The organism is Amycolatopsis sp. NPDC005961 (assembly GCF_040629235.1).
Lineage (GTDB): Bacteria > Actinomycetota > Actinomycetes > Mycobacteriales > Pseudonocardiaceae > Amycolatopsis > Amycolatopsis camponoti.
Window position 1 is genome coordinate 112,405 of the sequence record NZ_JBEXVF010000016.1, and the last position, 55,331, is coordinate 167,735.

General features: G+C 71.8%; 53 protein-coding genes and 1 pseudogene (2 of these 54 only partly in view). 28 read left to right on the forward strand and 26 right to left on the reverse strand.

Annotation, left to right across the window (positions count from 1 at the left end):
* Positions 1–1,142, forward strand: partial view of a long-chain fatty acid--CoA ligase gene (locus tag ABZ342_RS17400; RefSeq protein WP_360473865.1) — the 3' portion only. 346 nt of this gene lie to the left of the window's left edge; the window shows 1,142 of its 1,488 coding nt (coding positions 347–1,488); the start codon falls outside the window, past its left edge; the stop codon is at positions 1,140–1,142.
* A gap of 78 nt (positions 1,143–1,220) precedes the next feature.
* Here ABZ342_RS17400 and ABZ342_RS17405 read toward each other — a convergent pair whose 3' ends face one another.
* Entirely contained in the window at positions 1,221–1,811 is a 591-nt protein-coding gene (locus ABZ342_RS17405; protein WP_360473867.1) for a TetR/AcrR family transcriptional regulator, read from the reverse strand.
* A 107-nt stretch (positions 1,812–1,918) separates the two neighbouring features.
* On the opposite strand from ABZ342_RS17405, the gene ABZ342_RS17410 reads away from it, so the two are divergent.
* From ABZ342_RS17410 to ABZ342_RS17425, 4 genes are read left to right on the forward strand one after another with little or no spacing between them, the layout of a single operon-like run.
* Positions 1,919–2,347, forward strand: coding sequence for an ester cyclase (locus tag ABZ342_RS17410; protein WP_360473869.1), 429 nt, complete (start codon positions 1,919–1,921; stop codon positions 2,345–2,347).
* Positions 2,344–2,814, forward strand: coding sequence for a hypothetical protein (locus tag ABZ342_RS17415; RefSeq protein ID WP_360473871.1), 471 nt, complete (start codon positions 2,344–2,346; stop codon positions 2,812–2,814). Before ABZ342_RS17410 ends, ABZ342_RS17415 begins: the two co-directional genes overlap by 4 nt.
* 27 nt (positions 2,815–2,841) lie before the next feature.
* Positions 2,842–3,159: an NIPSNAP family protein gene (locus ABZ342_RS17420; protein WP_360473873.1), complete on the forward strand. Its 318-nt coding sequence runs from the start codon at positions 2,842–2,844 to the stop codon at positions 3,157–3,159.
* 26 nt (positions 3,160–3,185) lie between these two features.
* Entirely contained in the window at positions 3,186–4,460 is a 1,275-nt protein-coding gene (locus ABZ342_RS17425) for an alpha/beta hydrolase (RefSeq protein ID WP_360473875.1), read from the forward strand.
* Between the two features lie 9 nt (positions 4,461–4,469).
* On the opposite strand, the gene ABZ342_RS17430 is transcribed toward ABZ342_RS17425, so the two are convergent.
* A complete protein-coding gene (locus ABZ342_RS17430) occupies positions 4,470–5,024 on the reverse strand; it encodes a helix-turn-helix domain-containing protein (protein ID WP_360473877.1) in 555 nt (184 codons plus the stop codon).
* A 111-nt stretch (positions 5,025–5,135) separates the two neighbouring features.
* Here ABZ342_RS17430 and ABZ342_RS17435 point away from each other — a divergent pair, with 111 nt between their 5' ends.
* Together ABZ342_RS17435 and ABZ342_RS17440 are read left to right on the forward strand one after the other, a co-directional pair.
* On the forward strand, positions 5,136–6,149 hold the full coding sequence (locus ABZ342_RS17435; protein ID WP_360473879.1) for an NADP-dependent oxidoreductase: 1,014 nt from the start codon (positions 5,136–5,138) through the stop codon (positions 6,147–6,149).
* Entirely contained in the window at positions 6,146–6,628 is a 483-nt protein-coding gene (locus ABZ342_RS17440) for a nuclear transport factor 2 family protein (RefSeq protein WP_360473881.1), read from the forward strand. The genes ABZ342_RS17435 and ABZ342_RS17440 overlap by 4 nt, the downstream gene beginning before the upstream one ends.
* A gap of 15 nt (positions 6,629–6,643) precedes the next feature.
* Here ABZ342_RS17440 and ABZ342_RS17445 read toward each other — a convergent pair whose 3' ends face one another.
* Positions 6,644–7,789, reverse strand: coding sequence for a serine hydrolase domain-containing protein (locus tag ABZ342_RS17445; RefSeq protein WP_360473883.1), 1,146 nt, complete (start codon positions 7,787–7,789; stop codon positions 6,644–6,646).
* Positions 7,790–7,844: 55 nt separating this feature from the next.
* Between ABZ342_RS17445 and ABZ342_RS17450 the strand changes: the two genes are divergently transcribed.
* Positions 7,845–8,213 (forward strand): MerR family transcriptional regulator, encoded by a 369-nt coding sequence (locus tag ABZ342_RS17450; protein ID WP_360473885.1) that lies wholly within the window; start codon positions 7,845–7,847, stop codon positions 8,211–8,213.
* A gap of 37 nt (positions 8,214–8,250) precedes the next feature.
* Here the strand turns inward: ABZ342_RS17450 and ABZ342_RS17455 are convergent, their stop codons facing one another.
* A complete protein-coding gene (locus tag ABZ342_RS17455) occupies positions 8,251–9,195 on the reverse strand; it encodes an SDR family oxidoreductase (protein ID WP_360473887.1) in 945 nt (314 codons plus the stop codon).
* A gap of 185 nt (positions 9,196–9,380) precedes the next feature.
* Here ABZ342_RS17455 and ABZ342_RS17460 point away from each other — a divergent pair, with 185 nt between their 5' ends.
* The gene (locus ABZ342_RS17460) at positions 9,381–10,220 is read left to right on the forward strand and encodes a helix-turn-helix transcriptional regulator (RefSeq protein ID WP_360473889.1); all 840 of its coding nucleotides are present in this window, start codon (positions 9,381–9,383) and stop codon (positions 10,218–10,220) included.
* Positions 10,221–10,389: 169 nt separating this feature from the next.
* Entirely contained in the window at positions 10,390–11,235 is an 846-nt protein-coding gene (locus ABZ342_RS17465) for an alpha/beta hydrolase (RefSeq protein WP_360473891.1), read from the forward strand.
* Between the two features lie 2 nt (positions 11,236–11,237).
* On the opposite strand, the gene ABZ342_RS17470 is transcribed toward ABZ342_RS17465, so the two are convergent.
* On the reverse strand, positions 11,238–12,014 hold the full coding sequence (locus tag ABZ342_RS17470; protein ID WP_360473893.1) for an SDR family NAD(P)-dependent oxidoreductase: 777 nt from the start codon (positions 12,012–12,014) through the stop codon (positions 11,238–11,240).
* A gap of 105 nt (positions 12,015–12,119) precedes the next feature.
* Between ABZ342_RS17470 and ABZ342_RS17475 the strand changes: the two genes are divergently transcribed.
* Positions 12,120–13,328: a helix-turn-helix domain-containing protein gene (locus tag ABZ342_RS17475; RefSeq protein ID WP_360473895.1), complete on the forward strand. Its 1,209-nt coding sequence runs from the start codon at positions 12,120–12,122 to the stop codon at positions 13,326–13,328.
* 65 nt (positions 13,329–13,393) lie between these two features.
* Here ABZ342_RS17475 and ABZ342_RS17480 read toward each other — a convergent pair whose 3' ends face one another.
* From ABZ342_RS17480 to ABZ342_RS17490, 3 genes are all read right to left on the reverse strand, one after another.
* Complete coding sequence (locus ABZ342_RS17480) at positions 13,394–18,649, reverse strand: RHS repeat-associated core domain-containing protein (RefSeq protein ID WP_360473897.1); 5,256 nt, start codon at positions 18,647–18,649, stop codon at positions 13,394–13,396.
* 462 nt (positions 18,650–19,111) lie between these two features.
* Positions 19,112–19,402: a transposase gene (locus ABZ342_RS17485; protein ID WP_360473899.1), complete on the reverse strand. Its 291-nt coding sequence runs from the start codon at positions 19,400–19,402 to the stop codon at positions 19,112–19,114.
* Between the two features lie 151 nt (positions 19,403–19,553).
* Positions 19,554–20,396 carry a TIGR03620 family F420-dependent LLM class oxidoreductase gene (locus ABZ342_RS17490; protein WP_360473900.1) on the reverse strand — a complete coding sequence of 281 codons (843 nt, stop codon included), beginning with the start codon at positions 20,394–20,396 and terminating at the stop codon, positions 19,554–19,556.
* A 100-nt stretch (positions 20,397–20,496) separates the two neighbouring features.
* On the opposite strand from ABZ342_RS17490, the gene ABZ342_RS17495 reads away from it, so the two are divergent.
* The 3 genes and pseudogenes from ABZ342_RS17495 to ABZ342_RS17505 all read left to right on the forward strand — a co-directional run bounded on the left by ABZ342_RS17495 (position 20,497) and on the right by ABZ342_RS17505 (position 23,876).
* Positions 20,497–21,375, forward strand: a complete 879-nt coding sequence (locus ABZ342_RS17495) for a LysR family transcriptional regulator (RefSeq protein ID WP_360473901.1) — start codon at positions 20,497–20,499, stop codon at positions 21,373–21,375.
* A 153-nt stretch (positions 21,376–21,528) separates the two neighbouring features.
* A pseudogene (locus tag ABZ342_RS17500) lies at positions 21,529–21,702 on the forward strand (TetR-like C-terminal domain-containing protein); the annotation flags it as partial.
* A gap of 164 nt (positions 21,703–21,866) precedes the next feature.
* Complete coding sequence (locus ABZ342_RS17505) at positions 21,867–23,876, forward strand: ATP-binding protein (RefSeq protein ID WP_360473903.1); 2,010 nt, start codon at positions 21,867–21,869, stop codon at positions 23,874–23,876.
* Between the two features lie 9 nt (positions 23,877–23,885).
* On the opposite strand, the gene ABZ342_RS17510 is transcribed toward ABZ342_RS17505, so the two are convergent.
* Positions 23,886–24,389 (reverse strand): MarR family transcriptional regulator, encoded by a 504-nt coding sequence (locus ABZ342_RS17510; RefSeq protein ID WP_155546762.1) that lies wholly within the window; start codon positions 24,387–24,389, stop codon positions 23,886–23,888.
* Positions 24,390–24,629: 240 nt separating this feature from the next.
* Here ABZ342_RS17510 and ABZ342_RS17515 point away from each other — a divergent pair, with 240 nt between their 5' ends.
* Both ABZ342_RS17515 and ABZ342_RS17520 read left to right on the forward strand, forming a co-directional pair.
* A complete protein-coding gene (locus ABZ342_RS17515) occupies positions 24,630–25,574 on the forward strand; it encodes an NADP-dependent oxidoreductase (protein WP_360473905.1) in 945 nt (314 codons plus the stop codon).
* A 17-nt stretch (positions 25,575–25,591) separates the two neighbouring features.
* Entirely contained in the window at positions 25,592–26,542 is a 951-nt protein-coding gene (locus tag ABZ342_RS17520; protein WP_360473907.1) for an alpha/beta hydrolase, read from the forward strand.
* Between the two features lie 78 nt (positions 26,543–26,620).
* Here the strand turns inward: ABZ342_RS17520 and ABZ342_RS17525 are convergent, their stop codons facing one another.
* Entirely contained in the window at positions 26,621–27,565 is a 945-nt protein-coding gene (locus tag ABZ342_RS17525; RefSeq protein WP_360473909.1) for an LLM class F420-dependent oxidoreductase, read from the reverse strand.
* Between the two features lie 81 nt (positions 27,566–27,646).
* Between ABZ342_RS17525 and ABZ342_RS17530 the strand changes: the two genes are divergently transcribed.
* The gene (locus tag ABZ342_RS17530; protein WP_360473911.1) at positions 27,647–28,207 is read left to right on the forward strand and encodes a dihydrofolate reductase family protein; all 561 of its coding nucleotides are present in this window, start codon (positions 27,647–27,649) and stop codon (positions 28,205–28,207) included.
* Between the two features lie 5 nt (positions 28,208–28,212).
* Entirely contained in the window at positions 28,213–29,154 is a 942-nt protein-coding gene (locus ABZ342_RS17535; protein WP_360473913.1) for an RNA polymerase subunit sigma-70, read from the forward strand.
* Between the two features lie 25 nt (positions 29,155–29,179).
* Here ABZ342_RS17535 and ABZ342_RS17540 read toward each other — a convergent pair whose 3' ends face one another.
* The gene (locus ABZ342_RS17540; RefSeq protein WP_360473915.1) at positions 29,180–30,109 is read right to left on the reverse strand and encodes an AraC family transcriptional regulator; all 930 of its coding nucleotides are present in this window, start codon (positions 30,107–30,109) and stop codon (positions 29,180–29,182) included.
* Positions 30,110–30,229: 120 nt separating this feature from the next.
* Between ABZ342_RS17540 and ABZ342_RS17545 the strand changes: the two genes are divergently transcribed.
* The 3 genes from ABZ342_RS17545 to ABZ342_RS17555 are packed head-to-tail and all read left to right on the forward strand — an operon-like array spanning position 30,230 to position 32,466.
* Entirely contained in the window at positions 30,230–31,084 is an 855-nt protein-coding gene (locus tag ABZ342_RS17545) for an NAD(P)H-binding protein (protein ID WP_360473917.1), read from the forward strand.
* The gene (locus ABZ342_RS17550) at positions 31,084–31,665 is read left to right on the forward strand and encodes a hypothetical protein (protein ID WP_360473919.1); all 582 of its coding nucleotides are present in this window, start codon (positions 31,084–31,086) and stop codon (positions 31,663–31,665) included. Before ABZ342_RS17545 ends, ABZ342_RS17550 begins: the two co-directional genes overlap by 1 nt.
* Before the next feature lie 42 nt (positions 31,666–31,707).
* Complete coding sequence (locus ABZ342_RS17555) at positions 31,708–32,466, forward strand: PIG-L deacetylase family protein (protein WP_360473921.1); 759 nt, start codon at positions 31,708–31,710, stop codon at positions 32,464–32,466.
* Between the two features lie 68 nt (positions 32,467–32,534).
* On the opposite strand, the gene ABZ342_RS17560 is transcribed toward ABZ342_RS17555, so the two are convergent.
* The 8 genes from ABZ342_RS17560 to ABZ342_RS17595 form a co-directional block, all read right to left on the reverse strand.
* Positions 32,535–34,139 carry a carboxylesterase family protein gene (locus tag ABZ342_RS17560; RefSeq protein ID WP_360473923.1) on the reverse strand — a complete coding sequence of 535 codons (1,605 nt, stop codon included), beginning with the start codon at positions 34,137–34,139 and terminating at the stop codon, positions 32,535–32,537.
* Positions 34,140–34,188: 49 nt separating this feature from the next.
* On the reverse strand, positions 34,189–34,959 hold the full coding sequence (locus ABZ342_RS17565) for an IclR family transcriptional regulator (protein WP_360473925.1): 771 nt from the start codon (positions 34,957–34,959) through the stop codon (positions 34,189–34,191).
* Between the two features lie 60 nt (positions 34,960–35,019).
* Positions 35,020–35,973, reverse strand: coding sequence for a zinc-binding dehydrogenase (locus tag ABZ342_RS17570; RefSeq protein WP_360473927.1), 954 nt, complete (start codon positions 35,971–35,973; stop codon positions 35,020–35,022).
* Entirely contained in the window at positions 35,970–36,824 is an 855-nt protein-coding gene (locus ABZ342_RS17575) for an alpha/beta hydrolase (RefSeq protein WP_360473929.1), read from the reverse strand. Before ABZ342_RS17575 ends, ABZ342_RS17570 begins: the two co-directional genes overlap by 4 nt.
* A 106-nt stretch (positions 36,825–36,930) precedes the next feature.
* On the reverse strand, positions 36,931–37,797 hold the full coding sequence (locus ABZ342_RS17580; RefSeq protein ID WP_360473931.1) for an alpha/beta hydrolase: 867 nt from the start codon (positions 37,795–37,797) through the stop codon (positions 36,931–36,933).
* Entirely contained in the window at positions 37,794–39,047 is a 1,254-nt protein-coding gene (locus ABZ342_RS17585) for a M20/M25/M40 family metallo-hydrolase (RefSeq protein WP_360473933.1), read from the reverse strand. Before ABZ342_RS17585 ends, ABZ342_RS17580 begins: the two co-directional genes overlap by 4 nt.
* Complete coding sequence (locus ABZ342_RS17590; protein ID WP_360473935.1) at positions 39,044–39,976, reverse strand: hypothetical protein; 933 nt, start codon at positions 39,974–39,976, stop codon at positions 39,044–39,046. Before ABZ342_RS17590 ends, ABZ342_RS17585 begins: the two co-directional genes overlap by 4 nt.
* Positions 39,976–41,199, reverse strand: coding sequence for an aromatic ring-hydroxylating dioxygenase subunit alpha (locus ABZ342_RS17595; RefSeq protein WP_360473937.1), 1,224 nt, complete (start codon positions 41,197–41,199; stop codon positions 39,976–39,978). The genes ABZ342_RS17590 and ABZ342_RS17595 overlap by 1 nt, the downstream gene beginning before the upstream one ends.
* Before the next feature lie 199 nt (positions 41,200–41,398).
* Between ABZ342_RS17595 and ABZ342_RS17600 the strand changes: the two genes are divergently transcribed.
* Together ABZ342_RS17600 and ABZ342_RS17605 are read left to right on the forward strand one after the other, a co-directional pair.
* Positions 41,399–42,376 carry an NAD(P)/FAD-dependent oxidoreductase gene (locus ABZ342_RS17600; RefSeq protein ID WP_360473939.1) on the forward strand — a complete coding sequence of 326 codons (978 nt, stop codon included), beginning with the start codon at positions 41,399–41,401 and terminating at the stop codon, positions 42,374–42,376.
* Positions 42,377–42,391: 15 nt separating this feature from the next.
* On the forward strand, positions 42,392–42,727 hold the full coding sequence (locus tag ABZ342_RS17605) for a ferredoxin family protein (RefSeq protein WP_284748205.1): 336 nt from the start codon (positions 42,392–42,394) through the stop codon (positions 42,725–42,727).
* Positions 42,728–42,762: 35 nt separating this feature from the next.
* Here ABZ342_RS17605 and ABZ342_RS17610 read toward each other — a convergent pair whose 3' ends face one another.
* From ABZ342_RS17610 to ABZ342_RS17625, 4 genes are all read right to left on the reverse strand, one after another.
* Positions 42,763–43,530 carry an enoyl-CoA hydratase-related protein gene (locus tag ABZ342_RS17610; RefSeq protein WP_360473941.1) on the reverse strand — a complete coding sequence of 256 codons (768 nt, stop codon included), beginning with the start codon at positions 43,528–43,530 and terminating at the stop codon, positions 42,763–42,765.
* An 11-nt stretch (positions 43,531–43,541) separates the two neighbouring features.
* On the reverse strand, positions 43,542–45,665 hold the full coding sequence (locus tag ABZ342_RS17615) for a CoA transferase (protein ID WP_360473943.1): 2,124 nt from the start codon (positions 45,663–45,665) through the stop codon (positions 43,542–43,544).
* Positions 45,666–45,738: 73 nt separating this feature from the next.
* Positions 45,739–47,271 (reverse strand): AMP-binding protein, encoded by a 1,533-nt coding sequence (locus ABZ342_RS17620; protein ID WP_360473945.1) that lies wholly within the window; start codon positions 47,269–47,271, stop codon positions 45,739–45,741.
* 61 nt (positions 47,272–47,332) lie between these two features.
* On the reverse strand, positions 47,333–48,166 hold the full coding sequence (locus ABZ342_RS17625; protein WP_360473947.1) for an IclR family transcriptional regulator: 834 nt from the start codon (positions 48,164–48,166) through the stop codon (positions 47,333–47,335).
* Positions 48,167–48,372: 206 nt separating this feature from the next.
* Between ABZ342_RS17625 and ABZ342_RS17630 the strand changes: the two genes are divergently transcribed.
* The 3 genes from ABZ342_RS17630 to ABZ342_RS17640 all read left to right on the forward strand — a co-directional run bounded on the left by ABZ342_RS17630 (position 48,373) and on the right by ABZ342_RS17640 (position 51,554).
* A complete protein-coding gene (locus ABZ342_RS17630; protein WP_360473949.1) occupies positions 48,373–49,191 on the forward strand; it encodes an alpha/beta fold hydrolase in 819 nt (272 codons plus the stop codon).
* A gap of 72 nt (positions 49,192–49,263) precedes the next feature.
* Complete coding sequence (locus ABZ342_RS17635) at positions 49,264–50,571, forward strand: MFS transporter (protein ID WP_360473951.1); 1,308 nt, start codon at positions 49,264–49,266, stop codon at positions 50,569–50,571.
* Positions 50,568–51,554 carry an LLM class flavin-dependent oxidoreductase gene (locus ABZ342_RS17640; protein WP_360473954.1) on the forward strand — a complete coding sequence of 329 codons (987 nt, stop codon included), beginning with the start codon at positions 50,568–50,570 and terminating at the stop codon, positions 51,552–51,554. The genes ABZ342_RS17635 and ABZ342_RS17640 overlap by 4 nt, the downstream gene beginning before the upstream one ends.
* On the opposite strand, the gene ABZ342_RS17645 is transcribed toward ABZ342_RS17640, so the two are convergent.
* The gene (locus ABZ342_RS17645; protein ID WP_360473956.1) at positions 51,551–52,393 is read right to left on the reverse strand and encodes a helix-turn-helix transcriptional regulator; all 843 of its coding nucleotides are present in this window, start codon (positions 52,391–52,393) and stop codon (positions 51,551–51,553) included. The two genes, ABZ342_RS17640 and ABZ342_RS17645, sit on opposite strands and share 4 nt — an antisense overlap.
* Before the next feature lie 101 nt (positions 52,394–52,494).
* Here ABZ342_RS17645 and ABZ342_RS17650 point away from each other — a divergent pair, with 101 nt between their 5' ends.
* On the forward strand, positions 52,495–53,490 hold the full coding sequence (locus ABZ342_RS17650) for a chlorophyllase (protein ID WP_360473958.1): 996 nt from the start codon (positions 52,495–52,497) through the stop codon (positions 53,488–53,490).
* A gap of 39 nt (positions 53,491–53,529) precedes the next feature.
* Complete coding sequence (locus ABZ342_RS17655; protein ID WP_155546775.1) at positions 53,530–54,009, forward strand: MarR family transcriptional regulator; 480 nt, start codon at positions 53,530–53,532, stop codon at positions 54,007–54,009.
* 19 nt (positions 54,010–54,028) lie between these two features.
* Here ABZ342_RS17655 and ABZ342_RS17660 read toward each other — a convergent pair whose 3' ends face one another.
* Positions 54,029–55,252 (reverse strand): NAD(P)/FAD-dependent oxidoreductase, encoded by a 1,224-nt coding sequence (locus ABZ342_RS17660; protein WP_360473960.1) that lies wholly within the window; start codon positions 55,250–55,252, stop codon positions 54,029–54,031.
* Positions 55,253–55,263: 11 nt separating this feature from the next.
* Positions 55,264–55,331, reverse strand: the 3' end of a protein-coding gene (locus tag ABZ342_RS17665) for a MarR family transcriptional regulator (RefSeq protein ID WP_360473962.1). Its footprint extends 412 nt past the window's final position; 68 of the gene's 480 nt are visible here — the last part of the coding sequence; its start codon lies beyond the right edge, outside the window; it ends in the stop codon at positions 55,264–55,266.

Below are 55,331 nucleotides of genomic sequence, written 5' to 3' on the forward strand. Positions count from 1 at the left end.
TCGACCGCACGGTCGTCGAGGACGGCTTCGGCACCGCCCTGCCGGTGCCTGCGGAGCGCGGCGTCCGCGACCGGAAGCCGTCCGACACCGCGGTCATCCTCTACACCTCCGGCACCACCGGCCGGCCCAAGGGCGCGGAGCTGACCCACGCCAACCTGGCCACCAACGCCGAGGCCGCGGCCGGCGACCTGTTCCGGCTCGGGCCGGACGACGTCGTCTTCGGGGGGCTCCCGCTGTTCCATTCGTTCGGCCAGACCTGCGGCCTCAACGCCGCGGTGGGCGCCGGCGCCTGCTTGACCCTCGTCCCGCGGTTCACCCCCGATTCGGTGCTCGACGTGCTCGCCCGGCACCGGGTGACGGTCTTCGAAGGCGTGCCGGCCATGTACGTGGCCCTGCTCGCCGCGGCCGACGCCGGGGCCGGCACGCCCCGCTTCGACGCGCTGCGGCTCTGCGTCTCCGGCGGGGCCGCGCTGCCGGTGGAGGTGCTGCACGCGTTCGAGAAGAAGTTCGAGTGCACGATCCTGGAGGGTTACGGCCTGTCCGAAACCTCCCCGGTCGCCGCGTTCAACCACCCCGATCGCCCACGCAAGCCCGGCTCCATCGGCACCCCGATCCGCGGCGTGCGGATCCGCGTGGTCGACGACACCGGCGCCGACGTGCCGGACGGCGAAGTCGGCGAGATCGCCATCCGCGGCCACAACGTGATGAAGCGTTACTGGCGCCATCCGGACGCGACCGCCGAGGCGATCCCGGACGGCTGGTTCCGCACCGGCGACCTGGCCCGGAGGGACGACGAGGGATACCTGTTCATCGTCGATCGCAAGAAGGAGCTCATCATCCGCGGCGGGTACAACGTCTATCCGCGCGAGATCGAGGAGGTCCTCTACGAGCACCCCGCCGTGCTCGAAGCCGCGGTGGTCGGCGTCGCCGACCCCGCGCTCGGCGAGGAGGTCGGCGCGGCCGTCGTGCTCCGGCCGGGGGCCACCGCCACGGCCGAGACCCTGCAGGCGTACGTCAAGAGCCAGGTCGCGCCGTACAAGTACCCCCGCCGCATCTGGCTCCTCGCCGCGCTGCCGAAGGGCCCGACCGGCAAGATCCTCAAGCGCGAGATCAGCCCACCGCCGCTCGGCCAAGTCGAGTAGCGGGGAGGATCCCTCTGCCCGGGGCTCCGCAAGCGCACACGGCGGGGCGCGGGTCGTCCGTTGCCCCGTCGCGGAAGATCAGCCGGCCGAGGACCCGGCATCGCGGAACTGCGCGACCAGCAGCTCGACGCGGTCGGCGTCATACCCCGGGCGCAGCCGGCCGTTGCGCCCGAGCATGACCAGTCCGTGCAGTCCCGCCCAGAGGGCCTCCGTGAGGGTGTCGACGTCACGCTCGGCGGCAACGGCGGCGACGGCATCGCGCAGTTCGCCGAAGGCTTCGGCCAGCGGCGCGGGGGTGCTCTCCCCGCTGAAGCGCAGCCGGGTGGCCCGGGTGAACATCGCGTCGTAGAGGGCGGGGTTCTTCATAGCGAAGCCGTGGAACGCGGTGGCGACCCGGCCGACGTCGTCGCCGGGCGTGGCGCCGCCGTGGCGGGCCGCGTGCAGCTCCTCGGCGAGTTCGCCGAAGCCCTCCAGCGCGACGGCTTCGACGATGTCTCCCATCGATTCGAAGTGCTTGTACAGCACCGGTTGGCTGCACTCGATCTCGGTCGACAACCTGCGGGTGGTGACCGCATCCCAGCCCTCACCCTCCGCCAGGGTGCGCGCCGCCGCCGTGATGAGGCGGCGACGGGCGGGGAGTTCGCGCCCGCGGCGATCTGGGGTGGCCATGCCTGACTGTAGCACTGCTAGCTTTCCTAGCAGTGCTATTGACGCGGTCGACCCGAGGGGTTAGCGTTGCTAGAACTAGCACTGCTAACCACGACGAGGAGATCGACATGACGTCACCCGGACACCAGCTCGCCGAGCTGTTCACCGAGATGACCAACACCCACGACCCGGACCTGGTGGACCGGTTCATCGCCGAGGACTACGTCAACCACAACGACTTCGTCGCCGGCGGCCGCGAGGCCAACCGCCAGTTCTGGACGGTGTTCTTCACCGGACTGCCCGACGTGGCCGTCACGATGGAGGATCTGATCGTCTCCGGTGATCGCGTCGTGGGCCGCTTCACCTACCGCGGCACCCACACCGGGGACCTGCTGGGCATCCCGGCCGGCGGCGCATCCGTCGAAATGCGCAGTATCGACATCTGGCGCGTGGAGGACGGCATGTTCGTCGAACACTGGGACCAGCTGAACCTGATGCAAATGTTCCAGCAGATCGGCGCCCTGCCGCCGCTCGGTGCCGCCGGAGTCCAGGCATGACACTGCTCTCGCACCTCGCCGCGCTCTTGGCCATTTTGAGCACCGGGATCGTCTACGGCACCGACGCTTTCTGCGCGCTCGTCCAACGATCCGCCCTCGCGCACGTCGACGACACCACCCTCACCGCGATCATGGGCAACGTGCACCGGTTCGGCGACCGGCGGGTGCCCGTTCCCGGAATCCTCGGCGTCGTCGCGGCCGCCGTCGCATCCGTGCTCGCCGCGGTGGCCGGCCACCCGGCCGCCGCAGTGACCGCGGGAGTGGCTTTCCTGCTGCTGGTGGTCTGGGTGCTGCTGTACCTGCGCATCAGCGCACCCATCAACCGGCGGCTCACCGCGGCCGCCGACGCCCACGAAACTCCCGCCGACGTCCGCACCTGGCAACGAAACTGGGACCGCATCATCGTCCCCAGGGCCGTCCTGCAGGGCCTGGCCGTCCTCGCCCTGGGCGTAAGCCTCATCAGCTGACCCTGGACTGAAAGGAATCCGACGATCGTGTACCAGCTCAGGTTTTACACTCTCCGCACGGCCGAAGCGCTCCAGGACTACGCGACCGTGCATTGGCCGCGACACATCCCGAGCCTGCGCGCTTTCGGCGTCACCACGCACGGGATCTGGACCGACCACGACGCCGATGCGCACCGCCTGGTCGCCCTGATCGCGTACCCCGACGGCGCCGATCCCGGCGAAGTCACCGCCGCGTACATGGCCAGCCCCGAGTTCGCGGCCGACATGCGGGGCTTCGACATCGGCAACATCGTCGACGTCGAGGAAGTGCTGCTCGACCCCGCCGCCCTGTCGCCGCTGTCCTGACCACCCCGAACCGAAGAAGGTGCACGATGAGTAGCTCCCCTCGGGTTGCCTGCCCGCCGTTCCACGTCCAGACCGCCGCCCAGGGGCTGAAGAACGGGTATCCGTACTTCGACCACCACGATGCCGTTTCCCTGCTCTGGGCGGACAAATGGCGCCCCAACGCCGCCGCCGGGATCTATCCCTTCTTCGACGGGAACGTCGAGGACTTCGACCCGATCTTCGCCGAGCTGGTCCGCGTCTCGGGCGACGACACCGCCATCCTGTCGCGACCGGACGAGTACGGGGCACCGTTCGTTCCCGTGGCCGAAGATCTGGTCGCCCAGGCCGAGAAGCACCTGTCCGCCGGACGTCAGGAACAGGCCCGCGAGCTCTTCCTGCGTGCCGCCGCCGTCTGCCGGATCTCCCGCTTCCCGATCATTCGCTCGGCGCACGGTGACAAGGCGTGGTCACTGGGCAAGGCCGCGTACGAAAAAGGCGGGCGGCTTCTCGATCCGCCCATCATCCCGGTGAGCATTCCCTTCGCCCACGCGGACCCCGCCGCGGGGGACGCGACGACGGACATCAGCGCCTACTTGCGCGTGCCGCAGGGGCCTCCGCCTCGTGGCGGTTGGCCGGTCCTGCTGTTCATCTGCGGACTGGACGCCTACAAGACAGACAACACGCCACGCACCCAGGCCCACGTCGAGCGAGGCTTCGTGACGGTGTCGTTCGAGATTCCGGGAACCGGCGACTGCCCCGCCGCCGCTCACGACCCGCAGTCGACCGACCGCCTCATGAGCAGCGTCCTCGACTGGGTCGACGCCAACGCCGGCACCTACGCCGTGGACACCGGCAAGATCTGCGCGCGAGGCATCAGCACGGGCGGCTACAACGCTTTCCGGCTCGCTCACACCCATGCGGAGCGAATGCTCGCAGTGGTCAGTCAGGGCGGGGGAGCGCACTACCTGTACCACCCGGACTGGATCGATCACCAAGACCAGATGGAATACCCGTTCGCGCTGGTCGAGGCGCTGGCCTGGAAACACGGGTTCCGTGGCGAGAACGCGGTCGCGGACTACCGGGCGCGAGGATCGAAGTTCAGCCTGCTGGACAGCGGGATCCTGGACCGGCCGTCCAGCCTCCTGCTCTGCCTCAACGGCATGGAGGACTCGATCTTCCCCATCGAGGACAGCGTCCTGGTGGCACTGTCCGGGGGTCGCAAGGAGATCCACGCGCGCAGCGGGCTGCGCCACATGGGCAATCCCGGCGGCGAGGAGATCGTCTACGACTGGCTCGACCGGCAGGTGGCGAACCACGCGTAGCGCCGGGCGTCAGCCGGCCCGCTCGGTCAGGATCGAGCCCATCACGAGGTCGAAGAGCCGCTTGGCGCGTGCTTCGTGCCCGGGTTGGTCGCCGAGCCAGGCGAACGCCGAAACCAGGGCGAAGAGATCTTCGCCATCGATATCGGGCCGCGCCACGTCCGCGGCCTGGGCGGCGCCGAGGATCCGGGCACCAGCCGCACGCAGGGCGACGCAGGAAGCGTGAAGCGCGGATTCGGGCTCCTCGATCGCCTTCACCATCGACGTCACCACCCCGTGGTTGTCCGTGGTGAAACCGACGAACTCACGCACCCACGTCATCAGCGCCTCTCGAGGCGAGCCGGTGGCCTCGACCTCGGCCGCCCGGGCCGTCAACTCGTCGAAGCTCGTCCGGAGCAGGGCCTCCAGCAACGCCTCCCGGGTCGGGAAGTGCCGCAGCAGCGTCGCCAGCCCGACCCCGGCCCGGCGCGCGATGTCCCGCATCGACGCCTCGACACCCTGCTCGGCGAAGACGGCGCCGGCGACGACGAGCAGGCGGTCGCGGTTGGCTTGGGCATCCGCCCGCATGGGCCCTCCCTTGACTAAGTGGACCACTGAACCATATATTCGGATCAGTGGTCCGGAAAAACGGATCCCTGGTTCACTTAGCTTACCGCGTGAGAGACGAAGGAGAGTGTCGTGCCGGCACAGACCATGAAAGCGATCCGGCTGCACGAGTTCGGCGGGCCCGAGGTCCTGCGGTACGAGGACGTGCCGGTCCCCGAAGCGGGGCCGGGCGAGGTGCTCATCCGCGTGCAGGCGGTCGGATTGAACCCTCCCGACTGGTACGCGAGGGAAGGCATGCCCGACGTGCCCGCCGAGCTGAAGCCGCCGATGGAACTCCCCTTGATCCCGGGCACCGACGTCTCGGGGGTCGTGGAAGCCGTCGGTGCCGGTGTCGACGGCTTCGCGGCCGGTGACGAGGTGTTCGGGCTGCTGCGCTTCCCCGCGGTGCTCCAAAGCGACGCCTACGCCGAGTACGTCACCGCCCCGGCGTCCGACCTCGCCCGCAAACCGGCCGCCGTCGACCACGTGCACGCCGCCGCCCTGGCCATGTCGGGGCTGACGGCGTGGCAGTTCCTGATCGAGCTCGGGCACGACCACCCCTCGCCGTTCCAGCAGGCCCAGCACCGCCCGATGGCGCTCGACAGCGGGAAGACGGTGCTCGTCAACGGCGCGGCCGGCGGCGTGGGACACCTCGCCCTTCAGCTGGCCAAGTGGCGGGGCGCCCGCGTCATCGCCGTGGCCTCGGGTGCCCACGAGGACTTCCTGCGCGAACTCGGCGCCGACGAAGTCATCGACTACACCCAGGACCGACCCGAAGACGTCGCCCGCGACCTCGACCTCGTCCTGGACAACGTCGGAGGTCCGCACAGCCGGCGCTTCCTGCGCACCCTCAAGCGCGGTGGGGCTCTCTACCCGGTGTACTTCGGCGAGTTCGACGACGAGGAGAACGCGAAGCTCGGGGTCACGGTCACCGCTACCCAGGTCCGCGCGAACGGCGCGCAGCTCGCCGAACTCGGGCGGCTGCACGAAGAAGGCACGATCCGCGTGGCGATCGACAGCACCTTCTCCCTCAAGGACGCCCACGCAGCGCACAAGCGAGCTGCCGAGGGACACCTGCGGGGCAAGATCGTGCTGACGGTCGCATGAGTGCGAAGGCCGTCCCTGGCTGGGGAAACAGCTACCTCACCGCGATCCGTCCGGGGTCGGTGGCTCTCGACCCGGTGGAGCAGTTCGCCGTCCACCAGGCACTGGCTCGCTACGCCTTCGCCCTCGACCAGCAGGACTTGGCCGCCCTGGAAGCCGTCCTGACCGAAGACGCCACGTGGACGTTCGAGATCGCCGGCGAGAACGACCTCGGACCCGTCGTCGGACGACCGGCGATCCTCGAGTTCGCACGGGACGCGATGGGCGCCGAGACCGACCAGCGACGGCACAACCTGGTCAACGTGGTCGTCCACAGCGCGGACGCCGGGACCGCGCTGGTGCACGCCTACCTCCTGCTCACCTCGAACGCGGGCGGAAGTGCGGGCGTGATCGCCACCGGCTTCTACACCTTCCGGCTCGATCACGACGGCGGCGAGTGGCGGATCGCCGAGCTGTTCCTCGGCACGGACAACGCCTGGTAGCCGTCGGGGAGCGGATCAAGACCGGGCGTCCAGGGCGTCGTAGATCGCCGTTGTGTAGGCCGCGGCCCGCGGTGAGCCGAGGACGTCGGCGCCCATGTTGGTCATGACGTAGCTGATCGTGACGTGCCGATCGAGATCCAGGATGATCATCGAACCACCCCAGCCACCCCAGAAGGCGATGCGCCCTTCCGGGATCCACGGGACCGTCCGCCGGTCGGGCAGCGCGAACCCGAGGCCCCACTTCAAGTGCAGGCCGTTGACGAGATCCGTACCGTCGGACTGCTGGTCGAAGATGAGCTCGGTGGTGCCGGGCTTGAGCAGGCGGCCGTGGGCGGCAGCGCCGGAACGCGCGAGGGGAGCCAGGATTTCGGCCACCGACGCCGCGTTGCCGTGCCCGTTGGCCGCGCCCAGTTCCGCCGCGCGCCACGCCGGGCTGTTGGCCGCGGCCGCGCTCACCGCGGGGCCGGTGAAAGTCTTGTACGCGACGGTATCCCGGGCCAAGGCCGAGGGATCGAGATCGATCGCGGGCGGGAGGACGTCGGCAACCCGGTCGGCATCGGCCGCGCGCAACCCGATCCGGAAGTCCGCGCCCAGGGGCGCGGAGAGGTGCTGGTGCACGAATTCCCGCAAGGACTGACCGGTCAGGCGATGCACCAGCTCCCCGATCAGGTGGCCGTAGTTCAGCAGGTGGTAGCCGGACGCCGAACCGGGGCGCCACCAGGGCGCTTGAGCGGCCATGCGCGCCGCGGCCGTACGCGGGTCGTACAGGTCCTCGAGCCGTGCGGGATGGTCGAGGCCGGACACGCCGGAGGTGTGGGACAGCAGGTGCCGTACCTCGACCTGTGCCTTGCCGCGCGCGGCGAATTCGGGCCAGTAGCGGGCGACCGGCGCGGAGACGTCCAGTTCGCCCGCGTCGACGAGCAGGAAGGCGGCCAGGCTGCTCACGGTCTTCGTGATCGACCACACGTTGGTGATCGTGTCGCGCTGCCACGGCCGGGTGCGCGCCGCATCGCGATGACCGCCCCACAGGTCCACCACCCGATCACCGTCCACGTCGACGACCAGGGACAGGCCGCACTCGGTTCCGCGACGAAGGTGCTCCGCCACGACATCGCGGACGGGTTCGAAGGCCGGGCTGACGGTTCCGTTCGGTTCACTCATGCGGCCAGCCTCGAACCTTGACACCAGCGTCAAGGTCAAGAGGTAGCGTTGTGACGTGCGTATCGGTGAAGTGGCCGCGCGAGCAGACGCCTCGACGCGCCAAGTGCGGTTCTACGAAGCGAAGGGGTTGATCACCTCGACGCGCGGACCGAACAACTACCGCGACTACGACGAGACGGCCCTGGGCCGCGTCCGGCAAATCCGTGAGCTGCTGAACGCGGGCCTTTCCACGGAGGTGATCCGCGCGGTCCTGCCGTGCCTCGCCTCACCACGCGATCCGATCGTCTTCGAAGGCGTCACGGCGGAGACGGTGGCGGCGCTCGAACGCGAGCGGGACAGGATGAGCACGCGCATCGACGTCCTGGCCCGCAACCGGGACGCGATCGCCGCCTACCTGAGCGAGCTTCGGAAGCACGCCGGCTGAATCGGCGGTGGCCGGCGGTTGTCGGGGTGGGGGAAGGTCAGGCGGTCGGGAAAGTGGTCTTCGTCAGCTCCTCGGAGACCCGCCAGAGGCGTTCGGCGTCGTCGCCGCTGCGCAGTGGCGGGTAGAGCCGCTGCTCGGCCGGAGGACCGCCGAGGCTGCCGGGTCCGCTGGGGCCGTAGAGGGTGCCCGGCTTGGCATCGGGGCCGGTCGCCGCCAGGAGGGCGGGCAGCTTGGCGGTCTCGACGGTGCCGATCAGGATGCCGCGGGCCGAGAGCGTGCGGATCAGCCGGACCTGGGGCGTGTCCTGGCTCCGGCCGATTTCGGGACGGGCGGCCAGCAGGCTGGTGGGAGCCACTCCGGGGTGGGAGAGGTTGCTGCTGATGCCCCACCCCATGGCCTTGCTGCGCCGGTCCAGCTCCAGACCGAACAGCCCGAACGCGATCTTCGACTGGCTGTAGGCACGCATCCCGCGGTAGTCGCGTTCCCAGTTCAGGTCGTCCCAGTTGATGGTGCCGCGGCGGGCGGCGATGCTGATCTGCGAGGTCACCCGGGCGTGGCCGGCGCGCAGCAGCGGCAGGACGTGGCCGACCAGCGCGAAGTGGCCCAGGTGGTTGGTGCCGAACTGCAGCTCGAACCCGTCCGCCGTGCTCTGGCGCCGCGGCGGCTGCATCACCCCGGCGTTGTTGATCAGGAGGTGGATCGGGTGGCCCTCCTCGCGCAGCGTGTCGCCCAGGGCGGCGACGGATTCGAGCGAGGACAGGTCGAGGCTGCGCAACGAGACCTTCGCGCCCGGGACGGCCCGCATGATCGTGGTGATCGCGGCCTCGCCCTTGCGTAGGTTGCGGACGGGCATGATCACCTCCGCGCCGGCGGCGGCCAGGCGGGTGGCCATGCCCAGGCCCATGCCGTCGCTCGCGCCGGTGATCACGGCGCGCTTTCCGGACAGGGCGGGGATGGTGATGTCGATCTGCTTGCGTGGCATGGGTTCTGCTCCTTCGAGGTTCGGGCCGTGGCACCGATCCTCGGCGGGCCGCCCGGGCGTATCCAGGACTTCCCGATCACCGGCTCGCCGGGCCGCCGCTCCGTTCCGATGGGGGGATCGGCGGGCCGTGGCTACCTCGGCCGGCAGGCGGTAGAAACGAGGCAGGTCGGCGAAGGAGGAGTGTCGTGATCGATCGCACCGGGCTTGCGGAGTTCCTTCGCAACCGCCGGGAGGCGCTGCAGCCCGAGGACGTCGGCCTGCCGCGCGGTTCGCGGCGCCGGACCAACGGACTTCGGCGCGAGGAGGTCGCGTCGCTGTGTCACATGTCGGTCGACTACTACTCCCGCTTGGAGCGTGAACGTGGTCCGCAGCCGTCGCCCATGATGCTTGCCTCGATCGCCCAGGGGCTGCACATGTCGCTCGACGAGCGCGACCACCTCTTCCGCCTCGCCGGGCACAACCCGCCGACCAGGGGAGCGCCGGCCGAGCACATCAGCCCCGGCCTCCTGCGGGTGCTCGACCGGCTGGACGACACCCCCGCCGAGATCGTCACCGAGCTCGGCGAGACGCTGCGGCAGAGCCCGATGGGGGTCGCCCTCACCGGCGACACGACGCGCTACACCGGGCCCGCGCGCAGTTCGGGGTACCGATGGTTCACCGACCCCGATGCCCGGCGGATATACGCACCGGAAGAGCACGCGTTCCTCACCCGGATGTACACCTCGGGACTGCGCGAGCTCGTCACCGTCCGCGGTCCCGGTTCCCGGGCCGCGCACCTGGCCGACCTGCTCCTGGAGTGCAGCGGGGAGTTCCGGCGCGTGTGGGACGACCACGAGATCGGGATCCGCCCCCACGATGTCAAGCACTTCGACCACCCCGAGGTCGGCGCGTTGGAGCTGACTTGCCAGCGACTGGTCGACCCGGGCCAGGCCCACTCGCTGATGGTCTACACCGCCACACCCGGCAGCGAGAGCTACGAAAAGCTGCAGGTGCTGTCCGTCATCGGAGCACAGACGCTCCGCTGAGCGTGGACGCCGCGGCCGATCACGAGCGGTCGGCGGCCCGCGCGCGCGAACCGTTCCGACAAAACGTGGAATCCGATGGTCGGCGGCTCCGTCAGTCTTCGGTGGTCCGGCGGCACGCGCCCGGGGACGATCGGCGTGGCACTTCCTTCGGCGCGGCAGGAGAACGGTCATGGGTACGTTCACGACGAACGACGGTGTGGAGCTGACCTACCGGGACAGCGGCCTGGGCGAGGACGGATCGGCGCCGTTGGTCATGTTGCACGGCTGGGGCCAGACCCAGGCCATGTTCCGGCACCAGTTCGAGCTGCTCGCGCCGCGGCGACGGGTGGTGACGCTCGATCAGCGCGGCCACGGGCTGTCGGCCAAGCCGCACCACGGCTACCGGATCGCGCGGCTGGCGCGCGACGCCGAGCAGCTGCTCGACCACCTCGGCCTCGACCGGGCCGACGTGCTGGGCTGGTCGATGGGCGTGTCGGTGTGGTGGAGCTTCGTCGACCAGAACGGTACCGGCCGGATCCGGCGGTTCGTCGCGGTCGACCAGCCGGCCGCCGTCGCCGCGGTGCCGTGGATGAGCGCGGGGGAGCAGGCCGATTCGGGCGCGATCTTCGACGTCGGCGCGCTGGTCGCGCTCGGCGAGTCGCTGCACGGCCCGCAGGGGGGAACGGCCGGGCGGGACTTCGTGCGGAGCATGTTCTCCGGTGAGCCGGATCCCGCGGTCTGGGCTTTCGTCGAGCAGGAAATCCGGTCCACTCCCGCCTACGCCGGCGTGCCGCTGCTGTGGGACCACTGCGCGCAGGACTGGCGGGACGTGCTGCCGAGGCTGGACGTGCCGACCCTGGTGCTGGCCTGCGACGGGAGCCACGTCTCGGTCGGGTCGCAGCGCTTCATCGCCGAGCAGGTTCCCGACGCCGAACTGCACGTCTTCTCCGACGACGTCGCGAGCTCGCACTTCCCGTTCCTGGAGAACCCGAAGGCGTTCAACGCCGTGGTCGAGGAGTTTCTCGACCGCCCGTGACCTCAGCAGGCTCGCGCGCTGAGGCCGCCGTCGACGGGCAAGCAGACGCCGTTTACGTAGGCGGCTTCGTCGGAGGCCAGGAACACGGCGGCGTTGGCCACGTCCCACGGGGTGCCCATGCGCCCGGTCGGGCTGGCGGCGTCCCGCCGGGCCCGCGCCCCGGGGTCGGCGTCGAGCTGGCGTCCGACCAGCGGGGTGTCGATGAGGCCGGGCAGAACGGCGTTGACGCGGATGCCGTCCCGGGCGTGGGTGAGGGCGAGGGCGACGGTGAGCTGGTTGACCGCGGCCTTGGCCGCCATGTAGGCGGGGTAGTCGTAGCCGGTGTGGCGGATCGCGGCCAACGACGACACGTTCACGACCGCGCCGCCGCCGGCCGCGCGCAGCTGGGGCAGAGTGTGCTTGCAGGTGAGGAAGACTCCGGTGAGGTTGAGTGCGAGCGCTCGGTCCCAGGACTGCCGCGTCAGCTCGGCCAGGCCGCCGGTCACGGCGACGCCGACGTTGTTGTGCAGGATCGTCGGCGCGCCGAGCTCGGCGGCGGTCTCGAGGGCGCGGACGACGTCGTCCTCGTCGGTCACGTCAGCCGGAACGCCGAGGGCGGTGCCGCCCTCGGCGGTGATCAGCCCGGCGGTCCGCGCGGCGCTTCCGGTGTCGATGTCGATCGCGGCGACCCTCGCCCCGGCTCGGGCGTAGGCGAGCGCCGCGGCCTGGCCGTTGCTCAGGCCGGCACCGCTGGAGCCCGCGCCGAAGACGAGCGCGACCCGGCCGTCGAGGCGACCCATGAGAACTCCCTTCACCGGTTGTCCTCATCTTCGGCGGGCGGTGGCGCGCCGGAAACCGCGTCCCGTCGTACATTCGGTGCTCGTGGTTCCACAGATTGTCGGACGGTGCGGGTGACGGACGAGGACGAGCTGCAGGTGCTGATCGACGACCTGGCCGAGGAGCTGGGCCGGTCGGTGATCATCGACGACCCGCTGGTCCGGATCCTGTGCGCCAGCCGGCACTTCGGTGACGAGGACGAGCTGCGCGTCCGTGCCGTCCTGCAACGCGACGCCGGCCCGGAGGCCAGTTCGCACGTGCTCGCCCAGGGTGTCGCTCGCTGGACCGGGCCGGGCATCGTGCCGGGCCGGGCGGACCTGGGCATGCGCGATCGGCTGTGCGTGCCGCTGCGCGAGCGTGGCGAGCTGCTCGGGCTGCTCATGGTCATCGACGCCGAGCACACCCTCACCCCGCGCGAGCTGGCGAAGATCCAGGACCGGTCCAGGACGGCCGCTGCCGTGATGCGCCGGCGCGCCCTTGCTCACTCCGCGGACCGGACGGCGGAAGCGCACTTCCTGCTGCGGCTGCTGCACCCGGACGCCGGTATCCGGGCGGAGGCGCTGGCCGGCGGTCCGGCCGAGGACGGCCCGGTGGTCGCCGTCTCGCTGCGGGTGCGGGATCGCGAGCTACCGGACGCCGAATCGGACGTCGCGTTGCACAGCGTCCTCGAGTCGGCCGCGCTCCGGCAGCGCCACCGGGTGCGCACCGCGGTGCGCGACGGCCACGGCACGGCGCTCTTTTCCGGTGCGGCCACCGCGGACGTCGGAGGCGTCGTCGAGCGGATGGCGGCCGGGGCCGGCCGGCTGCTCGACGTGCCCGGGGCGGTCCTCGCCGGGATCGGTGCCCCGGCGGCCGGCCTGGGCGAGGCATGGCGGTCGTACCGGCAGGCCGAGGTGGCGGTCCGGGGCGCCGGCCGCGTCCCCGGCGCGGGTGCGGTGGTGCGGTGGGCGGACCTCGGTCCGTACGCGATGGTCTTGCAACTGCCCGCCGGGCAGCCGGGGCTGCTGCCGGCGGCGTTCACCCGGCTCGCCGAGCACGAGAAGGCCGACCGCCTGCTCGAGACGCTCCGGGCGTTCCTCGAAGCGGGCGGCTCGATCCGCCGGACGGCGGACGCCCTGCACCTGCACCGCACGTCGTTGTACTACCGCCTGGACCAGATCCGCGCGATCACGGGCCTCGACCTGGACGACGGCGGCGACCGGCTGCAGCTGCACCTGTCCCTGCTGCTCACCGCCCTGGAAGCGCCAGCGCATCGCCAGGCTCCGCTCGGTCGGTAGCTCGGCCGTGTCGGCCCGCTTCGCCGTCGTCGGCGGCGGCGCACCGGTGGTCCTGCCGCCGCCGCTCAGCCCCGCCCTTGCCGCTTGCCCCAGAAGTACTCGTTGGCCAGGTTCTTCTTGATCTGGTCGGAGAGCCCGGCGTAACGCGGGTCGCTGTTCAGGACGTTCTCGATGTCCTGGACCGCGTTCTGGGTCTGCGTCTTCTTCGGGTGGTCGGCGGGCAGGTTGTTGACGTCGTTCTGGAAGTCCTCCCAGCTGTGCTTCGTCTTGTTCGCGTTGCCGGGGATGTCGTTGAGGGTGTACGAGGTCCGCGGCGGGTCGTCGAGGTTGAACTTGTTCTCGTGGTGCAGCACGTTGTGGTACTCGATGACCGACTGGTTGGTGTTGCTGCCGTTGTACCCGAGCTGGTCCTGCTTGATGTGGCCCATCTCGTGGTACAGCGTCTTGTCCGGCTGGCCGGCACCGAGGTTGATCGTGCCGGACTGGTGGTTGTACCCGCCGCCGCCCTGGAGGTCGAGAGCGTCGTGGGCCTTGTTGTGCCCGAACTCCCCGGCGACGGTGTCCGCGTCGTAGCCCATGTAGTGGCCGACCGTCTTGCCGTGGTCGGCCGGGCCGAAACCGTGGGCCACGTCGGGCGGCAGGTCTTCGATCTTGGTGTTCAGCTTGACGTTCGGGTCGTCCGGGATCTTCAGGGTCTTCTGCGGCCCGTCGATGCCCAGCTCGTTCTGGTAGTCGCCGTACTTGTCCCCGAACGGCCGGTTGTCGTTCGCCGGACGGTTGTTCCCAGGGTGATCGGGGCCCGCGGGCTCGTAGTCGATGGGCGTGTGCTGGTTCTGGTTGCCACCGGAGTGCGATTGACCGCCGCCGGTGTGGTCGCCGCCGGGCGTACCCGTGCCGTGGCCGGGCGGGGGCGGAGGCGGCGGAGGTGGCGGCGCGCCGGTGGCCCCGTGCCCAGGGGGCGGCGGGGGCGGAGGTGGCGGCGCGCCGGTGTTCCCGTGGCCCGGGGGAGGCGGCGGTGGCGGTGGCGGCGGCGCGCCGGTGTTCCCGTGCCCCGGGGGCGGGGGCGGCGGAGGAGGCGGCGGCGCGCCGGTGGCCCCGTGCCCTGGGGGCGGCGGGGGAGGCGGTGGCGGTGGTGGCGGTTGCGGGGACGGGTTGGAGTTCTGGACGTGGGTGGCGTCGTTGCCGGCGTTGGCGTGCGGCGGCGGCGCCGGGTGCGGTGCGGGTGTGTCGGTGTCGTCGGCCAGCTTGCTGCTGGTGCAGCCGAGGCCGAGCGGGTCGGCCTCGGACAACGGGTTGGGCACGTAGGCGATCGGGTTCGGCGCCGGGCTGAGCCCCAGCGGGTCCTGGCTGAGGTAGCGGCCGGTGCCCGGGTCGTAGTAGCGGAAGACGTTGTAGTGCAAGCCGGTCTCGTCGTCGGCGTACTGGCCGGGGAACCGCAGCGGCGTCGACACGCCGCCCGGGCGACCGGGCGTCACGCGGCCCCACAGCGACGTGGTGGCGTGCCAGGCCACGACCCCGTGGGCGTCGACCATGTCGACGGGCGTGCCGATCTGGTCGGTGACGAACGAGAAGAACCGCACCCCGGCGCCGAGGTGCTCGGTCTGCGTGACCGGGCGCGTGCTGCCGGGGTAGTGGTCCCAGGTGAGCACGAGCTCGCGGCCGTCGGCGCCGCGGTGCACCTGCTCCACGAGCAGCTGGCCGCTCCAGGTGAACGTGACCTCTTCGGCCACGCTGCCGTCCGGCGCCAGGCGCTGCTTCGCGGTGCGACGGCCGAGCGGGTCGTAGCGGTAGCGCCACTCGGCGCCCTGGGGCGTCCGGACGCCGAGGAGGCGGTCGAGCGGACCCCAGTGGTAGGTCCAGGTGCCGCTCGGGTCGCTGCGGGTGGTCAGGCGGCCCTGCGCGTCGTAGCCGAACCGGACCGGGCCCGCGGCGGCCAGCGTGTTGCCGGTGTAGTCGCGCGGTCCGAGCTCGGCGGCCGGCAGCTGCGCGTGGACGATGTTGCCGGCCGCGTCGTAGCGGTAGCTCTCGGTTCCGCTTCGCGCGGCGACGTCGGTGACGCGACCGGCCGGGTCGAGCCGGAACCGCACCGGCCCGGAGAGGGCGTCGTCGACGCCGACGAGGCGGCCGTCGGGCTGGTAGAGGTAGCCGCGCTGCTGGATCACGCGGGCGGTGTCGCGCGCGGTCACGGTCTGCCGCGTCAGCTGGTGCTCGGCGTCGAACGCCTGGGTCAGCGTGGCGCCGGTGCCGGTGGTGCGCTCGATCTCCCGGCCGGCCTCGTCGTGGCGGAACGAGACCACCTGCCCGCCGACGAGCAGCGACGCCGGGGTTCCGTCGGCGTCGTAGGTCCACGCACTGTCCACTCCGGACGGAGTGTGGCGCCGGACGCTCACCTCGTCGTAGGAGTACGCGATCGCGCGGCCGTCGACGGTTTCCCGCACGACGTGGCCGAACTCGTCACGCTCGATCTCCACCACGCTGTCGCCTTCGGTGGCGCGCACGAGGAAACCGACCGGGTCGTAGGTGTAGGTGGTCACGCCCGCGGCGGTGTGGCGCTCGACCACGTTGCCCAGGGCGTCGTAGGTGAACGTCGTGGCCGCGCCGAGGCCGTCGACCGACTTCACGAGCTGGCCGGCGCCGTCGTACTCGAAGTGCAGCACGCGGCCGTCGAAGTCGGTCTCGGAGACCGGGCGCCCGGCGGCGTCATAGGTGTAGGACCAGGTCAGGCCCGCGGGGTTCGTCACGCGCGTCAGGCGCAGCTCGGTGTCGTACTCGTACGCGGTCCGGGCTCCGGTGGCGTCGATCTTCGCGACGGTGAGGTCGAACGGACCGTACTCGTAGCGTTCGCCGCCGTGCTCGACGACGTTGCCCTCGGGGTCGTAGCGCCACTTGTCCTGCCGGCCCGTCGGCCCGATCCGGAGGGCGCGGCGGCCCTCGACGGTCCAGTCGAGCCGGGTCCGGGCCCCGGAGGCGTCGGTGACCACGCGCGGACGGCCGAACAGGTCCCGCTCCGCCGGGTCTTCGACCGGGGCCGGCGCGACCTCCGCGCGCCACTGCCGGTCCTGCCGGAACTCGACGTCCGCCGTGGAGCGCACCGCGAGCAGGTCGGGTGCGGTCCCGGCCGGGTACACCCGCCGGTGGGTCCGGGCGCCGCTGGTGACCGTGAGCGTCAGTGAACCGTCCGCTCCGGACTCGACTCCGGCGCGGGTCCCGTCCGGCCGCACGATCGTCGTGAGCAGGCCCTCCGCGGTGTACTCGAACGCCGTGGTGCGGCCGAGCGCGTCGGTGCGGGACAGGAGGCGGTCGTAGCGGTCCCAAGTGGACACCGTCGTCTCGCCGAGCGGGCCGACCTCGCGCACGACCTGGTCGGCTTCGTTGACGTGGAATTCCGTGCGGTGGCCGAGAGAGTCGGTGTAGGTGGTGACGCGGTTTTCGCGGTCGTAGGCGAACTGGCCGTCGTAGAACCCGCGGTCGCCGACGGTCCGCACGCAGCGGCCTTCGGCGTCGTAGACGTAGCGGTACCAGACGCCGTTGCGGTCCTGCCAGCCGGTGATCCGGCCGTCCGCGTCGTAGTCGTAGGTCTCGGCCAGGCCCGAGGAGTTGATCACGCGGGTCAGGCGGCCGAGTTCGTCGTAGCCGAAGGTGCGGGCGAGCACGGTGAGGTTCTTCTTCGGGTCGACCACCCGGATCGCCGTGATCCGCCCGGCGGCCGAGTCGAGCTCGACCAGGTAGCCACTCGTGTGCCTCAGGAGCTTCGGTGCGCCGGACCGGTCGTACTCCACGTCGACCCGGTCGCGCCCGGCGCCGATCATCGCCGACACCGGAAGGGTCTCGCCGCCCCGGCCCGGAAGCCGGCCGAACCGCAACTCCGTGCCCCGCAGGGGATCCGTGACCGAGTACGTGCCGTCTTCGCCGACGCTCAGCGGGCGGCGCGGACCCTCCGCCGGCTGTACCGGGGAACCGACCGCGGGGATCGGGTAGACGAGGATCGTGCCGTCGGCGCAGTAGAAGGTCGCGGTGCGCTCGTCGAACTCGAGGCGCTGGTCCACGGTGGACGTCCAGACCGGGCCGAACCACTGCCCCGCGCGGTAGGTCGAGAGGTGCAGCCGCTCCAGCACGAGCGGGTCGGGCAGGCGCAGGTCCACCTGCTCCAGCACGACGGCCCCGCGCACCACGTCGACCGGGTCGGACTTGCAGACCAGGTTGTCCTTGCCGACCGCGGTGTCGCGCGGGTTGTCCGGCTTGGGGGAGGGCGGCGGCGTGTTCGCCGGCCCCTTGGTCCCGGCACCGCCGCCTCCGGGCGGGTCGCCCTTCGCGAGTGGCGGCGGGGTGCCGTGGTCGCCCGGGGGCTTCACGGAGTCGTCGCCACCGGTCTTGCCGGGCGGCGGCGTGTGGTCCTTCGGGGTGCTGTGGTCGCCCGAGGCCGACGTGCTGTCGTCGCCGCCCTTGGCCGCCGGTGGCGGTGTGTGGTCCTTGGGGGTGCCGCCGCCGTCGCCACCGGGAGTTTTCCCCGGTGGCGCCTTCGGGGTTCCGTTGATGTCGCCGACCTTGGGCGGCGGGGCGGACTTGCCGACCTTGATGTTCTTGAGCGCTTTGCCCGCGTCCTCGAACAGCGTTCCGGCCCTCTTCAGCAGCGGCACCAGGGCCTTCAACGCCTTGACGAGCTTGGTGACCAGGTCGGTGATCTTCGACGCGGTTTTCGCGACCGCGGTGATCACCTGCGGGACGACCCAGGTCAGGCCGATGCCGAGGGTGAAGATGACCTGCAGCGCCCAGCTGATCAGGTGGCCGACGAGTTCGGAGATGATGTCACGCACCAGGGTGCGGACCGCGGCCACGACCTCACCGGCGGTTTTGACGCCGCTGGAAGCACCTTCGCAGCCCTGCTGCGCGGCTTGCAGGGTGGTGGCGACGTCCTGTCCGCGCTGCCGGTAGGTGTCCGAGGCTGGTCCGGACCACGACTGCAGATCGGCCTTGATGGCGTCGGTCAGGTCCGAGGAGACGCTGCCGAGCTCCTTGGCGACGTTGGCCCAGGTCTCGGACTGGGCGGCGATTTCGTCGGCGTTGCCGGTGAGCGCGTTGAGGGCGTCCTTGAGCGGGCCGACGTGCTCCATCAACCAGCTGACCCCGGCGGCGAGGATCGCGCCGAACGGGTCCATGGCCATCGACAGGGCGTCGAGCGCCGTGCCGACCGCGCCCATCGCCACCGACGCCCAGTCGCCGCTCTTGATGGCGGCCGAGAGATCGTTGGCGGATTCCAGGAGCGAGATGCCGGAGTAGGCCTTCGTCGAGTCCTGGGTCGGCGCGATCAACGGGTTGCTCACGTCGGCACGCTAGCAGGGGGGCCACCGCCGTGTGCCCGAACTGCGGCGTTGTCCGAATAGTCGGTTCGCCGGAACCGGGCGTTCGCCCGGCGGGCCCGCAACCGCACGCCGGCAGGCGTTGAGCTAGGGCGTGTCTGACAAAGCCTTGGTCCAAGTGGTCACTGGATGGAGAACAATAGCTGATCGGTAGACGATGGCGAGCTTGTCATAGCGAGTAGCCAGGCCTCGCTACTGTTTGAGCAGGTTCAAACGGCGTTCGACGACGTTGCGCCCGCGGTAATCCACCGGGTCGAAGGCAGGTGGACCGCCCGACGGATCCGCAGGTGCCGCATCAGGTGCGGGAACATCGGTGCGTCCCCGGCCTGACCGGGCCCGACCAACGTCACCAGCGGGCGGCCGTTCCCGTCGACGAGGTGGTGGACTTTGGTGCTCCAGCCGCCGCGGGAGCGGCCGATCGCGTGATCAGGCGGCTCGGTGAGCAGATCCGTGTAGTTCGATCCAGCCCCCTGTGGGGCGGGTGCTGTTGGTGGCGTGTTGGTGCGCTCTGTCGATCGTGGAATCCACCGACACCGACCAGTCGATCAGTCCGGCGGCGTCGGCTTCGGTGAGCAGGCGGTGCAGGACGGTGTCCCAGGTGCCGTCGCGGGCTATCCGGCGGTGCCAGGTCCAGATCGTCTGCCACGGACCGAACACCGCCGGGACATTCCGCCAGGCGATCCCGCATCGATACCGGTAGATGATCCCTTCGACCATCGCGCGGGCATCGGAGAACGGCGGCCCTGTTTGCCGGTGCGGGTTCGAAGCAGGTCCTCGATCAAGGCCCACTGATCGTCTGAGAGTAACTGAAACCGCGACACGGCTGGCAGCATGGCAGGCGCCAGTCGACACCTTTGTCAGACACACCCTAGGCCCGAAGCACCTCGAGTTCGCGCGCTGCTGCGGCGATTGCGCGCAGGACACCGATGGGGTCTTCGCCCACCGCGTGCAGGCCCACGTGGTTCGCTCCGGCCGTGATCTCCGTGTGGATGCCGGCCGCGATGGCCGGCGCTTCGCCGTGGAACACGAGTACGTCGATCAACCGGTCGCTGAACGGGTCGGTGAGATCGTCGTCGGTGTAGCCGATGCGCCGGAGGTTGTTGGCGTAGTTGGCGATGCCGAGGATCTGGCGCAGCCCGGCCCGGCCGGTCTCCCGGGCCCGGTCGGCGTCGGCGTCCAGCACCACGCCGTGGCCGGGCACCACCAGCTTGGTGGGACCGAGGGCTTCCCGGGCGCGGCGGGTGTGTTCGGGCGTCACCTGGAGCGTGAGGGTGCCCGCGGCGCGCTCGGCGGCCAGCCGGAGCATCTTGGGGCCCAGGGCGGCCAGCAGCACACGGTCGGCGGGGACGCCGGCCGCGGTCAGGGTGTCCAGGTAGCCGGCGACCTTCGCCACCGGTGACGTGTAGCCGGTGTTGACTTCGCGGTGGCCGGCGCCGATGCCGATGAACAGTCGCTCCGCGTGCTTGGCCGCGATGCGGTGGTAGGAGTCCGCGACGGTTTCCGCGTCGGCCTGCCACACGTTGAGCACGCTGGTGCCCACCACGATCCGGTTCGTGGCGTCCAGCAGCCGCTCCGCCGAAAGGAGATCAGCGGTCGGCGACGCCGCCAGCCAGATCGCGTCGTAGCCGGCTTCCTCCAGCGCGACGGCGTCCGTCGCGGTCGCCTCGGCAGCGGTCAGGTAGGCGCCGAGGGGCCCGAGTTCGATGGTCATGATCACGACTACAGCACCGGCCGGCCACGTGCACCAGCGCCAACCGCTACGTGCTGCGATAAGCTGAACTTATCGTCGGTCCGGTCCGAGGCGGGGAAGCATGGAGTTGCGGGCGCTGCGCTGTTTCGTCGCCGTCGCCGACGAGCTGCACTTCGGCCGGGCCGCCGAGCGGCTGCACATCGCGCAGCCCGCGGTCAGCCAGCAGATCGCCCGGCTGGAGCGGGAACTCGGGGTCCGGCTGTTCGACCGGTCGCCGCGCCGGGTCCGGCTCACCGAGGCCGGGCAGCGGGTGCTCGATGCGGCACGCACCACGCTCGCCGCGGCCGGCCAGGTGAAGATCGCGGCGAAGCAGGTCCCGACGACGGTGCGCATCGGCACCGCCGCGGGCATGACCGCCCGTCTGGAACGCGGTATCGACGCCCTGCGCGAGCGGGCGCCGGAGTTCGACGTGGTGCTGGTCGACCTGCCGGTCGAAGCCCGGATCAACGCTCTCCGGCAGGGTGACCTCGACCTGGCGCTGACCCGCGGCGTGGGCTCCGTACCCGGGCTGACGGTCCTGCCGGCCTGGGAGGAGAACCTGCTGGCGGTGGTGTCCGGACGGCACCCGGCCGCGGACGGCGCCGCCGTCGGTTTGGCCGAGCTGGCCGGCGACTCGCTGCGCTTACCCGCCCGGGAGCACGACCCGTCGTTGTACGACGCCGTGGTCCTGGCGCTGCGCGACACCGGCCTGTGCCCGCCGACCGGCCGGCCGGTCGGCACGCTCCAGGACACGATCGTCGAAGTCGGCTCGGATCCGCGGAGCTGGACGGTGCTGTCCGCCGACCAGGTCGCCGAGATCCACTCGACTCGTGTCCGGGCGATCCCGCTCGAGCCGGCGATCACGATCGCCGGTGGCGTCATCGTCGCCGCGGATGCGGGTAACGCAGCCGAATGCGCGGTGGCGGCCTTCCGCGACGAAGAGGTCCCGCACCGTCCATAGTGGACACCGGCAACACCCTGCGGCGGCACGCTTCGCCGCCGCCGGTCACCGCAACAGGTGGTCGAGGCAGGTGTTCTGTGGAGCCGGTCGAGAGCAAGACAGTGACACCGCCCCGGACGCCGACCCCGGCGCGCCGGGGCCGGCAAAGCCGCGCTGTACCGGCGGTGGCGGTCTAAGCAAGCCCGGGCGATCCTGCAGGCCGCGATCGACCGCGGCGAGCTCCCGCCCGGCCTGGAAGTCGAGCTGGGCACCGACCTGTTGATCGCGCCGCCGGCCTTCCGGATGCTCGTGCTCGAGGTACCGATCGATGACCGGTACCTGGAAACGCTGACGGAGGCGGCCCTGAAGGCAGCGTCCTCAGGAGCGACGAGCGGACTCCGCCCCACCTGCCGCGAGGGAACCGCGCCCCCGGGCGGTTGCGGGAGAAAACCGGCGTATCCGGCTCCGTCTGCCATGCTGACCGGCGTCGGAGCCGGCGAGAGGAACAGTGAGTGGGTACGACGGGTCTGGCGGCTCGCCTGGCCGAGGCGCGGACCGGTGCGCTGGTGGGCCGGGAGCCGGAACGGGCGGTGCTCGACTGGATGCTGTCGGGAGCGCCGGACGCTCCCGTGGTGGCCTACGTGCACGGTCCCGGCGGGATCGGCAAGTCGTCGCTGCTGCGCTACGCCGCCCGGCAGGCGGCGCTCGCCGGGCGGCGGGTGGTGCCGGTGGACGCCCGTTACCTCGACGCCGATCCGCGTCGCCTCGCGGAGGCCGCCGCCGCGGCGTGCGCCGATCCCGGCACCGTCCTGCTCCTCGACACTTTCGAGCAGTGCCAGCCGCTCGAGGGGTGGCTGCGCGAGACCTTCCTGCCGCGGCTGGCCGAGGGCGCGCTGGTCGTCCTGGCGAGCCGGGTCGCGCCCGACGCCGAGTGGTCGCTGGATCCCGGCTGGGCGCCGCTCTTCGCCGCACTGGCCGTGCGGCCGCTCGATGCCGTCCAGTCCACTGCGTTGCTCGCCGCTCGCGGTGTCCCGGCCGAGCAGCGCGGCGCCTTCGTCGCCTTCGCCGGAGGCAGCCCGCTCGCGCTGTCCCTCGCCGCCTCCGTACCCGCCGAGGGGCCGGGCACGCCGTGGGAACCCGCCGGGGACGTGCTGACGACCCTGGTCGACCGGCTGGTCGGCGACGTCCCGACCGCGGCGCACCAACGCGCCCTCGAAGTCGTCGCGCAGGCGTACGTCACCCGGGAGCCGGTGCTGCGAGCGGTACTGGGTGCGGCGGAAGCCGCGCCGATGTTCGCCTGGCTGCGGCAGCAGCCCTACATCGAGGCGACGCCCGAAGGGCTGTACCCCCACGACGCCGTGCGGGCCACGCTCGAGGCCGACCTGCGCTGGCGGGACCCCGAACGCCACGACGACGTCCGCGTCCGCGTCTCGGTGGCCTGCCTGCAGGCGGTTCGCGGTGCCGCCGAAGACGACGTGCTGCTGCGGGTGGCGGAGTGGATGTTCCTCTTCCGCGACCGGAGCGGCCCGGAGGACCCGTACGACTGGGGAGCGCACCCGCACATCGAAGACCGTCCGCTGCGCCCCGAGGACGTACCCGAGGTGGTGCGGATGGCGGAGGAGGCCGAGGGCGCGGCTTCCGCGGCCGCGGCCGCGCACTGGGTGCGTCGCCAGCCGGAAGGCTTTCGCGTCTACCGGTACGCGGGCACGGCCGAGCCCGTGGGGTTCATGGCCATCCTGCGGCTCGACACCCCGCTGCCCCGGGACCTCGCCGCGGACCCGGTGATCGCGGCGCTGTGGGAACACGTGGCGGCGGCCGCTCCGCTGCGGCGGGGCGAGCACGCGGGCGTCCGCCGCTTCGCGGTGCAGCCCGGCCACCACCAGCGGCCCTCACCCCTGCTGGACCTGATCAGCAGGCGCACCATCGCGGAAGAGATGCGGACCCGCGGGCGGGCGGTGACCTTCACCGTCTTCGAGGACGCCGTGCGCTGGCGCGACTACCTGGCCGAAGCCGGGCTGCGAGAGGTCGCGGCCGTGGACGTCGGCGGGCGGCGGCAGCACCTCTTCGGCCGGGACTGGCGGCGGCAGACCGTCGAGGAGTGGGTCGAGCACCGGGCCCGCGCCGTGGCCGCGCCCGTGGCCACGTGGCCGGCTCCGTCCGCGGGGGCCCGGATGGCCCGCGCCGAATTCGAGCACGGCGTCAGCGAGGCGCTGCGCACCTGGCACACCCCGGCCGCATTCGCGACCAGTGTCCTGGTGCGCTCGCACCTGGTGCCGGCGGGATCGGGCGACCCGGTGGCGGACCTGCGCGGCGCCATCACGGCCGCCCTCGACGCGCTGCCGGTCGACCCCGCGGGGGTCAAGGCGCGCGAAATCCTCGTCGCCACCTACATTTCCGCTTTCCGCACCCACAAGGCGGCCGCGCGGCGGCTCGGGCTGCCGTACGGCACCTACCGGCGTCACCTCGCCCTGGCCAAGGACCGGCTCACCGAGCAGCTGCTGGGCTCCTCACCGGGGGAGTGAGGGACGCGCTCACGCGCCGCCTTTGCGGCGGCGCGGCGCGGCCGACCGGGGCGGCGTCGAGCGCATGTGGTCGCGCACCGGGGCCAGCAGACCGGCGAGGGCCTGGACGTCGGCGCGCGAGAGTGGCTCGAACAAGAGGCCGCTGACCACCTCGACGTGGCCCGGCAGCACCTTCGCCAGCAGCGCTCGCCCGGCGTCGGTGATGGTGACGGTGACGCTCCGCTCGTCCTCGGGGGACGGGGCGCGCACGACCAGGCCCGCTTTCTCGAGCAGGCCGGCCTGGTAGGTCAGGCCGCTGCGGCTGTAGACGACGCCGTCGGCCAGGTCGGTCATGCGGTGGCTGCCCGTCGGCGAGTCGCCGAGGCGGGCGAGCAGCTGGAACTGCACGTAGCTGAGGTCACCCGCCTCGCGCAGCTGCTGCTCGACCGCGTGCCGCAGCAGGCTGGTCACCTCGATGAGGTCGAAGTAGGCGCCGAGCTGCACGGGGTCGAGCGAAGGCGGTGAGTCGGGCATGCCCGGAGTCTACTGCTTCGAATTCGAATGAGTGTGCCCGGCGACGCGGCGGGCAGTCGTGAGCAGCGGTGAGCACCGCGGAAGGTGGAGCCCTGGCCGGGGTGTGCAGCAGGGTCGCGGGCAGGAGGACGGTCTCGCTGATTCCGGTGAGAGCCGGCTCACTTGATTCGAATTCAAAGCAAGCGTACTGTCCTCGTCAGTTGCTTCGAATTCGAAGCAGGTGGACGAAGGAGAGTTCCGATGAAGGCAGTGCGCTTCCACGAGTACGGAGACCCCGCTGTGCTGCGCTACGAGGACGTCGACCAGCCGGTCCCGGCGGCCGGGCAGGTACGGGTCCGGGTGGCCGCGACGTCGTTCAACTCCGTCGACGGAAACATCCGCGGCGGGTTCATGCAGGGCCCGATCCCGGTGCGGCTGCCGCACACGCCGGGTCTCGACGTCGCGGGCACGGTCGACGCGCTGGGGGAGGGCGTGGCGGGTTTCGCGGTGGGTGACCCGGTCGTGGGGTTCCTGCCGATGGACAAGCCCGGCGCCGCCGCGGAGTACGTCCTCGCGCCGGCCGAAATCCTCGCGGCGGCCCCTTCGAGTGTCCCGCTGGCCGAGGCCGCCGCGTTGCCGGTGGTGGCCCTGACCGCCTATCAAGCGCTGTTCGACCACGGCAACCTGCAGGCCGGGCAGCGGGTGCTGGTCAACGGCGCCGGTGGAGCGGTCGGTGGTTACGCGGTGCAGCTGGCGAAGCAGGCCGGGGCGTACGTGATCGCCACGGCGAGCCCCCGCAGCGCCGACGCGGTGAAGGCGACCGGGGTCGACGAGGTCGTCGACCACACCACCACGAACGTGGCCGACGCGGTGACCGACCCGGTCGACCTCGTGCTCAACCTCGCGCCGGTGGCGCCCGAGCAGCTGGCCGCGCTCGTCACGCTCGTCCGCCCGGGCGGGGTCGTGGTCAACACGACCGTGTGGATGCCCGCACCGTCCGATGAGGACCGCGGTGTCCGCGGCATCGACCTGTTCGTCCGCAGCGACGCCGGCCAGCTCGCCAAGCTGGTCGCCCAGGTCGACCGCGGCGAACTGCGCGTCGACGTCGCCGACCGCGTCCCGCTGGCCGACCTGGCCGCTTTGCACGCCCGCGCCGCCGACGGCGCCGTGCACGGCAAGGTCATCGTCCTCGCGCCCACCGCCTGACCCCGGAAGGCAAGACCATGGCACTCAGCCTGGACCCCGAAATCGCCGCGGCACTGGCCCCGATGGCCGTCGCGATGGCCGACCTGACACCCCCGGCGGTGGGTGACGTCGCGGCGCAGCGCGCCCGGTGGGAGCCGATCATCGGCGCCGCGAGCACCGCTCAGCCGATCCCCGCCGACGTCAAGACCACGGACCACTTCGCGACCACGGGCGACGGCGCGCGGATCGCCTTGCGCTGGTACGTCAAGGAAGGGGCGGCACCCGGGCCGGCCGTGGTGTTCTTCCACGGCGGCGGTTACGTCTTCGGCCACATCGACCTGTTCGACGGCCCCGTCGCCCGCTACGTTTCCGCCGGCGGCGTGCCGATGCTCTCGGTCGACTACCGCCGCGCCCCCGAACACCCGTTCCCGACGCCGGTCGAGGACGCTTACACGGCGCTGAACTGGCTGCACGAGCACGCCGCCGAACTGGGCGTCGACCCCCGGCGGATCGGCGTGATGGGCGACAGCGCCGGCGGCGGCCTGGCCGCGGCCGTGTCGATCCTCGCGCGGGAACGCGGCGGTCCGGACATCGCCCGGCAGATCCTGATCATGCCGATGCTCGACGACCGCACCCCCGCCCCGGACGAGCACATCGCGCCCTACCTGCTGTGGTCCTACGACGACAGCCGCACCGCGTGGCCGGCCCTGCTCGGCGACGCCGCCGGTGGACCCGGCGTGCCGCCCACCGCGGCCCCCGCCCGGCTCGAAGACGCGACCGCCCTGCCCCCGGCCTACATCGAGGTCGGCCAGCTCGACCTGTTCCGCGACGAAGACACCGCCTACGCCACGAAACTCGCCCGCGCCGGCGTGCCGGTGGAGTTCCACCTCCACCCCGGTGCGCCCCACGAGTTCGACTCGATCGCGTTCGAATCCGACGTCGCCCGGCGCGCCATCGCCGACCGCGTCCGCGTGCTCAAGTCCCTCTGAGCCGCCGGCGCGCGTCGACGGCCCTGGTGTCGTGCGGCGGATGGCGTCACCCGCCGCACGGCGCGGGAACAGCTCGGGTCAGGTGGCGATGAACTCGGTGGCGAAAGTGCGCAGGGTGTCGGCGTCCAGCGCGTCTTGGAACCCGACGATCAGCTCGTCCACGCCCGCGTCGCGGTAGACCTCCAGCCGCTTGCGGATCGTGTCGACGGTGCCGATCAGGCCGTAGCCGGCCAGCTCGCCCGGGAACACCAGCGGCGCCCACGGCGGGACCGCGGCACGGGCTTCTTCGTCGGTGTCGGCGATGATGCAGTAGCTCGTCGAGGTCTTGGTGATCTGCGAGAAGTCACGGCCGACGGTCTCGCAGTGCCGGGCGAGGACCTGGAACTTGCGGTGGACCTCGTCGGGGGATTCCTGCACGTTGCACAGGTCGCCGTACAGCGCGACCAGCCGCAGCGTCACCTTCTCCCCGCCGCCGGCGATCATCACCGGTGGGTGCGGCAGCTGGACGCCGGTCGGCAAGCTGACCGCGCCGGCGGTGCTGAAGTAGTCGCCGTCGAAGGTGGCCGGATTTCCCGTCCACAGGGCGTGGATGATCTTCAGCGCCTCCTCCAGGCGCCGGAGGCGCTCACCGGCGCCGGGGAAGTCGTAGCCGAACGCCGTGTACTCCTCTTCGTACCAGCCGGCGCCGATCCCGAAGGTCAGCCGCCCGCCGGAGATGACGTCGAGATTGGAGGCCATCTTGGCCAGCAGGGCGGGGTTGCGGTAGCCGTTGCCGGTGACCAGCTGCCCGAGCCGGGCCGTGCCGACTTCACGGGCCAGCGCGGCCAGCGTGGTCCAGGCCTCGAACACGTAGGACCCGGACGGGCCGAAGGGGATGAAGTGGTCCGGTGCCCAGATGGTGGCGAACCCGGACTCGTCGGCGACCTTGGCCAGCTCCAGGAGCTTGGCGAACGCGGCGACCGGGTCGGTGTAGCCGGCGAACTCGTGGGTCGTGCCGGTGGGCAGGTAGTAGCTGAGTTTCATGGCAGGTCAGACCACCGGCGATCCCCGAAGGAATCGGCGCCGGACCGATTCCTTTCCGGACCCGGCGAAGTCCAACCTGCCATGACGACGGACTCTTCGCGGCGCCTGGTGCTCAGCACCCTGTCGTCGCTCAACGGCGTGATCGGCGAACCGATGGCCTGGGCCGGACCTTACTTCGGCCCGGGCAGCGCGACAGCGTCGCTGACGGCGCTGCGGCAAAGCTCGGCGATGCTGATGGGCCGGCGGACCTACGACCTCTTCTCCCGGCAGTGGCCGGACACCCCCGGCGACTACGCCGCCCACCTCAACGCCATGCCGAAGTACGTGTTCTCCCGGACGCTGCGGGATCCGAGCTGGACCAACACCACCGTGCTCGGCGGCGACATCACCGACACCGTCGCGCGGATGAAGCGCGAGCCCGGCGGGGATCTGGTCGTCTACGGGCACGGCCGGTTCGGGCGGACGCTCACCGCGGCCGGACTGGTCGACGAGCTGACCTTGACCGTCGTGCCCGTGATCGTCCCGGACGGCGAGTCGTTCTCCCGCCCCGGCGACGCACCGAGCACGTGGGAACTGCTCGACGCGGGGCCGGGCGCCGATCCGGGTCTGGTGTCGCTGCGCTACCGGCCGCGACGAGGATGACGGACATGGCGGAGTCGTGGGACGACCTCGAAAGCTACCGGCCGGAACTGGTGGCCTTGTGCTACCGCATGACGGGCTCGGCGCACGAGGCCGAAGACCTGGTGCAGGAGACCTACCTGCGGGCGTGGCGCGCCCGCGCGTCGTTCGAGGCACGCTCGGCGGTGCGCACGTGGTTGTACCGGATCGCCATGAACGTGTGCCTCACGGCGTTGAACGGGCGGGGCCGCCGGGTCCTGCCGGCGGGGCTCGGTACTCCGGGCGAGGACCCGGACGTCCCGTTGCCCGCGGCCCAGGCCCTGTGGCTCACCCCCTGGTTCGGCGACCCGGCGCACGTGGCCGAGCAGCGCGGGATGCTGCGGCTCGCCCTCGTCGCCAGCGCGCAGCACCTGCCGCCGCGGCAGCGCGCGGCGTTCCTGCTGCGCGAGGTGCTGGCCATGCCGGCCACCGAGATCGCCGAGGTGCTCGGCACGAGCGTGCCCGCGGTCAAGAGCGCCCTCCAGCGTGCCCGGTCCCGGCTCGACGAGCTGGCGCCGTCGCCGGAGGAGATCACCGAGCCGGACTCGCCCGCGGCGCGCGACATCCTGAACTCCTACATCACCGCTTTCGAGACCGCCGACATGGTGGCCCTGACCCGGCTGCTGCGCGACGACGCGACCCTCGAGGTGATCCCGTCGGGGTTGTCGCTGTCCGGAAAGCGTTCCTGCGTACCGTTTCTGGCCGAGTACGTGCTCACCGCACCCGGGCTCTACCGGATGTTTCCCACGGTCGCGAACGACCAGCCGGCCGCCGTGGCCTACTACTGCGCGCGGCCCGACGCGCCGTTCCGGCCGTTCGGGCTGGCTGTGCTGACCAGCGACACCACGCACCTGGTCTCGATCACGACCTTCCTCGACCCGGAACTGGTCGCCGCGGCGGGCTTCCCGGACGATCCCGGCCGGATGCCGTGACCGCGAGGCCGCGCGCCCGGGAAGATCATCCGCCGGGCTCGGCCCGGTAGCTGCCGGGGGTGGTCGCGTATTCCCGTGCGAACGCCTTGGCGAAGGCGAACGGGGAGCCGTAGCCGACGGCGTCCGCGACGCGGGCCAGCGTGTGGTCGGTGGTGCGCAGCAGCTGGGCCGCGGTGGTCATCCGCCAGCGCGTGAAGTACGTCAGCGGAGGTTCGCCCACCACGGAGGTGAACCTGCGGGCGAACGCCGCCCGTGACAGCCCGGCGACGGCGGCGAGCTGCTGCACCGTCCAGGCTCGGCGGGGGTCGGCGTGCATGGCCGCCAGCACCGGGGAGATTTCGGGGTCGCTCAACGCGGCCGACCAGCTCGTCGTCGTGCCGTTCTCGGCGCCGGCCATCCAGGCGCGGATCAGGTAGACCAGCAGAGCGTCCACAAGGGACGGTGCCACGGCGGCGGCCCCGGGTGGCGCCTCGTGCAGCTCGGCGCCGAGCAGGTCCACCATCGCCCGCAGCCCCGGATTCCGGCCGGGGGCGGCCGGCAGGTGGACGACCTCCGGCAGGTCTCGCAGTAGTGGATGCGGGCGGCGGCGCATCAGCTTGTACGCGCCGCACACGATCGTCGACCGAGCTCCGGATCCGGGCAGCGCGAACCGCCCGAACGAGCCGCCCGGCCTGTCCCGAACCGGGGCGAACGCGGTGAGGGGCGCATCCGGCGCGGAGACCATCGCGTGTGGAGCGCCGCGGCCGAGCAGGACGACGTCCCCGGGTCCCAGCTGGACCTCCGCGAAAGCCTTTCCGTCCAAGGGAACCAGCCGGCAGCTGCCCTGGAGGACGACGTGGAAGGCGGCGCCCAGGACCTGGTCGAAGCGCAGTCCCCACGGCGCGTGCACTTCGGTGAGGGCGGCGACCGGCCGCCCGACCCGCATCGCCGTCAGGATGTCGGCCAGCACGTCCATGCCGGCAGTCTACGGCGTCGAGACGCTGAGACAAAGAAGTGCGACTTTCGCCCATTTCCCGTCTCTTCAGCTCGCCATAGCGTGGTGCCATCATCCACTGATCGTGAACGGGAGACGATGATGAAGACGGTGTGGGTCGAAGGGGCCACCGGCAAGGCGGGCAAGCGCGTGACCGCCGCGCTCGCCGCCGCGGGTCTTGCGGTGCGGGCGGCCAGCCGGCATCCGGGAGCGCCCACCGCGAACGTCACCCCGGTGCCGTTCGACTGGGCCGACGAGTCCACCTGGGCCGGTTCGGTCGCCGGCGCGGACGCGCTGTTCCTGAAGGGACTCGACGTGCTGGACGACGCGGCCTCGGTGATCGCGCGGCTCATCGCCACGGCCCCGCGGGCGGAGCACGTGGTCCTGATGTCCGCCTTCGGGGTCGACAAGGCGCCGGCGGCCGCTCCGCGCGCCCGGGTCGAACAGGCGGTGCGGGAGTCCGGCCGGAACTGGACGATCCTGCGTCCCAACTGGCTGATGCAGAACTTCGACGAGGACGACGCGGTGTACGCCAGGGCGATCCGCGACGACGACGAGCTGTACGCGGGAAGCGGCACCCACCGTGCGGCTTTCGTCGACACTCGCGACGTCGCCGACGCGGCCGTCGCGGTGCTGACCACCGACGGCCATCACCGCCGCGGCTACGACCTCACCGGGCCCCGGTCGCTGACGTTCGCGGAGGTGGCCGAAACCCTGTCCGCCGCGTCGGGGCGAGCGATCCGCCACGTCGACGCCGATCTCGAGGCGCACCGGGCGCATTTCGCCCGTTCCGGTCGCCCGGACGCGTGGGTCGAGCACATGATGGAGCTGTTCGCCTTCGTGCGCGCCGACGTCTTCGACGGCGTCACCGGCGATGTCCGGCGGCTCACCGGCCATGCTCCGCGTTCGCTGGAGGACTACGCGCGATCAGCGTGTTCGTTCCGTAAGCTGGGGTGATGGAGGGGGATTCCCGGGGGTTGGGGCGGGCGGAGCCGGCTGGCGAACTGGAGCGCGTCGGGGCGGTGGCACTGCGGACGACGGCGTGCTGCCTGGCCTGGGTCCCCGCTCTTGCGTTCTTGCTTTTTTCCCACAGCATCGGTGACGGTCCTCGGAACAATGCGACGGATATCTTGGCGTTCTGCGTGATCGCTGTGTCGTTGTTCTTCACGCCGGGGGCGATATTGTGGTGGCTGCGCTACGAGTCGGTCCGGCGCACCGGCTGGCGAGCTGCGACGGTCACGGCAGTGTTCGTGGACCTGCCGGGTTGCCTCGGGGCTCTCGCTTCCGCGGGGCGGACCAATGCCAGAAGGCTCGACTACGTCGTCCACTACCTCGACGGCCGTGGTGCTCGGCTGCGGGGTGGTGCCAGCTTGTGGCATCACCCCCCGCTGGTGGCCTTCGATGGCGCGCAACCCGCGTGGGTCGGTGGTTCGGGTCGCTTGATCGTCGTCCTGTTCGCCGGCAGTCGCTGGGGCCCTTCCCGTCCGCGTGCGGTACCTGCGAAGTTCATCGGCGTCCTTCCCGCCCGCTCGCAGTAGCCGAAGGTCTCCCGGAAGACGTCCGGCGCCGGAAGCGGCAGGATGGCCGGCATGACCTTGCCTGCGCTCCCCGAGGAGTCCTTCCGCCGCGTGCTCTGCGTCGTCGCGCACCCGGACGACATGGAGTACGGCACCTCCGCGGCCGTCGCCCGCTGGACGGCGCGCGGCATCGAGGTCGGCTACCTGCTGCTCACCCGCGGCGAGGCCGGCATGCCCAACCCGCCCGAGGAGACGGCCCGCCTGCGCGTCGCCGAGCAGCGGGCCGCCTGTGACGTCGTCGGTGTCGAGCACCTGACGGTCCTGGAACACCCGGACGGGGTGCTCGTCTACGGGCTGGACCTGCGCCGGGACATCTGCCGGGAGATCCGCCGGTTCCAGCCCGACGTCGTGTTCGGCACCGGGTTCGACGTCGAAACGCCGTACGGCTTCGACCAGGCCGACCACCGCGCGGCCGGGCTCGCGACGCTCGACGCGATCCGCGACGCGGGCAACCGGTGGGTCTTCCCGGAGCAGGTCGAGGACGAGAACCTGGAACCGCACTCCGCGCGCTGGTACCTCACTCCCGGCATGACGGACGTGACCCACGGCGTCGACGTCACCGGTGAGCCGCTGCGCCGCGGCGTCGCCTCGCTCGAGGCGCACGCCGCGTACCTGGCCGCGCTGCCGGACCACCCCGCCCCCGCGGACTTCATCCCGCAGTTCGCCGCGATGGGCGGCAAGGCCATGGGGGTCGAGCACGCCGTCCTGTTCCGCGCCCACGACCTGCAGGCCCCACCCGAGGTGACGCCGGACGGGTCGTGAGCCGGTGAGCGGTCGGTGTCCCAGCGCCGGCCGACGTGTCCCGATCACGTCGGCCGGCGCCCGGCGAGCTACCGGCGTACCACTCCGACCTGCTGGGCGAACCGGTCGGGGTCGAGGTCCAGCCACGGGTAGCCGATGCTGTTCCACAGGTCGCAGTGCTGCGCCGCGGCGAACGCGGTCGAGGTCACCGTCGAGCTACCGCCCGGCTGGAGGACCATCGCCCTCTTGTCCTTGACGCTCGGCCATTCCGCCTGCCCGGCCGCGTCCGGGGTTCCCCGGCGGACGAACGCGCCCCAGTACCGGACCATTTCGGCCGACAGCCGGAGCTGGTCGCGGTCGTAGACGCTGGTCGCGGTGGGCCAGAGGTAGGCCTGGTCCGCCGCGTGCGAGGCACCGGCGTCGAAAGCACCCCGTGCGGAGGGGCTCCGCGCGTCGAAGCGGTACAGGAACGTCTTCGGCTGGTACTTCGAGAACTGCTGCGCCAGCTGGGCGTACTGGCACCCGCCGAGCCCGTAGAAGACACTCGAATCCGTCCACACGGCACCCAATGCGTACGCTGCCGTGTCCTGGGCGGGGAAAGCGCTCAGCGGATACTGCTTCTCGACGTCCGCGGCGTGCTCGCCGAAGAGGTACTCGAGGCTCTTCGAATACTGGGCGGGGGTCGCGGTGCGGAAGGGCAACGCCCAGCCGCGCACCTCGTCGCGGGTGCTGCCGATCAGGAGCGGAACCCGCTCGAAGCGGCCCGTGCGCACGGCGTCCGCCGGGGGGAGGGGCAATTCCGGGACGCCGGCCGTGGGCAGCGGGCCGCTGAGGATGCCGCCGCGGAAGCCGGCGCTCGCGGCTTGGAGCTCGGCCGCGGACTTCGTGCGCAGGCAGCTGACCGAGTCGGTGGGGCAGCCGCCGTCGGTGGCGAACCGCGCGCCGGCCGCCTGGGACTCGGTGACGGTGTGGCTCGGGCAGCCGCCGCTCTGGATGATGGCGCCGTCGATCAGGCCGCGCGTCAGCGGTGACGAAAGCAGGGCGCACACCGAGTGGCCGCCCGCGGAGAGCCCGGAAACGGTCACGGCGTTGTGGTCGCCGCCGAACCGGTCGATGTTGTCGTTGGCCCAGTTCAGGGCAGCAACCTGGTCGAGCAGGCCGTAGTTGCCCCCGCCGGACTTGCTCAGGCCCGGCAGGTTCAGGAAGCCGAACGCGCCGAGCCGGTAGTTGATCGTCACGACGACGATGTTGTTGGTTTCGGCCAGGAGCGAGCCGTCGAACTCGCTCCCGGATCCCGACGAGAACCCACCGCCGTGGATCCACACCAGCACCGGCAGCCGCTCGTTCGTCGGCCGCGCCGGACGGTAGGCGTTCAGGTAGAGGCAGTCCTCCGTGACCGCCGTGCCGGAACCCTGCGGGCACGCCGGGCCGTAGCTCGTCGCGGGCCGGACCCCCGGCCACGACGGCGCGGGCTGCGGTGGCTGCCACCGGAGACCGCCGACCGGTGGCGCGGCGAACGGGATGCCGAGGAACGAGTCCACCGCCCCGGTGGTCTTCCCCCGGACCTGGCCCGCTTCCGTCTGGACGACGAGTGAGTGCACGGCGTTCGCCGCCGCCGGGGCGCCGGCGGCGAGGGACGCGGCGGTCACCGTCAACGCGACCGCGGCACCGAGCCACTTGAGTCTTTTCCGCACCGATCCTCCCGGAACTGAGTGGGTGTCGGTGCAGCATGGGTGCCGCGGCTCACCGGGCGACGGGCGTGGTCCGGCCACTGGACCGCAGGGCGCTGACCGTCTTGGTGATCCGGTGGCCCACCATCGTCAGCAGCCCGGCGTACTTGCCGACGTCGGCGCGGTACAGCGGTGCGGTGATGGACAGGGCGCCGGTCGTCAGGCCGGTCGCGCCGGTCAGCGGGATGGCGACGCTGACGAAGCCGACGCGGGTCTGTTCGTATTCGACCGCGTAGCCGTTCGCGCGGGCCCGGGCCAACTCGCTCAGCAGGAGACCGGGAGCGTTGACCGTGTGGGGCGTGAGCCGGTCGAGCGGCGACGCGATCACCTCGTCGACCAGCGCCCGGGGCCCGAAGGCGAGTAGGACCTTGCCGGTGGCGGTGCAGTGCATCGGCATCCGGCCGGCCACCCGCGACGGCTTGGTCACCTGGCTGTGGCCGGACACCTTCTCCAGGTAGAGGACCTCGCGGCCGTCGGGGACGGCGAGGTGGATCGTCTCGTTCGTCGCCTGGTAGAGGTCCTCCATGTACGGCCGGGCGGCGTCGCGCAGGATGCGCTGGCGGGGCACCCGCTGGCCGATCTCGAACAGGCGGATGCCGAGCCAGTAGTCGCTGCCACGCCGCTCCAGCACGCCCCAGGTCAGCAGCTCCTGCGCCAGGCGGTGCACCGACGCCTTCGCCACGCCGGAGCGCCGGGCCAGTTCGGTGAGGCTCAGGTGCTCGTCGTCGGGGCCGAAGGCCTCGAGGATGAGCTGGACCTTGCCGAGGACGCTGTTCGCTTCCATGGGATCAGGTTCGGTCAGCGGAACCGGTCCGGCCAACGGACCGGTCCGCTCACCGAACCGCTAGGGGACGAGCACGGCGCGGCCGCGGACCCGGCCGGCTCGCAGGTCTTCCAGGGCGAGTGCCGCGTCGGCGAACTCGTACTTCTGCACGGCCAGCGAAAGCTCACCCGCGGACAGCTGCTTGACGAGGTCACCGGCGATCTCGCGGGCCCGGCGTTCCTGCCGGATCATGTTGACCGGCAGCAGCGCGACGTCGTCGAGGAGCCAGGACGGCAGGTCGACGCGGACTTCGGTGCCGGTCACGTAGCCGATCACCGCCGCCCGGCCGCCCTGGCGCACCCAGCGGGTCCGGGCGACCAGGCCGTCGCCGCCGAGTGTGTCGACCAGCAGGGACGCGGGGCGGTCGGCGGCGAGCCGCTCGATGTCCTCAGTGGACTCGAGGCAGACTCCGGTGACGTCGTCGGGCACGTGGGCGAGCTGGTCCGCGCGGCCGACGATCCCGGTGACCTTCGCGCCGGCGAGCACGGCCTGCTGGGCGACCATCGACCCGACCGCGCCGGCCGCCCCGACGACGATCACCTGCTCGTCTTCGGCGAGCCGGGCCACGTCGTGCAGGACGACGAACGCGGTCGTCGCGGGCACGTAGAACGTCGCCGCGACTTCCGGTGGCAGCGGGGCGTCGAGCTTGTTCGCGGCCTTGGCCGGCACGCTGAGCCGCTCGGTCCAGGTGCCGTCACGCAGGAGCCCCAGACCGGCGCCGCGCAGCATCACCTGGTCGCCCGGTGCGAGGCCGGAATCCGCGTCCGCTTCGACGACGATCCCCGCGCCCTCGACGCCACCGGCGTAGGGGAGGGGCGGCTTGAGGGTGAAGGTGCCGCTCGCCACGGTGACGTCCAGGTGCGCCACCGCCGCCGCCTGGACGTCGACCAGCACCTCGCCCTCGGCCCGCGTCGGCTCCGGGACTTCGTCCACGACCGGCGCCGAGCCCCAGGTGTGGAACCGCGCGGCCCTCACGCGGCGGCCTTGCGGAGGAACCCGACGCTCAGCGGGTTGTACCGGGCGGCCTGCTCGTGCTGCGGCCAGTGGCCGCACTCTTCGAACAGCTCCAGCTGCGAGCCGGGGATGTTCTCGTGCATCTTCGTGGCCTCCGGAACCTCGCCGAACGGGTTCTGGCGGCCCCACACGATCAGCGTCGGCTGCGTGATGCGGGCCAGCTGGTCCGGACGCAAGAGGTTGCGCTGCCGCCGTTCCATGTCCTGCAGCGAGAGCAGATTGTCCACATTGGCCACGAACTCCGGCGTGTGGTAGATCGCGTGCCGGACCTCGACCAGCTCTTCGGTCGCGTTCTCCTCGCTCGCCATGAGCAGCCGCAAGCGTTTGCGCGTCAGCTCGACGTCGTCGGTGGCGACGGCGTTCTTCGTGCTGGTGCGGATCCGGTCCATGACTTCGGGGTTGGCCACGGTCCCGCCGGCGCACAGCAGCTGCAGGCTCAGCACCCGCTCCGGGTGGTCGACCGCGGCGCGCGCGCCGACCCAGCCACCCAGGGACTCGCCGACGATGTGCGCGGCGCGGATGCCGACGGCGTCGAAGTAGTCCAGCAGGTGCTTGACGTAGTCGGCGATCTCGTACGGCTGGGCGGGCTTGCCGGTGTAGCCGTGGCCGAGCATGTCGATCGCGTGGACGTCGAACTCGCTGTGCGCGACGATGTTGCGGGCGAACGCTTCCAGGTGCCCGCTGGTGCCGTGCAGGAACACCACGGCTTCGGCGTCCGGGTTCCCGGCCCGCAGCGTCCGGGTGGGGACGCCGGCGGCGTCGACGTACTCGACGCGGTGCGGGATGGGGCTGAGTTCGGTCCAGATGCTCACACGTGCTCCTTGGTGTTGATGCGGTGGACTTGGGTGTTGCTGTACGCGGCGAGCTTGCGCAAGGCAGCGAGCGTCGCGGCTGTGACGGTCAGGGCGAGCAGGACCTTCATGCCGGAACTCCTTGCGGGATCAGGGAACGGAAGAACCCGTCGACCACCGCGTGGTAGGCGTGCGGGCGTTCCTCCTGAAGGTGGTGGGAGACGTGGTCCATGACGTGCAGGTTGCCGTGGGGCACCATGCGCGCGAGCATCAGCGGGTAGTCAGGGGTGAGGAACGCGTCCTGCATGCCCCAGATGAACAGCGTGGGTGCCTGGATGCGGCCGAGTTCGTCGGTCAGGTCCTGCCAGTCGCCGCGAGGGGAGTCCGACATCGCGGCCAGCTCGCGCTCGCCGGGGTCGAGGCTCTGCTCGTAACGCAGGTCCAGGGTCTCTTCGGGGAGCTGGTCGGCGTCGTGCCACTCGAGGGTGGTGATCAGGCGACGCATCTTCTCGCGCGTCGGGCCCTCGCCGCCGTAGTAGGCGTCACGCGCGTTGCGGCCACGGCGGCCGCCCTCGGGGAGCGGGGCGAGGGGTCCGTAGAAGACCGGCATGCTGCCGGTGACGACCAGCGAGCGCACCCGGTCCGGGTACTTCGCGGCGAGGTTGAGCGCGATCGTGCCGCCCCAGGAGTTGCAGACGAAGTCCGCCCGGTCGACGCCCAACGTGTCCAGGAGGGCGACGGTCTTGGCCGCGTGGTGGTCCCACATCGGCCCGGTGATCGGCGTCTTCGCCGAGCGGCCGTACTGGTGGATGTCGACCAGGAGGCACCGGCGGTCTTCGGCGAACAGCGGCGCCACCGGCCCGAAGTCGCTCCACGCGGTGCAGCCGGGGCCGCCGCCGTGCAGGAACACGGTGTCCGGGCCGGAGCCGAGGTCGTGGTAGTGGTAGGTGACGCCGCCGCCGTCGGCGTAGTGGCTTTCGGGTGGTGGGGTCATGCTGCTTCCTTCCCGGTGGTGGACAGGGTCGTGCGGGCGAGGACCTCGCACAGGCGGCGCATCGCGCGGACGTCGACGGTGTTCATGCCGCGGCTGAAGTCGTCGGAGGCCGCCTTCGGCATGCCGGTCCGGACGGTCGGGATGCCGCGGGCGCGCAGGATGTTCGCGTCCGTGGCGCCGCTGTTGTCCGGCACCGGCTCATGCGGTCGGCCGGAAGTTGCTTCCCAGGCGTCGATCGCAGTACGCACGATCGGCGAGTCGGGCGGGGTCGACGTGCCGGGGATGGCCAGGACCATCTCCAGCTCCACGTCGAACTGGTCCAGGAACGCCGCCAGCTCCCGTTTGACGGACAACGGTGTCGTGCCCGGGGCGATCCGCACGTCCAGGCGGATCCGGCAGGCGGCCGGAGTGACCGCGAGCATGCGTTCCCAGCCACCGGCGATCGACCCGATGATGCCTTGCGGAGCTGCGGTGGCCGTGCGGTGACGGGCCGGGTAGTCGGCAAGCCAGCGCTCCAGGCGCGTCACGACGTCGGCGGCGGTGACGATCGGGTTGCGGTAAGGCAGCCGGTGGCGGCTGCCGACGTAGGTGTGGATGCCGGGCACGGTGATCTCGAACCAGCACAACCCGACTTCGTCGTGGGCGACGAAGTCCCCGGGCTTGGCGATCACCGCGTAGTCGGTGTGCCAGCCGCGTTCGAGCAGGAACGAACAGCCCACGCCCTGTCCGGTGTTGGCCCGCGCGGGGTAGCCGGGTGCCTCGATGGCGTTGGTGGGCATGCCGCCCGCGCCGAACGCCACGACGACGTCACCGGCCAGCTCGGGCCGGACCGCGCCCAGAGCCTCGGCGAGCACGAGGATGCAGGCCGCGTGACCCTTCGGGTTGCTCGCCCCGAGGCCGGAGACGAACGGACCTTCGTCGCGGGGCTCGGGTTGCATGTCCGGCCGCAGCTCCGGCCCGATCCAGGGAACGTCCAATTCGGACTGTCCGGTGGTGAGGGTGTCGATCGGTGCGTAGAGCATCAGGTCCTCGCCGCCGCCGGAACCGCGCAGGCGGCCGACGGCGTTGGCCTGGAACTCGTCGAGGTGCTGGGCCTGGGCGGCGAACCCGGCCGCAGACAACCGCGAGGCCAACATGTGGGCGAGGGGTGCTTCGCGGCCGGTCGGGCTCGGGATCGCGGTGACCGCGTGCGCGGCCTCGCGGAGCCGGTCCTCGGTGATACGAGCGAGGACGGTGTCGAGAGTCGTCACGGCCGGATCACCGCGACGCCCATCCCGGTCAGCCACTCGGGCATGGGGGAGTAGGCCAGCGCGCGACCCGGTGCGAAGCCAAGCGCGGCGGCCATGACGAGCCAGGTACGCAGCTCCTGACCGCCGTTGCCGGCTGCCTTCCCGATCTCCTCGGTCGTCAGGGAGGTGTACTTCCCGAGTTCACCGCGTTCGAGGTCGGCCAGGAAGGCTTCGTCGAACTCGGGGAACAGCACCGGACGCGCCGCGGTGATGATTTCGCGACGGCGGCCGTCGTAGCTCTCCCAGTCGCCGCGGCCGTTGAGCCACGCCTCCACGAGGAACTCTTCGTCCTCGCCTTCGGGCGCGCGCCAGTCGTCGGGCCACGGCAGCTGGTGCGACAGGCCACCGGACGCGATCACGACCACCCGCAGGTCTTCGGGCCACGCCTCGATCGCCGCGGCAATGTTGCGGCCCAGCTCGGCGCACCGGTCGGTGCGGGGCAGTGGGGCAGCGAAGACGTTGACCACCAACGGGACCACGGGCACGGCGATGTCGTCGAGGAGGTACTGGATGGCGTGGGTCTGGCCGTGGTCGATCTGCAGGCGCGCCGAGATCGCGACTTCGGTGCCGCGCTCGACGAGGTCTTCGGCGAGCCGCTGGGCGAACTCCGGCGCGGTTTTCTGCGGCCCCGACGGCGTCTTCGCCTCGCCCGAGCCGATGACCTCGCCGACGCCGAGGGTGAACGGCGGGATCATGTCCAGCCAGAACCCGCGGAAGTGGTTGGAGCCCACGATGATCGCGAGGTCGGGCTTCGCCGCGGCGATCTCGTCGCGGGCTTCGCGCAGCGCGTCGCGGAAACGTTCCGCGCGGTCGGTGTGCACGACCTTGTCCCAGTGGGTGTTCATCAACGTCGAGTGGGATGCCCCGACGCCGAGCACCACGCGCGCCATCAGTCCGCCTCCGGAACCGGCACGGTGACGCCGTGTGCGGCCAGCCGGTCGACGCGTTCCTCGCAGGTGTCCTCGGCGAGCTTGCGCCACTTGAGCAGCGAGTCGTCAGGCCGGTACAGCTTCTCCGGCGGGGCGTCGGTCACCTCGACCATCCACTTGTCCTGCCCGGAGAACTGGCCGTGGAACAGCCATCGCACGAACCCGAGGTACTTCGCGTAGAACGGCAACGCCTTCAGCCCGCGCTGGAAGCTCGCCAGCACGCCGACGTACAGGTGGTTGTCGGCGTCGACCGGGACGTAGAACTCGTAGTGGATGAACGTCGGGTACACGATCCGCAGCACGCCGGGCATGCTCACCGAGGCGAAGCCGGGGAACTCCTGCGCCGCGATCACCGGGTTGGTTTCGCGGTGGGTGCTGGTGTTGCCGACGTTGCCGACTTCCTTCGGCGGCCGCAGCTTGAACCACGCCTGGTTGTCCCACTTGCCGAGGCCGGGGAAGTCGGCGGTCCAGTACTGCTTGTCCTGGACGCGGTAGATCCACCGGCCGCGCTGGATGATCCGGGTTTCGTTCCAGACCGGCATCGCCTTGAACAGCCGCCACAAGGCCGTGCGGTGCAGGTACTTCGCGTGGCCTTCGTCGTAGCCGTTCTCGCACGCGAAGCGCCAGTTGCCTTCGCGGGGCTGGATGCGGGAGCCGACGATGGCCTCGTTGCCGACCAGTTCCTCGGGCAGCTGCTCGTCGATCGGCGGGGCCTCTTCGCCGTCGCCGACGAAGACCCACACCATGCCGAGCCGCTCTTCGACCGCGTAGGTGGGCTGCTTGACCTTGCCGCAGATAGGCGACGCGGGGCCGTCGGTGATCGCGGCCTTGAGGTCGCCGGTTTTCAGGTCGAACGTCCAGCCGTGGTACGGGCACGAGATCGTGCCCGGGAACTGCTGGTTGCCCTCCGACAGCGGCACTCCGCGGTGCGGACAGCGGTCCTTCAGCGCGTACACCTTGCCGCCGTCGCGCACCAGCACGATCTTCTGCCCGAGCAGGGTGATCTGCCGGGGCTTGCCGGTGAACCGCGACGAGTACCCGACCGGGTACCAGTAGCCGCGGAACCCGGCCGCCGCGGCCTGGTAGTGCGGCCAGCTCGACCAGTCCTGCCGGCCCGGGAGCCTCACCGGTCGCCGGCTCCGCCGGGCCGGGGTGGTGGCCGTCTCCCCGTTCTGCACGCTCATGACCGCTCCAAGTTCGTTGTGGCGAAGCTGAAGGCGAGTCCACCACCGCCCGGGCCGCGGGCCAACGCCTCCGGTCCGCTCACCGAACCCGATCCGAAATCCGGAACGCGGTCCGCTCACCGGTCCGCGATCCGGGCCCGCGCCGCGGCGCCCGCCTAACGTCCGGCCTTGTCCACTTTCGACATTCCATGGAGGACTCATGGCCCTCGACACCGACATCCTCCTGGTCGGCGCCGGACCGACCGGGCTTTACGGCGCCTACTGCGCGGGCTTCCGCGGGCTGCGCACCGTCGTGGTCGACGGGCTGCCCCAGCCGGGCGGGCAGATCGCCGCCCTGTACCCGGAGAAGGAGATCCTCGACGTCGCCGGGCTGCCGCACGTGCGGGGCCGGGACTTCGTGTCCGCGCTGCTCGACCAGGCCGGCCGGTACGACCCCGAATACCTGCTGGGCCGCCAAGCCGTGGCGCTGGGCCGCGCGAACGACGGGCGGCCCGAGGTCACCCTGTCCGACGGCCTGGTCGTGCGGGCCGGGGCGGTGATCCTGACGGCCGGGATCGGCACGTTCACCCCGCGCAAGCTGCCCGCGGGCGAGGACTACCTCGGCCGGGGCCTGAGCTACTTCGTCACCGACCCGGGCGCGCACACCGGTCAGGACGTCCTCGTCGTGGGCGGTGGGGACAGCGCGGTCGACTGGGCACTGGCCCTGGAACCGATCGCGAAGTCCGTCACCCTCGTGCACCGGCGGTCGGCGTTCCGCGCGCACGCGGCCAGCGTCACGGCGGTGACCGAAGGCGGAACGCACATCGTGACCGACGCCGAAGTCGAAGCGCTCACCGGAGAAGACACGCTGAGGCTGGCCCACGTCCGCGTGCGCGGCGAAGAACGGCCACGACTGTTCGAAGTGGACAGTGTGATCGCCGCTCTCGGCTTCGTGAGCAACCTCGGGCCCCTCACCGGCTGGGGGCTGGAGCTGCGCGGCCGCTCGATCCTCGTCGACTCGCGGATGCGCACCAGCCTCGACCGCGTCTACGCCGCCGGGGATGTGACGGAGTACGAGGGCAAGGTCCGCCTGATGTCCGTCGGCTTCGGCGAAGTCGCGACGGCGGTCAACAACGCCGCGGTCGCGCTCGACCCCGAGCTGTCCCTCTTCCCCGGCCACTCCACCGAAAACTCCTGACCCGGAAGGAAAACCATGGCCTACGTCATCGGCGCCAACTGCATCGACGTCACCGACCGCGCCTGCCTCGACGTCTGCCCCGTCGACTGCATCTACGTCGGCGAGCGCAAGAGCTACATCAACACCAACGAATGCATCGAGTGCGGTGCGTGCGAGCCGGAGTGCCCGGTGGACGCCATCTTCGTCGACCGCAAGGCCCGCGGCGACGAGAGCAAGGCAGTGTTCGTCACCGACTCGATCGCCTTCTTCGAGCAGCCCCTGCCCGGCCGGGACGCGCCCCTCGGCGACCCCGGCGGTGCGGGCACGGTCGGCGACCTCGGCGTGGACACCCCGATGGTCGCGCAGTACTGAGAAAGGGGCGGCACCGATTGCGGTGCCGCCCCTTTTCAGCGCCCCATGAACGACGGTGGGCGCTTGTCCAGGAACGCCTGGAGCCCTTCGGCGGCGTCCGCGGTCCGGGTCAGCTCCGCGACGCCCTTCTCCTCGCGCAGCAGAGCATCCTCGATCGGGAGGCCGTGGCCCTCGTCGACGACCCGCTTGAGGATGCCGATCGCCGCGGTCGGCTTGGCGGCGAGCAGTTGCGCCTCCTCGGCGACCGCGGCGTCGAAGAGCCCGGGGTCGACCACGCGATCCACCAGGCCGTACGCCAGGGCCTGCTGGGCGGACAGGCGGGTGCCGTCGATCATCAGCCGCTTGGCCCGGTGCGGTCCGACGAGCCGCGGGAGCCGCTGGCTGCCGCCCGCCCCGGGGAACAGGCCGAGGGCGATCTCGGGGAACCCGAAGCTCGCCGTGGCCGAAAGGATCCGCAGGTCACAGGCCAGCGACAGCTCCGCACCGCCGCCGAGCGCGTGGCCGTTCATGGCGGCGATCACCGGCTTCGGCGCCCGCTCCAGGAGCCGCTGGACGTCGATCCAGCCACGCATCTCGGCCTGGTTCGCGTCGGACAGGTCCCGCATGACGGCGATGTCCGCACCGGCGACGAAGAACTTCCCGGTGCCGGTGATGACCAGGCACCGCACGTCCGGGTCCGCGGCCAGCGGCGGCAGCACCTCGAGAAACTCCGCGATCAGGGCGGGGTCCACGGCGTTGGCCGGCGGCCGGTCGATCCGGATCGTCGCGACCCCCGCGTCCCGGGTGGTGGTCAGGACCGGCATGCGTGTTCCTCTCATTCGGTGATCCCGGCGGCGCGCAGGGCCGCCAGGCGGTCGTCGTCGAAGCCCAGCAGCTCGCGCAGGACCGGCTCGGTGTGCTGGCCGAGCAGGGGAGCGGGCGAGGTGAGGGTGCCGGGCGTCGCCGTCAGGCGGGCGACGATCCCTTCATGAAGCACCGGTCCGGCGATCGGGTGGTCCAGGCGCACGTAGAAGCCGCGGTCGGCCAGGTGCTCGTCCTGGACGAGGTCGCGGCCGGTCGCCACCACGGCGGCGGCGACGCCGGCGGCCTGCAGACGGGCGGCGAGTTCGTCAGCGTCCTGAGTTCGGGTCCACGCGGCGAGAGCGCCGTCGTCCCCGGACGACCCCGCCAAGTTCCGCAGCGCGGCCCACTGCGTCTCGTCCTGCGGGGTGATGGCCACCCATCGGTCGTCCCCGGCCGCCGGGTAAACGCCGGGCAGCACGGAACGCGCGGTGTCGAGCACCGCCGGGCCCATCGTGGCCGCCATCGCCTCCAGCTGCGAGAGGTCGACGTGCCCACCCTCCCCGCGAATCAGCAGGTCCAGGGCCCCGAGCACCGCCGCGTTGGCGGCAACCATGTCGCCGAGGCCGAACACCAGCCCCTGCGGTGGCTCGCCCGGATCGGCCGTCTCGGCGGACAGCCCGGACATCGCCGCGAGCGTGTCGGCGAAGGTGACGGCCTTCTTCCACGGCCCGGTGTGCCCGACGCCGGACATCGACACCAGGATCGCTTTCGGGTTGATCTGGCGCAGCGACTCGTAGTCGAGGCCCCACTTCGCCAGCACACCGGGGCTGAAGTTCTCCACGACGATGTCGCACCGGGCGGCCAGCTCCCGCAGAACCTCCTGTCCCTCGGGCGTGCGCAGGTTGAGCGCGACGCTGCGCTTGCCGCGGTTGAAGTTCAGGAAGTACCCCGAGTCGTCCGGGCCGGCGCCCGGCCGCAGCCGCATGGACGTCGAGAACCGGGTCGGGTCGTGCCGGTGCTTCGACTCGACCTTGATGACGTCGGCGCCGTGCTCGGCGAGGATCTTGGTCGCATACGGCCCGGCCAGCACCCACGTCAGGTCCAGTATCCGGACGCCGTCGAGCGGACGTCCTTTCGCGGGCCGGTTTCCGCCCGGGGCGCTGGTCCAGGAGCCCTCGGTGAGCGGGGACAGCCTGACCGGCCGGGGCAGGCCCGGGGCGTCCCACGGGAACCCGGCGTCCTCGACACCGTCGACCGAGACGAAGAACCGCCGGTCGCGCAACTGCGGGTTGTGCGTCAGCTCCGCTGGAGGCGTCACTTCGGCCCACGGCAGGGCACGGTCGCGGCCCTGCTCGGCGACCTCGGCCGCGGTGCGCTTGGCGACGAACCGCGCGATCACGGCGTCGACGTGGGGGCGCTCGGCCCAGCGCACCGTCTGGTCGGCGAACCGCTCGTCCAGCAGGTCACCGGCCTCGCCCGCGTCGGCCAGCCAGTCCCGGAGGCCGGTCCACATGCGCTCGCTGCCGGAGTAGCCGCCTGCCACGTACCCGTCGGCGGCCGCGAAGATCCGGTGCGCGACGTGTTCGTAGACGCCGCCGTTGCGCACCGGGAACCGGCCGGCGTGGATCCACGAGATCGCGGCCGTTTCCAGCGTCGCGGCGACCGCTTCCTGCGCCGAGACGTCGATCAGCTGCCCGGTCCCGGCGAGCACGCCCAGCAGCGCGGCGATCGCGCCGTGCGCCCCGGCCAGCTGGCAGGCCTGCTCGCGCGGTGGCGGCTGGGGCGGCCCGTCCGGCTTGCCGCCGAGCCAGGTCATCCCGCCGGCGGAGGCGAGCACGAGGTCACCGCCGACCCAGTCGCGGCGCGGGCCGGTGAGCCCGAACGGCGTCACGACCACGTGCACGGCGTGCGGCCACCGCGAGGTCCCGTCGGCGTGGAGGCCGCGCAGCTTCGCGACCGGACCGCTTTCCAGGACGACGTCGGCTTCCCCGGCCAGCGTGTCGAGGTCCGACGCCGCCAGCTTCTTCCCCGCGTGCCAGTGGACGCGCTCGGGGCCGTCGAGGTCGTCGTCGACGCGGACGACGTCGGCGCCGAGCCCGACCAGCAGCCGGGCGCCCTGCCGGGCCAGTTCGTCGGTGAGGTCGAGTACGCGCAACGGTGCCCTCCTGCGGAACGAAGAATGTCGTTCGACCGTAGGCAGCGGCAGCGCCCGGGCGGCTACGCGCGGTTCACTGGGCGGACCGGGCTTCGGCGTCCCAGGTGAACTCGTCCACAGTGGACGGCAGCAGGGCCTTGACGACCTTGCCGCTGCCGTTGCGCGGCAGTTCGCGCGCGATCCGCACGTACCGCGGCTGGGCGTGCCGCGGCAGCCGCGTGCGGCACCAGTCGCGGACGGCGGGCCCGTCGAGTGCGCGGTCGGTGGCCAGCACGACGAGCAGCTCCTGCTCGGTGAGGTCCGACTCGACCCCGACCGCGGCCGCGTCGACCACACCGGGCAGTGCGCGCAGTACCTGCTCGACGTCCCAGGTCGCGATGTTCTCGCCGCGCCGCCGGACGACGTCGCCCCGCCGGCCGGCGAAGGTCAGGAAGCCGTCCGCGTCGAGGCGGCCGCGGTCGCCGGTGCGGAACCAGCCGTCCCGCAGGACCGCCGCGGTGGCCCCGGGATCGCCCGCGTAGCCGCGGAACCGCATGTCCGGCAGCTTGGCGCGGGCGGCGATCTGTCCCGTCCGTCCCGGCGGCAGGGGTCGTCCGTCCTCGTCCAGGATCGCGACTTCGTACTCGGGCACCACCCGGCCGGCCGTGCCCGGCCGCCAGTCGCCCGGGGTGTTGGCGGAAACGTCCCCGAGTTCGGTGCTGGCGTACGCCTCGAGGGCCTTCACGCCGAAGCGGTCGAGGAACCGCCCGGCGAGTTCGGCGGGGGCCGGGGCGCCGTAGGCCAGGCGGACCGCGTGGTCGTGGTCGGTGCCCGGCCGCCGGTCGAGGATGGCCAGCACGGCGCCCATGAAGTTGAACGCCGTGACCCCCTCGGCGCGGCAGGTGTCCCAGAACCCGGAGGCCGAGAACCGGCGGTGGGCGACCAGCCGGGCACCGGTCAGGAGTGCGGGCAGGAGCGCGGTGTGCCGGACGTTGACGTGGTGCCACGGAAACACGTTGAACAGCACGTCGCCGGGGCCGTAGCCCATGGTCGCCGCCACCCGGCGTGCGTGCCGCAGCGCCGCGAAGTGCGGGAGTTCGGCGGCCTTGGCCCGGCCGGTCGTGCCCGAAGTGGACAGTACGACGAGCACATCCCCCGGTGCGGGCCGGTGTTCCCGGACGCCCGCCGCGGGCAGCTCGTCGAGGAACGGGTGCCCGGGTGGCCCCGGATCGTCCTCACGGACCAGGACGACTCGCTCGACGAGGTTCAGCAGGGCGGGGTTGGCGGTGAGCGCCGACGTTCCGGCGATCAGCACCGAGGCCCTCGTGGAGTGCCGGATCGCCTCGGCGGCCGGGAGCGTGACGTCGAGGGCCAGCGGCACCTCCACCGCCCCTTGCCGGGCGAGCCCGAACAGCAGCTCCACGGCGGCGCGTCCCGGCCGCACGCAGGTCAGCACGCGCGTACCGGGCGTGACGCGGAGCCGGGCGGCGAGGGCGCGGGAGCCCTCGTCGACGTCGCCGATCCGGAGCCGCGTGCCGTCGTCGAAGCGGACCAGTTCGAGATCCGGGTCCTGCCGGGACCGGGCGTTCAGCAGATCCACCAGGGTGCTCGCCCGAAGTTCGCTCACCCGGGTGATCGTCGTTCCGGCCCGCGGAAGGCCCAACCGGCCGGTCCGCTGAGCGGACCGGTCAGCCGGCCGCCCGCTTCGCCGGGGTCTGGACGACGGTGAACGGCTCGTTGCGCACCTCGGAGGCGGTGAGCAGGGCACGGTCGAGTGCCCGCGCGATGGCCGCCGCGGCCGTGCGCAGCTCGGGCAGCAGGCGTTTCGGGGCGAGCCGGGCGACCGGCGCGGTCGTCGACACCGCCGCGTGGACCGTGCCGTCGGCGCCGGTGACCGGCACCGCGAGGCTGCCGACCCCGGGCATCGTCTCCTCGATCTCCAGGGCGAACCCCTTCGCCCGGACCACGGTCAGCTGCTTGCGCAGGTCGTCCACCGAGGACACCGTGCGCGAGGTCAGGTGCGTCAGCCCGGCCGCGTCGAACCGGGCCAGCTGCTCCTCGACATCGGGGGAGGTGGCCAGCAGTACCTTGCCGGTCGCCGTGGCGGGTGCGGGCAGCCGCCCGCCGATCCGGGAGTGCGAGTGGATGTTCGCCTCGCCGGCGACCTTCTCCAGGAAGAGCACGTGGGCGCCGTCGAGCACGGCCAGGTGGATGGTCGCCCGGGTGGCCGCGAAGAGGTCGGCCAACGCCGGCCGCGCGACCGCGCGCAGCACGGCGGAGGCGGGCACCCGCTGGCCGAGTTCGAACACGCGCAGCCCGAGCTGGTAGCAGTCACCGCGGCGCTCGAGCAGCCCCCACTCGACCAGCTCCTGCGCCAGGCGGTAGGCCGACGCCTTCGGCACCCCCGACCGGCGGCTCAGATCGGTGAGCCCCAGCTGGTAGGCGCCGGATTCGAAGGCGCCGAGCAGCAGCTGCGCCTTGCCGAGCACCGAATTGGGCCGATCGTCGTCCTGGGTGGACATGGCACCTCCTCGCGGCTGTGGATTATCACCATCCGGAAAGATCCAAGTCCAGTCGGCGTCACCGTCCGTTACCTGCGTGTTTTCCGGCCGCCACCCGTCGTGGAACGCTTCGATGACCCGGTTCGGTAGGCGGACCGCGGGCGTGGCTCCACCGGTCGTGAGGGCGAACACTCCCGGCACGTCCTTCCGACCACACAGGGAGCCGCATGACGACGGTGGAGTACGGCTACGCCGCGGTGCCGGGCGGGCAGGTGCACTACTCGGAGCAGGGGACCGGCCCGGCCGTGCTCCTGCTGCACCAAACTCCGCGCTCGCTCGACGAGTTCCGCGAACTGCGGCCACTGCTGGCCGCGGACCACCGGGTGCTCGCGCTCGACATGCCGGGGTTCGGCAACAGCACGGCGCTGCCGGCTCCGCAGCGCATCGAGGACTACGCCCGCGGCGTCCTCGCGGCGCTGGACGCCCTCGGGGTGGACCGCACGGCGGTGGTCGGTCACCACACCGGCGGCGTGGTGGCGGTCGAGCTGGCCGCCGCGGCACCCGACCGGATCACGGCCGTGGTCCTCTCGTCGACGCCGTGGGCGGACGCGGGCTACCGTGCGTCGCATGTGGACGGTCCGGGGGTCGACGACGCCGCTCGCGAACCCGGCGGCGGCCACCTGCTCGCGTGGTGGGAGCAGCGCCGGCCCTACTACCCGAAGGCGGCGACCGGGCTGCTCGACCGGTTCGTCCGGGATGCCCTGGCCCCCGGCGTCGACCCCCGCGAGGGCCACCTTGCGTGTGCGCGGTACGAGATGGAACGGCGGATCGGGCGGGTGCGCGCACCCGTCCTGCTCCTCGGCGCGGGCGACGACCCGTTCGCCCTGCCGGCCCTGGAGCCCCTCGAACGGCACCTGACCGGGGCCGCCCTCGTGCACTCGGCCGTGATCGACGGCGGCACGGTCGCGCTCATGGAGGACAAGGCCGACGAGGTCGCGGCCACCGTGCTGCCTTTCCTGCGCCGGTTCACCCGGTCCGCTGATTGAACCCGCGTGTTGCCGATGTCCCGGCCGGCACACGAAAGTACGCCAACTCGACCGGCTCTTCCGGAGGCAGTTATGACACAACCACAACGGCAACAGACCAGGGCCGCGTTGGCCGGGTGGTTCGGCACCACCGTCGAATTCTACGACTTCTTCGTCTACGGCCTGGCGGCGTCGCTGCTGTTCCCGAAGATCTTCTTCCCCGCCGCCGACCCGGTGGTGGCCACGCTCATCTCCCTCTCCAGTTTCGGTGTCGGCTACGTCGCGCGTCCGTTCGGCGCGCTGCTGTTCGGGCACCTCGGCGACCGCATGGGCCGCAAGTCCATCCTGGTCACCACGCTGATGATGATGGGCATCGCGACCACCGCCATCGGCTTGCTCCCGTCGTACGGCACCTGGGGCATCGCCGCGCCGGTGCTGCTGGTCGCGCTCCGGATCGTGCAGGGCGTGTCCCTCGGCGGTGAGTCCAGCGGCGCCGTCCTGCTCACCGTCGAGCACGCCGAGAAGCACCGGCGTGGGTTCTTCGGCGGGATCCTCAACACCGGCACGGCGGTCGGGACCATCCTGGCCAACGCGATGTTCCTGCTCGTGGCGCGGCTGCCCGAGGACGACCTGCTCGCCTGGGGCTGGCGGATCCCGTTCCTGGTCAGCGTGCTGCTCGTCATCGCCGGGCTGGTGATCCGGCTGGGCCTGCGGGAGAGCCCGGAGTTCGCGGACGTCAAGGGCACCGGCGCGGTGCACAAGCTGCCGCTGGTGGACGTCCTGCGCAGGTGCGGCGGCACGGTGTTCCTGGTGACGCTGGCCACGCTCGGCGCGGGTGTCACAATCACCGTGAGCTCGGTGTACGTGCTGACCTACGGCAAGACCGAGCTGGGGCTGAGCACGTCGGCGATGCTCGACGTCCTGCTGCCCGGGCTGTTCGTGGTCGTGATCGGCGCGCCGCTGTACGGCCGGCTGGCCGACCGGATCGGGCCGAAGACGGTCTTCGTCGCCGCCGCCGCGTCGATGGTCGTGCTCCCGTTCGCCTGGTTCCCCCTGCTGAACACGAAGAACCCCTGGTTGATGTTCCTCGGCTTCGCGCTGCTGTTCGCGGGTTACGCCGCCAACTTCGCGATGTTCCCGGTCTTCTTCTCGCAGGCGTTCCCGGTTTCGCTGCGGTTCAGCGGGATGGCGATCGGTTTCACCCTCGGCACGATCTTCGGCAACGCCTTCGCGCCCGCGATCAGCGCGTCCCTCCTGGAGTCGACCGGCACCTGGGTGTCCATCGCCGCGTACATGGCGGCGGCGTGGGCGGTGACCGTCGTCGGCGGGCTGCTGCTGCGGGAAGCGCGGGCCGAGCAGCCGGACGTGCTGCGTGCGGAGTCCGGGGCGCCGGCGGCGTGAGGATCGGGGTCCGGGTTCCGCCGTGCGTCCCGCTGCCCGAGCTGGTGGCCTTCGTCCAGGAGGTCGAGCGCCTGGGGTTCGACGACGTGTGGTTCCCGGACTCGCAGCTGCTGTGGCGGGACGTCTTCGCCACCGCGGCCGCGGCCGCCGTGGCGACGTCGAGGATCGGCCTCGGCACGGCGGTGACGAACGTCGTGACCCGGCATCCGTCGGTGGTGGCCGGCGCGGCGCGGACCGTGGCCGAGCTCGCGCCCGGCCGGTTCGTGCTCGGCGTAGGCGTGGGCAACAGCTCGGTCGTCCCGGCCGGGCTCGCTCCGTCGACCCGGGCCGGCCTGCGTGCCGGGCTTCAGGTGATCCGGTCTTTGCTGGCCGGTGAAGAGGTCGGCTTCGACGGCGTGCGGTCGCGGCTGCGCGACCCGGTGGCCGTGCCGCTGCACCTGGCGGCGAGCGGGCCGCGGAACCTGCGGCTGGCCGGCGAGGTCGCGGACGGCGCGATCCTGCTGTCCGGAGTGGCTTCGGAGCCCCTTAAAGCCGCGATGCGGCAGGTGGCGGACGGCGGATCCGTGCCGGTCACGGTGTCGGCGTTCTGCCGCGTCACCGACTGCGTGCGGCGGGATGCGCGGGAACTGAAACCGGTGTGCCTGAGCATCGCGGCGAATGGTGGGGCGGCGTTTCTGGCGGCGGCGGGGGTCCGGGTGCGCGTGCCCGAGCGCCTGCCGCGGCTGCGCCCGGACCTGCTGCACGCCGAGTCCTGGGCGTCCGCGGTCCGGGCCTGCGAGTCCTTTGTGGACGACGAGGCCGCCGAGCTGTTCGCCCGGCGGTTCTGCCTGTACGGCACGGAGGACGAACTGGCGGCGCGGCTGACCGAGCTGACCCGGTCCGGCGTTTCGGCGGTGCTGCTGCAGCACGTCGGTTCGTACGACCTGCCGCGGCAGCTGGTCGCCGACTTCGCCGGCCGGGTCCGGCCCGTTCTCCGGCGTTAACCGGCAGCGAACTGCTGGGTGCCGATCACGCGTAGCAGCTCGAGCTTCTCGGCGGCGTCGGTGCCCTGCAGTGGCAGGAGGATCCGCATCCGGAGGCCGGTCTCGGGGGTCACGAGCAACTGGCAACGCAGCCGGATCAGCCCGACCGTGGGGTGCCGGACCGCTTTCAGGTCGGCGTGCCGGACGGCGACCTCATGCCGGTTCCACAGCGTCCGGAACTCCTCGCTGTGGGTCGAGAGGTCGGCGATCAGCTGGCTGACCCGAGGGTCCCCGGCTCGGCGGGAGCAGGTGGCGCGGAGGTCGCTGACGTGAGCCGCCGACAGGCGGGCCCGGTCCGCCTCCGGAACGTGGTCACGTGCTGCCCCGGGGGTGAACCAGCGCCGGTAGATGTTGCGGTCACGACCGGGGCGGAACTCGCCGTCGCCGGCCAGCGCGTCGTTGAGCGCGTTGGTGTAGAGCACGTCGCCGAGGTCGTTGTAGACGCACGTCGGCAGGGCGTCGAGGTGTGCGGCGAGCTGGCGCAGTCCCGGGTCGATGTGGTCACCGACCTGGCGCGGCGGGGTGGGCACGCCGGCGAGGCGGAAGAGGTGGTCCTTCTCGTCGGGGGTGCACCGCAGCGCGCGAGCGAGGGCGGTCACGACCGACTCCGACGGGTCGGAGCCGCGGGCCTGCTCCAGCCGCGCGTAGAAGTCGCTCGAGATGCCCGCGAGCACGGCTACTTCTTCGCGCCGCAAGCCGGGTGTGCGGCGACGTGAGGTTTCCGGCAGGCCGATGTCCGACGGGGTGAGCGCCGCCCGTCGTCGGCGCAGGAATTCGGCGAGTCCGGGGCGGTCGATCACGTCGTCAGTATGCGCGCGCGGGTGCGGCCGCATCCAGGACGAGGTTGGTCCTGGACAGCCTGGTCCTGCCCGGCCGCGACGATCGGCCGCACAGTGGGGCCATGACCGACCATCACGTCCGACTCGCTCGGCGCATCCCGGTTCCCGACGCGGTTCCGGTCGTCTCCGTCAACCCGGTCACCCTGCCGGCGCCCTGCCGCGGCCTCCCGCTGGAGCTGCGGGTCACCGCGCCCCTGCGGGGCGATGCCGTGGCGATCGTGCTGCTGTCCCACGGGGGCGGCAGCTCGTACTACCTGCAGTCCAAGGACGGCTTCTCGCCCTTGGTCGACTTCTACGCGAGTCACGGGTTCGCCGTCATCCAGCCCACCCACCTCAGTTCTCCGAGCGGCGGGCTCGGCCTCGACCGGGATGCCGTCGGCCACCCGCTCTTCTGGCGATCGCGGATCGACGACTTCGAGCTCATCCTCGACAACCTGGACGCGATCGAGGCCCAGGCGCCGGTCGTCCACGGACGGCTCGACCCGGCGCGCGTCGCCGCCGTCGGTTACTCCGCGGGCGGCAACACGGTCAGCGCGCTGCTCGGCGCGCGGGCTCTCGATCCGGGCAGCGGAGCCTTCCTCGACTTCCGTGAGTCCCGCGTCCGTGCCGGTGTGCTGCTCGCCTCGACCGGCAGCGCCGAGGGCATGACCGACACCATGCGCGAGCGGTACCCCGAGCTGGAGACCGACTTCTCGCGGTTGACCACGAGGACCCTGGTCGTCCACGGCGATGAGGACGTGAACCCCGTCGCCACCACCCGCGGCGCCGACTGGCACGCCGAGCCCTACCACCTCAGTCCCGGTGCCGACGCCCTGCTGGTCCTTCCCGGCGCCAAGCACTACCTCGGCGGCGTCATGGGCTACAGCCTCGCCGAAACCGACGACGAAGACCCCGAACGGCTCGCGGTCACCCAGCGCATGACCTGGGCCTACCTGCGATCGGCCCTCTACGACGGCGACCCGGCGTGGCAGCGTGCCACCGAAGCGATCCGCGGCCACCCGGCCCTCGGAAGTGTGTACCTGAAGCAGCCGTTACTTCCGCCATTTCGTGTCGAGTGAAACCGTATCGTCCGATCTGGCCTGCAGTAGGGTGGCGGGATGAGTGGCAAGTCCAGAACCGCGACCGCCCGTGCGACGGACCGTCCGGGTGATGTGTCCCCGTTCGCACTGGGGCTGCTGCTGCGCCGGGCCCACACGCGGGTGGCGGGTGCGATGGCCGCGGCGATGCGGCCCCACGGGCTGGAGCTGCGGCACTTCGCCGTGTTGATCCTGCTGGTGGACCGCGGGCCGACGACCCAGCGGGACCTGGTGGAGGCGACCGGCTCGGACAAGGCGGGGATCATGCGGGTCGTCGACGACCTGGAGGAGAAGGGGTTCGCGGTCCGCAAGCCCGTGCCGGGGGACCGGCGGGTGCGTTCCGTCGAGATCACCCCGGCCGGGCTGAAGGCCTTCGACACCGTTCACCGAGATGCCCTGGAGCCGGCCGAGGGACTGGTCTCGCACCTGCGGCCGGGGGAGGCGGCGAAGCTGGTGGACCTGCTCACCCGGTTCACCTATCCGCCCGCGGACCAGGCGTAGGCGCCGGGACGGCTCGCCGTCAACGGACGGGAAACATGCGCTGCTTGACCGGTGGCACGGCTTCGGCGAGACGCAGCACGGTGCGGAACACCGACCGCGGCAGCCGGGACGTCGTCGCGGCACCACGGGCGTTGCGCGTGGACAGCGCCAGCGCCGCGTTCGCGTAGCCGCGCATCTCCCGCTCGTATCCGGCGATCCGGGCGTCGGGTGCCGTGTCCGCGCAGAGGTGACGCCGGAGGGTGTCGGCGTCCCGTAGCGCGGTGTTCGCGCCGATCCCGGCCATCGGGGTCATGGCGTGGATCGCGTCGCCCAGCAGCGTGACGGCGGCCGGCTGCCAGTCCGGCAGCTCGGGCATCGTCTTCAGCGGGATCGCCGCGACCGTCGCGAGGTCGGTTTCCGCGATGATCCTTCGCACGGGAGCCGCCCAGGTCCCGGTCCGGTCCCGGACCAGGTCGAGCAACCGGGCGGGTCCGGCCGTCCCGAGGTCGTCCGGGTAGGTCGAGCGGTGCGCGGCCCACGCCCACACGATGACGCGCTCCGCCGCGCCGGCGTCCCAGGTGGACAGGAACATCCAGCCCGGCCGGGCGGGCACGATGTTGGTGACCGCGCCGTCGACGAGGGCGGCCGGGAGGGTGCCGGCCAGTTCTCGGGTGAGCCGGACCCGGCCGGCGATGTTCACGATGCCGAGGTCGCGGCGCCGGAGCCCGGGCAGCCGCTGCATACAGACGCGCGAGTTGGCCCCGTCGGCACCGACGAGCAGGTCCGCCGCGACGGTGTGGCCGTCGGCGGCGTGGACGAGGACGCCGTCCTTTGTGTACTCGAAGCGGTCGAAGGCGCTGCCCCAGCGGATTACGTCGTCGCGGCCGGTATTGGCGGTGTTGAGCCCGGTGAGCAGCGCGTCACGCAGGGCGTCGCGGTTCACGGCGCGCCGGCGGGTGACGGGATCGGTGTTGGCCGGGGTGTGCGTGTGGTCGCGTTCGGCGAGCACCCGCAGGTCCTGGTCGTGGAAGCGCACGATGTCCGGCGCGGTGGACGACGTCTCCGTCAGCTGCGTCCGGTTCCGCTCCGGGAGGCAGGCGTGCAGGGCGCGCAGGCCGTCGGCGTCGAGGTGGATGCCGTAGCTCGCCGGCTTGGCGTCCGGGGACGCGTGGCGTTCGAGCACCACGACGTCCACGCCGGCGCGGCGCAGGCCGTGGGCCAGGCACAGGCCGCCGAGCCCGGCGCCGGCGATGACGACTCGCATGGAGCTTCTCCTCAGGGGATCGTGGCTTCGCCGGGAAAGGCGAGCCGGGTCAGCAGGTCCAGCAGCAGTGCGGCCTCGC

Excerpts from the sequence above, each read along its gene's own strand:
- ABZ342_RS17405 (WP_360473867.1), bottom strand. The coding sequence starts at position 1,811 with ATGGCCACCCCAGATCGCCGCGGGCGCGAACTCCCCGCCCGTCGCCGC.
- ABZ342_RS17410 (WP_360473869.1), top strand. The coding sequence starts at position 1,919 with ATGACGTCACCCGGACACCAGCTCGCCGAGCTGTTCACCGAGATGACC.
- ABZ342_RS17415 (WP_360473871.1), top strand. The coding sequence starts at position 2,344 with ATGACACTGCTCTCGCACCTCGCCGCGCTCTTGGCCATTTTGAGCACC.
- ABZ342_RS17425 (WP_360473875.1), top strand. The coding sequence starts at position 3,186 with ATGAGTAGCTCCCCTCGGGTTGCCTGCCCGCCGTTCCACGTCCAGACC.
- ABZ342_RS17430 (WP_360473877.1), bottom strand. The coding sequence starts at position 5,024 with ATGCGGGCGGATGCCCAAGCCAACCGCGACCGCCTGCTCGTCGTCGCC.
- ABZ342_RS17440 (WP_360473881.1), top strand. The coding sequence starts at position 6,146 with ATGAGTGCGAAGGCCGTCCCTGGCTGGGGAAACAGCTACCTCACCGCG.
- ABZ342_RS17445 (WP_360473883.1), bottom strand. The coding sequence starts at position 7,789 with ATGAGTGAACCGAACGGAACCGTCAGCCCGGCCTTCGAACCCGTCCGC.
- ABZ342_RS17455 (WP_360473887.1), bottom strand. The coding sequence starts at position 9,195 with ATGCCACGCAAGCAGATCGACATCACCATCCCCGCCCTGTCCGGAAAG.
- ABZ342_RS17465 (WP_360473891.1), top strand. The coding sequence starts at position 10,390 with ATGGGTACGTTCACGACGAACGACGGTGTGGAGCTGACCTACCGGGAC.
- ABZ342_RS17470 (WP_360473893.1), bottom strand. The coding sequence starts at position 12,014 with ATGGGTCGCCTCGACGGCCGGGTCGCGCTCGTCTTCGGCGCGGGCTCC.
- ABZ342_RS17485 (WP_360473899.1), bottom strand. The coding sequence starts at position 19,402 with ATGGTCGAAGGGATCATCTACCGGTATCGATGCGGGATCGCCTGGCGG.
- ABZ342_RS17490 (WP_360473900.1), bottom strand. The coding sequence starts at position 20,396 with ATGACCATCGAACTCGGGCCCCTCGGCGCCTACCTGACCGCTGCCGAG.
- ABZ342_RS17495 (WP_360473901.1), top strand. The coding sequence starts at position 20,497 with ATGGAGTTGCGGGCGCTGCGCTGTTTCGTCGCCGTCGCCGACGAGCTG.
- ABZ342_RS17510 (WP_155546762.1), bottom strand. The coding sequence starts at position 24,389 with ATGCCCGACTCACCGCCTTCGCTCGACCCCGTGCAGCTCGGCGCCTAC.
- ABZ342_RS17515 (WP_360473905.1), top strand. The coding sequence starts at position 24,630 with ATGAAGGCAGTGCGCTTCCACGAGTACGGAGACCCCGCTGTGCTGCGC.
- ABZ342_RS17520 (WP_360473907.1), top strand. The coding sequence starts at position 25,592 with ATGGCACTCAGCCTGGACCCCGAAATCGCCGCGGCACTGGCCCCGATG.
- ABZ342_RS17525 (WP_360473909.1), bottom strand. The coding sequence starts at position 27,565 with ATGAAACTCAGCTACTACCTGCCCACCGGCACGACCCACGAGTTCGCC.
- ABZ342_RS17530 (WP_360473911.1), top strand. The coding sequence starts at position 27,647 with ATGACGACGGACTCTTCGCGGCGCCTGGTGCTCAGCACCCTGTCGTCG.
- ABZ342_RS17535 (WP_360473913.1), top strand. The coding sequence starts at position 28,213 with ATGGCGGAGTCGTGGGACGACCTCGAAAGCTACCGGCCGGAACTGGTG.
- ABZ342_RS17540 (WP_360473915.1), bottom strand. The coding sequence starts at position 30,109 with ATGGACGTGCTGGCCGACATCCTGACGGCGATGCGGGTCGGGCGGCCG.
- ABZ342_RS17545 (WP_360473917.1), top strand. The coding sequence starts at position 30,230 with ATGAAGACGGTGTGGGTCGAAGGGGCCACCGGCAAGGCGGGCAAGCGC.
- ABZ342_RS17550 (WP_360473919.1), top strand. The coding sequence starts at position 31,084 with ATGGAGGGGGATTCCCGGGGGTTGGGGCGGGCGGAGCCGGCTGGCGAA.
- ABZ342_RS17555 (WP_360473921.1), top strand. The coding sequence starts at position 31,708 with ATGGCCGGCATGACCTTGCCTGCGCTCCCCGAGGAGTCCTTCCGCCGC.
- ABZ342_RS17565 (WP_360473925.1), bottom strand. The coding sequence starts at position 34,959 with ATGGAAGCGAACAGCGTCCTCGGCAAGGTCCAGCTCATCCTCGAGGCC.
- ABZ342_RS17580 (WP_360473931.1), bottom strand. The coding sequence starts at position 37,797 with ATGACCCCACCACCCGAAAGCCACTACGCCGACGGCGGCGGCGTCACC.
- ABZ342_RS17590 (WP_360473935.1), bottom strand. The coding sequence starts at position 39,976 with ATGGCGCGCGTGGTGCTCGGCGTCGGGGCATCCCACTCGACGTTGATG.
- ABZ342_RS17595 (WP_360473937.1), bottom strand. The coding sequence starts at position 41,199 with ATGAGCGTGCAGAACGGGGAGACGGCCACCACCCCGGCCCGGCGGAGC.
- ABZ342_RS17600 (WP_360473939.1), top strand. The coding sequence starts at position 41,399 with ATGGCCCTCGACACCGACATCCTCCTGGTCGGCGCCGGACCGACCGGG.
- ABZ342_RS17605 (WP_284748205.1), top strand. The coding sequence starts at position 42,392 with ATGGCCTACGTCATCGGCGCCAACTGCATCGACGTCACCGACCGCGCC.
- ABZ342_RS17610 (WP_360473941.1), bottom strand. The coding sequence starts at position 43,530 with ATGCCGGTCCTGACCACCACCCGGGACGCGGGGGTCGCGACGATCCGG.
- ABZ342_RS17625 (WP_360473947.1), bottom strand. The coding sequence starts at position 48,166 with ATGTCCACCCAGGACGACGATCGGCCCAATTCGGTGCTCGGCAAGGCG.
- ABZ342_RS17630 (WP_360473949.1), top strand. The coding sequence starts at position 48,373 with ATGACGACGGTGGAGTACGGCTACGCCGCGGTGCCGGGCGGGCAGGTG.
- ABZ342_RS17635 (WP_360473951.1), top strand. The coding sequence starts at position 49,264 with ATGACACAACCACAACGGCAACAGACCAGGGCCGCGTTGGCCGGGTGG.
- ABZ342_RS17650 (WP_360473958.1), top strand. The coding sequence starts at position 52,495 with ATGACCGACCATCACGTCCGACTCGCTCGGCGCATCCCGGTTCCCGAC.
- ABZ342_RS17655 (WP_155546775.1), top strand. The coding sequence starts at position 53,530 with ATGAGTGGCAAGTCCAGAACCGCGACCGCCCGTGCGACGGACCGTCCG.
- ABZ342_RS17660 (WP_360473960.1), bottom strand. The coding sequence starts at position 55,252 with ATGCGAGTCGTCATCGCCGGCGCCGGGCTCGGCGGCCTGTGCCTGGCC.